A 54950-nucleotide genomic window follows, 5' to 3' on the forward strand; every position below is an offset into this window, starting at 1 on the left:
CGGCACAATGATTTTTGATTTTACCCTGAAATCTCCTGTTGAGAGAAGCTTTGTATAACCAGCAGCCTTAAGATCAACAACGGTTTCCCCATTTTCATCCCTGACGAATCCCTTTGATTTGAGTATTTCCATTGATTCAGCCAGTTCCTTCAGGGTAATTGGTATCTCAAGCTTTCCCTGTTTATGACTCTTGAATCCATGGACACCAAAGTGATTGGGATCAAACTTTATTACAAGCTGAGTTCTGTGTTTACCCAGTCCTGCCAGCCCAGATCCTCCTCTCTTTCCTTTGCCTCTTCCGGATTTGAAACCTCTTCCGTATCTTCCTCCTCTCTGTTTCTTTGTCTTAGTTCTTACCATCTACTTTTACCCCCGGAATTAACATTCTTCTTATTAGTTGATTTATCTCTGAACCCCTGTAGCCAAGTGTTCCATCCTTCTTGTACTGTGATCTGATGTATTCATATCCTCCCTTTGGTGGGTGCATTCTTAGAACTGGGATTATTCCCGGTATGTCTAAGAATTTTAGTTTGCCTTCCATCAATTCCTGTGCAAGATGACTGAAACTTTCTATTCCCATATTTTCCTTCACATATTCTTCAGTCAATGGTTTTCGTCCCTCCAGTAGTGCTCTTGTTTTTAACACCTCTATCAGGGTCTCCTTGTCTATTTCCCCCCAGGTTATGTAATCCTTTGCAGTCTGAAGCATTCCCTGAAGAGTTTCTGACTCGTTAATAAGAGCCATGTGATTTATATGATGTAGCCTCATCAATGAACAGGTTTTAGCTGCCTGCGGCCTGATTCCTGATGTTCCTCTAACCCTAATTACTGCCAGCATTTGCAACACTCCCCTTATATATTGGTGTACTCAAGGCAATGCTTGGGTTTATCCTCATCTCTATGGTCTGCTTCAATGCAGCGAATGTGGCTTCAGCATAATTCACAGTAGTCTTTGTATGACCCTTTGCAAATCCCCATGCATCCTCTATTCCTGCCATTCTCAAAATTGTCTTTGCAACATCCCCGGTGGCTCTTCCTACCCCCTGAGGTGAAGGCTTTATTCTTACTGTAACAGAACCTACATGTCCTGTTACCTGGAATGGAACTGTATGTGCTCTTCCGCAACCGCATTCCCATGAACCACAGCCTCTTCTTATTTCTACAATGTTCAATTTTGCATTGTTTATGGCCTTTCTTATGGCTGGCGCAGCTTCTTTAGCCTTTCCTCTACCCAGTCCCACAAAACCATCCTCATTACCGACGACTGCAGTTATTGAATAATTCATTCTTCTACCTGAGTCCGTCATTCTTTGAGCTCTCTCAATATAAATTATTTCATCCTTCAGATCAGGCATCAGTATATCGACTATCTGATACTCTCTCAATGGGAGTTTCATTTTCAATGCTTCTGACATTGACTTAATTTCTCCTGAAGCTACCAACTTTCCCAGTTCCGTCTTCGGAGTCCACTGTTCACCTTCCATCTTAATTCACCTTTTCATCAATCTTCTTTTTCATTTCATCCAGTTTGACAGGATGTTTTACGTGCTTTCCTTCCAGTCTCTCTTTGGACGGAAATATTTCTTCTGAGCACGGAACTTCTACACCGGAATCTGTAAATCCCTTAAGGACTGCTGATATTCTCCCACCCTTTATCAGGTCGAAGCGTCCTATGTCCAGAATGGCATAGTCTATGTCCTTTTTCTTGACGGTCTTGCCAAGATAATATCCTGCCAGATAGCATGATTGTGTATTGTTACCTTTAATACCTGCAATCTTTTCCATAACCCTGGATGTTACGGTTCCCTTTATCACATCGCCATCTGGATCATATTCTGCAACCTGTGCAGTGAATCCCTTACCTGAAACCCTGACCACCAGTCTGGGACTTTCAGATTTGAGAAGGCTTAGTCTTTTCCTGTAGTCTGTTACTCCTTCTTTTTTTCTCTTTAATAATGTTGGGGTCTTCATTTCACTCACCTAACAACCCTGCAAGTCTTATCTGTGATCTCAACTGTGCTCTGGACTTGATAGTGCCTCCCTTTACAATTCTGTAGTACTTTCTGTAAGTTTTAGCATCAATCTTGTTCTCACTTTTCAGAGTTCTCAGTTCATCCCTCAGCGCTCTAATTGTCTTTATCCATCTTCTCTTTCTTGGAAATCTTGCGTTCCTGGTACCTCTTACAGATCCAGGGCCCCTTCTTCTTTCCTTGGAAAGTTGTTTTAGTCTCTTCTTAAATCTTGCATTTGAGTTACCTTTCTTTGGTTTGGCCTGAATTACGTGTTTCTCCATGAGATTTCTCACGTCTTCTCTGGTTGCTGCCTCCTGTACCAGAGTTAGACTATCCATATCTACCCATATTCTTGATACACCTGACTTATATTCATCAGCTGCTATCCTTTTAGCTGTTTCTACTCTCATTTACTGCACCTTCCTGTTCAGCACCCTGATTCCAAGCTCATCGGCTCTTCCCTCAAGGACTTCCCTCTTCTTCCTTCCAACTGTGGACGATATCCTTGCTGCTTCCCTTTCGGGATTGAGCCCTTCTATCTCCTTCAGGTTATGCACCAAAACTTCCATGAAACCGGATGGGTGAAGATACCTTACAGCCTTTGGTCCTCTGTATCCTATATCAACAACAGGTGGCCTTCTCGCGAGATGTTCTCTCATTTTGGAGTGGTAACCCCTTGGCTTTCTGTATTCCTCACCAAACTTCTTGTATCGGAACCATTCCTGTCTTCTGAATTCAACTCTTTTTCTCGCCTGTTCATTCTTCTGTTTCAGCAACTTCTTTTGATCTTTTGACAGATTTGGTTTAAATGAAGATGACATTATTCCTCAACCTCCGTTTCTATTGGGAAAATTCCATCCTGGAATATTCTCAGGTCGAACCCCCTAATCTTTGTCGATCTTTCTATGTTTGAACAGGTCTCACCTATTTCTCTCCTGTCTATTCCAGTCAGTGTAATTCTGTCCCCTTTGATGGCTACCTTTGTTGCTCCAATGATCTTTGCCTCTCTTGGGCTCCTTTCTCCAAGGAAATTCTCAACAAGAAGCACTGAGCCCCTTACAGATACCCTGGTAGGGAAATGCGTGTAATCCACTTTCATGGTGTATGTGAAGCCTTCCTGTACCCCCTTGAACATGTTTTTCACTTCTGATTTCCAGGTGCCTGAAATGGCTTTAGTATATCTGTTCTCTTTTGATTTCTCTATGATAACTGAACCTTCCTTTATCAGTACTCTCACATAGTTATCAGCAAAGTTTCTCGTAACCTTTCCAAGTTTACCTGAAACTTCAAGAACTCCATCCTTCATTTCTGTTTTTATTCCGGATGGTATTTTTAATTTTTCTGATTCTTTCCAATTAATCATTTTCTTTCACCTAATATATGTAAGCGAGGAGTTTTCCTCCAAGTCCGTGTTTTCTGGCTTCTACGTGGCTCATCACACCCTTTGTGGTCGTCACTATGAGAATACCGAAATCCTGGGCTGGTAGGTATCTTGATTCGAATGTATCAAGATTAACTTTCTTTACTGAGTATCTCGGCTTTATTGTACCACAGTTATTGATTGTGTTATTTAGATGTATCTTGAATTTGCCTCCCTGGCCATCCTCGATTACCTCAAAGCTTGTAATATAATTGTAATCCTGCATAACCTTGAGGACTCTTCCGATCATCCTTGCTGCTGGGCCAACTTCAATCTCTCTCCTGCCTATGCTTGAAGCGTTCTTTATTGTGTTTATTATATCATTTAATGGATCATGTCTCATATCATCACCTCAACTGTATTTCTTAAATCCAATGGCGGGAGCTGTTTCTCTGAAACATTGTCTGCACATTCTGATTCCGTATCTTCTAACCATTCCTCTCTTTCTTCCACACCTTACGCAACCTTCAACTCTACCGAATTTCTTGGTTGGTCTAAGAATTAAACTTGTCATTAATTAATCACCTCTACCTCAAACTTTTCCTTGAGAAACTTTAACGTTTCTTCTTTGGTTATGAATAATTTTGATGAAAGGTTCTGTTTTCTGATGTTTCTCTTGGAATTTCTGAAACCACCCCTTCTTTTCAGTACAACAGCCACATCCATTCCAAATATTCCAATTTCCGGGTCATATTTCATTCCCTTGAAATCAGTATATTCTGAAACTCCAAAATATGCATTCCCCTGTTTGTCTACAGAATAATGTGGGAATTTGTATTCCCTTGCATACAGTGCCTCCTTAAGGAATTTCTCTGCATCTGCCTTTCTCAGGGTTACTTTCGCACCTATGGTCAGACCTTTTCTGAGATTAAATTCCCTTACAGTCTTTTTTGATGTTGTCAGTACCGGCTTATGACCTGTAAGCATTTCTATGACTTTCACGGCCTTGTTCAGCCTGTCACCAGCCTGTCCTACACCTATATTGATAACTACCTTGTCTATGGTGATTTCTCTCATGGGGTTATCTGTTTTCACTGGCTTTCACCCCCAGTGAACTCTGTACTGTTAAATTTGAGGTTTCCTATAGGAAATACATATTCCTCAATGGTAGCAAATCCTTCTTCCATTGAAATAAGGTTAGACTGGGATGATTTACTTACCTCTATGGATTTCACAGTTGCTATTGATCCGACGTGATTTCCTCCTGTGAGGAAAACCTTTGAGCCTTCTTGAAGTTTTATGGTTCCATCAATCTTCTTATCCTTTACATTGTAGAGAACCACGTCACCCGTGGATATGCCCTTGTTATCACTAATGAATGTGTATCCATCGTGGCATGCAATCATCGTCTTTCCCCCTTTAATGGTGTATTTGTTTAGAACCTTTCTTGGTTTGACGTTTGAATTCTCTTCCTTCTCTGGAACTGGTGTTAATCTTCCCAGTTTATCGTAAAGAATCCTGTAACTCTTCTTGAGTTCTGGTATCGTGATAAGGTCCATGAAGCCGGCAGGATATTTCTTTTCCTTAATTGCTTTTCCATCTACCATCACGAATTTATTATTTAGTAGTCTTGTGATTTCTCTCTCCTTGTCTCCAAGAGATAGGTAATCTCTCAATACATGTAACATCGGTACAGATGCATTCCTTTTGTGTGGTCCGGGCATTGAAGTTGCTCCCCAGAAATACTTCTTCCTTGGAATTTTTACAACTCTTGGGATCATCTGCCTTTTAGTTTTATTTATCATTACTGTTCATCTCCTTCATCTTCTTCTGGATCTTTTTGCTCATCCTCATCTTTTTCCTCGTTTTCCTCTTCAGGTAACTCCTCTTCACTGAGGTTGTCTGGGATTTCACTTTCCTCTTCTGGCTCTTCTTCGGATACTTTTTCCGTCTGAGACTCAGTAGTTTCATCCTGTGGCTGCTCAATCTCCTCCTGAGCTTCAGGTTCATTCTTGGTAGAGTATTCTTCCAGTACCTGATCGTTGAGAACAATGTTCTTCATTGCTGCAAGTTCTCTTATTCTTTCTGACCTTTCTTCCATATTGAGGTCGAGTTTTGTTATTTCTATTTTTTCTGGCTGTATTGGGAATGACTTTTCCTTTCCATCAGCCTTTGCAATATTTATTCCATCAATTATTACAAGTGAGTGCCTGTGGTCGACTGATGAAACTTTTCCACCTTCTCCTCTCCTGCTCCCCTTAATTATCTTAACTATATCTCCTCTCATTATGGGAAACTGTCTAATTCCGAGTTTTTTCCTGAGGTCTTTTTCCAGTGTTACCTTTACCTTATTCATCATCTTCTTTTCACCTAAACTATAGTGGATGCAATGGCGGCTATCCTTGGCCATCTTTCGGCTGCTTCCCTGGCCACTGGTCCCTTTATTTCTGATCCTCTTACTTCACCATCAGGTGTTACCAGTACGGCTGCATTTTCCTCAAATGAAATAATTGAGCCATCTGCTCTTCTATAGGGCCGCTTCTGTCTTATCACCACTGCGTAAACAACCTTTGCCCTAACGTCTGGACCTCCTTTTTTAACGCTTGCTATAAACATGTCACCAACACCTGCTGCTGGAACCCTTCTTGCGACTCCGTGCCATGCTTTTACATTAATTAGACTTACAATTTTGGCACCGCTATTATCTGCGCATACCATTCGTGCTCCAAGTGGTAATCCTCTTGACTGCCTTCCGGCTATACCCTTCATTGATCCAGCCTCCCTACAACAACGTGCGATATTGTCTTTGCAAGTTTCCTGCATTCCGTGAAGAGAACTCTATCTCCGTTCTTCACCTCAATACAGGGAGGTAGGTGTACATGATAGCTCGATATGGATTTTATATTTCTCTCATACTTTGAGTTGAATTTCTTAAATTCTCTCCTTACTACCACACTGTTTACCATTCCCTTTGAAACAACTGTGCCTATGATTACTCTTCCCCTTACACTCAGATTTGAGTGGTACGGACATTTCTTATCTTCACACTGCTTTTCCGGTGGTGCAATGTCAAGTCCTATGTTTCTTGTCATTTAGTTCATCCTCCTTAAATTTTTATTGATCTTCCTCAGTTCCTTAAGTCGATTTTCAGGTCTGTATCGAATCAGGTTTCCCTTTATCAGATAATTAGTTCCTTCCACATTTACGTTGAAATCACATGAATCCTTTGGTATTTGCCTCACCATGTCAGATGTTTCTATGGAGAACATATTCTTTGTCTCCTTGACCACGATTCCCGTGACTCCCAGAAGTTGTCTGTTTTTTGAATTTAGTACAGTTATTTTTCTTCCGAGATATTCTTCTCCGTAAATGTTATAGACCATTATCCTACAACCTCCGTTTTGAATCCGATACTTTCAAGATACTTCTTTACAGAATCCCTGTGATCGCCCTGTAATTCGATAATCCTGCCTTCCTTTACAGTTCCCCCCGAAGCAACTTTCCTTTTCAGCTGTTTCGCTATATCATCAACATCTTCCATCTTCGGATCAATACCCTCAATGATGGTCACGTTTTTGCCATATCTTCTTTTATCAACTGTTATTCTTACTGCCATGGTATCTCTGGTAAATCCATCCCATGGCTGCAGTTCCTTTGGGATTCCTGTAAAGTTCTTATCCTTCATCTTTTAGTTTCCTCCTCGTGATCGACTGTTCGTATCCTGGCGATTTGGCGCCTTATGGACTTTATCAATCCTGGATTCAAAGGTGATCCTCCCATGGCGACACTTGCCCTCTGTCTAAGAAGATTCTCCTTGAGCTCCTTCATTCTTTCGTCTCTCTCGTCCTTATTCATTTTTCTCAACTGGTCCGGCTTCAATTCCGACATTTTCTGTGTTCACCTCCTTCATTACTAAATTTGAGTTGTTTACCTTTATATCATCTGGAAGCTTGTAGTCCCAGTTCAGTATTCTGACAGAAACCCCTATGATTCCAAGTTTCAGCTTTGCTGTTGAGAAACCATATTCTATACCACTTCTTGCAGGTTCACCAGAGTACTTTATCGAACCAAAGAAGAATTTTTGGCTTCTGGCTCTTTCACCGGATATCTTTCCACCGATCTTGATCATTACACCCCTTGCATTGCTTTCAATAATTCTTCTCAGTGCAGTGTTTCCTGCCTTTCTGTAGGCCCATCCTTTCTCAAGAGACATTGCAATCTTCTTTGAAACGATCTGCGGATTAAGGTCAGGGTTCTTTACCTCCTTGACTTCTATCCTTGGGCCTTCAATTTTGAATCTATTCTTTAGTGTCTCTTCAATCTCCTGAACCTTTGATCCCCTTCTGCCTATGACAAGACCCGGTTTGTTTACCACTAGCTGTATTGATGTATCAAGAAGATTTCTCTTCATTTCAATTCCACCGAAGCCAGCACTGTCCGTTTCTTTCCTGACATATTCTGAAACGAGAAGTCTTTTTATACTTTCGTTAATGAACTTTCTCTCTTTCATTCTTCAACCTCCTCTACAACAATGGAGAGATGAACCATATCCCTGTTGTTCGCACCAGCTCTCCCATATGCCTTAGGTGTGAATCTCTTCAGCATTGGTCCTTTATTTGCTGTTATTAAGCTTATCCTTAGTGAGTCCGTATCAAGCCCCTTGAATTCCGCATTAGCTTTCACGTTATCTATCAGTGTTTTGAATTGCTTGACTGCTCTGACAGGGTATCTACCAGGACCATATCCCTTCCTGTGTGATACTGAATCCAGATATCTAAAATATTTTATTGGTCTCTGCTTGTTCATTACATCATCTAGAAGTGCCTCTGCTTTTGAGAGGTTCATTCCTTTCAGATTATGTGCTATATTTACTGCATCCTTCAGGGAGATGTTACAGTTCTTCCTTATGGATCTGGCAGATTTTTCCGGTATTTCATTTAATGAGTATCCTTTCATTTTAAATCACTTCAGTGGCATGAACTTTGAAGACCTTGTTGCACCTACTCCTGGTCCAGAGTGCTTTACTTCTCCCCTTGTTAATGCGAATTCTCCTACATAATGTCCAATCATTTCAGCTTTAAGTTCGAATTTTACGTAACTTTTACCGTTGTGAACGTGCACTATCTTTCCAACATATCTTGGAAGAATTATGAGATCCCTTACATGTGTCCTGATTTCAGGTTTCTTTCCAAGTAGTCTCTTTACTACTATCTTTTGATCTGGCCCCATTTCTCTTTTTAAGCTTCTTCTTACTCTTGCTGGAAACACTTCCATGAGCTTTTCCTTGTCCATTTTCTGGAGCTCTTCCAGTGTATAACCCTTGTATTTGAATTCCTTGGATCTGCCCATGGCAACTTTCTGGGACTTCCTGCTCCTCCTTCTTATGGACTTCGCTGATGCCTGTCTATTTGTGGTCATTTAATCTTCCTCCTTTTAGGTGATAATCTTCCTACTTTCCTTCCTGGTGGTGTACCCCTTCCAACTGTGCTTGGTCTACCAACGTGCTGATGATTTCCTCCTCCATGAGGATGATTCACCGCATTCATTGCAACACCTCTTACAGTATAGGCCTTTTTAGCCTTGCTCTGAAGATAGTGTATGTGCCTTCCAGCCTTTAGGATTGGAATATCTTTCGCTCCTGTACCAGCAACAACTCCTACTGTTGCTCTGCACTGTGGATTCACATTCTTTATAGCTCCTGACGGCAATTTTATTGAAACAAATTCCCCGTGACTTATTACCTGAGAGTAGGCACCTGCAGTCCTGCAGAGTTTTCCTCCATCACCCGGTACTGTTTCTATGTTATGAACCAGAGAGCCGTCTGGAATAAATCCAAGGTAAGTAGAATCCCCACTTTTGGGATTTTCTATTTTACCTATGTTAACTGTCTGGTCAACGTATGCACCGTTGAATGCTATTTGGTACAGTTTTTTCTTGTTAGTACCATCAAGGACCAGAACTGGTGACGTCCTGCCCGGGGCGTGAATAATATCTTTTATTTTGTAATTTCCGTCCTCGGGTATTCTCATTGGGCTCACATGTCTATGCCCAGGACTCCTGAACACCAGTTTGCCCTTTCCTCTTCTCTGTGTTATTAATAGTTTACCCATTTTAATACCTCAGTAAATTCCTATCCTCTCTCCAATCTCTTCAGCATTAAACTCTGGAGCAAGTTTAATCACTGCTTTTTTTCCTCTCTTTGTGTAGAGAACATTTATTTTTTCAACCTTTACATTGAACTGTTTCTCCACATCTTCTTTTATTTGTTTCTTTGTTGCCTTCCTGCTAACTATAAACGTAAGTTTGTTTTCAGTCTGACTTTGTATCATGGTTTTTTCTGTCGCAGTTGGTGAAATAATAACGTCTTCCATCTTCATTCTACCCCCATATTCTTAATTGAGCTTTCGGTAAAAAGGATCAGTCTTCCTCCTTTTCCTCCTGGAGCGAGTTTTGATATTGAAATATTTTTACAGTGCGATACCTCAACTCCTGGAAGAGATTTAAAAGCTGTAAGATGCATTGGAGAGTCTGTTACAATAAGAATGCTCTTTGGTGTCCTGTACGTCCTGTTCCTCATTGTACCTCTGCCAGCCCTGATCTTTGTTCTGTCCTTCGCCCTTTCTATATCGTCCCATACACCAAGAGACTGAAGGAAATTTCTTGCCTCCCTTGTCTTTCTAATATTGTTAATATCATCATTAACAACAACAGGGAAGGTAAGTTCTTCAGAAAACATGTGACCTCTTTTCCTTACCATGTCAGCATTTGCAGCCATGGTCAATGCGGTTTTCCATGCTATCTCTTTTTCTTTCTTGTTTATCTTTAGTTTGAGTACCTTCTCTGCTCTTGGAGAATGTGGACTTCTACCTCCCTTTGTGCTTCCGAGTAATACTGCCCTTGAACTTCCGGATACTCTGGGCATTCTAGAAATACCCATTCCTGGCCCTGATGTATGCCCAACTCTCCTCAGTCCTGCATTGGGTGAGGAGCCGTAGGGCTTTCTGTATGAAAGTGTTACTGCTCTGAAAGCCTTCTGCATTATATCTTCTCTTAACTCAGACTGGAAAATTTGAGGTACCTCTACCTCGTGATCAACCTTTCCTTCCATATTGTAAACTGATGTTTTCATTTTTAATCACCCTGCTTGGATTCCCTGGATATATATGCAACTTCCAGATTCTCAACAGATGGAGATTTCTGCCTTGATGGATCCCTGAATTTAATTAACCTCTTTATTGGACCTGGAACTGAACCGTGAATCAATACATAATTTGTTCTAACCAATCCGTAGTTTACAAATCCTCCTTTAACGTTGATATCATCCTGACCCTGGGATTTGGCATATTTTATGATCCTCATGTTCTGCTGCGTCCTCTGGTGCGATCCCATTTGTCCTGCCTGAGGAACCTGCCATCTTATCCAGTCTGGGTGCCATGGACCCAGTGTTCCTATCATTCTTCTGTGATTTCTATTTTTTGTTGGAAGAAGTTTGACTCCAAATCTCTCAACGTGACCTGTGAATCCCTTTCCCTTGGTCACTGATATAACATCCACAAAGTTTCCTGGTTTTGAAAAGTCTGTAAATTCTATTTCTTTTCCCAGTTTTTCAGTGGCATATTTGATTCTGGCGTCTACTGTTGAACCCCCAATTCTGGCTTCATAAATATCAGGTATTTTCTTTGGAACCCCTGTGATAAGCCATGGCTGAAGCATCAGCATAACTCTAACTTCTGTGAGATCCTGTGGAATTTCTCTTTCGTTTTTCTTTTTTACCTCTGGAATTACTTCAAAAATCTCCTTATCCAGATTGTCTGCCCACTTTTCATAGGTTACTCTTAATCCGTCTTCGGTTTCAGAATATCCCCTGACACAAACTACCTTTGCTGGTGGTACCTCAACTACTGTTACAGCAGCCATTATATTTCTTCCTGCTGTTGTACTACTCTTTCTGTAATCTACCATCTCAACATGTGTCATACCAACCTTGTAGCCTCCAAAAGATTGGATTTTAACATTTCCCTCAATCTCTGGCCAGCTTCTGATTGTAGACTTTAAGCTAGGCTTTCTCTTTCTGTGATAGTATCCAATAGATCCTCTTCTAGGATGATGTGGTGTTGCCATATTTTTTTCACCTCTACCGTTACACCTGTTTTGCAACAAAAATTTTTGTGCTCAACTGTGGATGCGTTAACATTGCCACTGGTGTATGGTCTGTTCTTTCAGATAATGTAAGACCGTATTTAAAGATTTATTAATTCCTTTTCGTTCTATGGATTGTTAAGCATGGTGCACTGGTATATATTATGGTAGATAGTCATACTTTTTGGAAACTTACTCCTGCTCAGAAAGAAAGAACAGTTCCAGAAAGGGTGAAATGTTGTTTAGTATTCTGTTCTTCGCCTTATTAAGGTGCTCTTCAACTGTAGATTCAGAAAGGGAAACAATTCTTGCAAGAGATTCTATTTCTGTGGCCTTTGGTATTTTGAAGTAGCCATTGGCAAGTGCTATTTGCATAATTTTTGCCTGCTTTACAGTTAAGTCGGAGAAAATATCAGATACGGAAACAGTTGATACACTTCTCAGTGTTTCTGGATGTATGGACTTACTCTTTTTTATTTTTACCTCACCATATTTTTCGAATGCCTGAATTAGTTTTTCAATTGTACCAGTCTCAATGACTATGAGAGTAATAGTTTCCAGTCCATTATCGTAAACCACTGGACCTTTCCACAGGGAATAGAGTGATTCAGCTATGCGTATTGATGAATTCTGGATGCTGCACCTGCATTTCATCATGAGTTCCACCTTACCTTCTTTGTTCTCTCTGTAGACTATGGTTGTTCCAAGCTTCTGTTCTATATTTGCAAATTCATCTTCGAGAGCCTTCAGATCATTATTTTTCCCGTAGAATTCAAGGTAGTCTATATTAGAATTGCACCATCTCAAGAATTTTATATTTGCAAAATCCTTAGATAACTGGTTGAATGCAAGGTGATTATCTATAACAAGATCGATTTGCCTCATGAAAGCCAATCCACGTTGGCTATAAATATATACCTTATCTATTGATATGAGTATTGGTGATAAAAAATGGCAAATGTAATTGTTGAGCACAGATGGAAACCAAAGAATGGAGAAGAGGTAACAAAGGTTGTAGGGAGCATAGTGCAGATGTCCAAGGATGGAAAACTTCCAGCAGGATTTCAGCTAAAATCCATAAACGTCATAGGATCTGAATCTATGGCAATATGCAACTGGGAAGCACCAAGTGTTAAAGACATGAAAGATCTCCTCGAAAAGGTAAATCCACCAACAAAACACGAAGTATACGAAGCACAGAGACTTGTGTAAATTATTAATGAGTAGACGTAACATTGGGTTTATAAAAACCCTTTACAAAATTTAGATTTTTTGGATTATCCACTATGGTAATTAATCGAATTTTTTGGCTTCAATAGATTTTGCCAGTTCTGAACTACTTTTCAGATCTGCGAACCATTCTCCAAGTACACTGTTTTCTAATTCCACTATCTGACCTGCACTAATATTCTTTCTATCATATGTGCTATGCCCATCTGATGCAAGAATGATCTTATATCCATGGGCAAAAGCATCCCTGATTGTTGAATCAACACAAAGCTCCGATTGCATTCCACAAATTATCAGGTTCTTAATTCCTTCACTTTTCAACACCATATCAAGATCGGTTTCATAGAATGCATCGGGATAGTTCTTATGTATAACTGTCTCAGATTCCTTTGATAAGAATTCGTCGTAAATTGCCCATCCCTCAGTTCCTGGTTCGAGACTATCCCCTTTTTTTCCTGAGTGTTGAATCATTATGACTGGATACTTCTTCTTCCTTGCAGAATCCAAAATCATTTTCACATTTCTTATAAGATCTTCTTTCATGAAAACTTTTTCTTCACCGTTAAGCATTCCGTTCTGAAGATCTATTACAAGAATTGCAGTTTCTTTCATCACTACAAATATCTAATTCCTATATATAAATTAACAATTTTAATATTATGAAGATAATGAATTTATTTTGTTATTCAAAGAATATTACAATAAAATTTATGACTACTGAACCTCTTTAAGATTATCCTTTCTTCTGCTTATTAGATAGGAGGAAATATCCTCAACAGAATCATCCTTTTTAAGATTTGAGAGGCATATAGGACATGCTGTAATGATTTTCTCGGTTCCAGTTTCCTTTAGCTGTCTGAATCTCTCTTCTGATATATTTGAGGAGAGTTTTCCATAGAGTAATTCGTCTGGTCCTCCACAGCAGAATACCTTCTTCCCTGAGCGATATGGCATACTTACTTTCGCGATTGATTCAAGCAACTTTTTTGGCCTGTTATAACCCTCACCTCTGAGAACAAGATGACAGGGCTCGTGATATGTTATATTATCAGAAGTTCTCTGGAAATCATTTTCTTCTAAAAGATCGAGGTAATAAATTACCTTAAAATCAAAATCTGTTACATATGAAGGTAGGGTATTCTTTAAAAGATCATATGTGTGAGGATCGACAGTAATAATTGTCTTTACCTTTCTTTCGTGAAACAGATCACAAAGATACTTTGCATACTCACTGAATTCCTTCTCGTAACCAAGGTCGTGAATGAATGTCCCTGGATAGGGCTCTTCCTCATGCAAATATGTGAATTTTATACCTGAATCTTTTAAAAGACTGTAAATATTTTTTAAATAACTGTTCATTTCCCTCTCTGTTTTCTTATTTCTGAAATACTTCATATATTTGGATAATCCTGAATGTTTGGTTAAATACCTGGCCATATTCTTGGAAAAAGCATCCCCCATTGATTTTTCTATTTTTCGCAGTGTTTCGTTATATGCCATCATCTGGTACATATTTCCGGTATAAAGCAGATTGGTTGATTCTGATTCAAACTGAAGACCTGCTGACCATCCTGCACATACCTCCCTTATACCAAGTGGATTTCTGTATTTCATTGTTAGTTCTACTATCATGTTCGCAATGGGATTTTTTTGATCTTCTATGGTCAGTTCTCCAGATGTGATAATTTCTTTTCCTATTTCACTCACCTTCCCTGCATTCACACCGGCGGGGCATACCTGAAGGCAGGCGTAGCAATCAAGGCAACTGTAGAAGGATTCATCGACCTTAAGTTCAATTACCCCCTTCCCTTTGATTTCCCTTATCATTTCCTTACCCACATCAACCCTTCCTCTGGCCCCTATGGAAGATCTGAAGCCACTGGATGGTAGCGTCGGGCATACAGACTCGCAAAAACCACAGTTAATACAGCTATTTACCTCATCCTCAAGCTTCTCAAGGAGATTTAGGCTGTACTCTGATTTTTCAGTCAAAAATCTTACCCCTGTTCATTATGCCCTCTGGATCAAAGGCTTTCTTTATATTCTTCATCAATGTGAGCACCTCCATTGAATTTCTTTCCCTCAACTCCTCCAACAAAAGTTCTTTTTTCTCCAGTCCTATGCCGTGTTCTGCAGATACAGATCCTCCATGCTTCAGCGCAATTTTTGCAATTGCCATCTGAAACTTTTCTACCCTTTCCACGTGATCCTTATTATTCAAATCCACAAGTATATTGGCGTGAATATTGCCATCTCCAATATGTCCAAATAATACTGCTTTTAGATTATATTCCTTAAGTGCGGACTCTATTTCCATTAGGGATTCGGGGAGCTGGCTTGGTGGAACAACAACATCACCTATTTCTATATATTCATCCTTGAAGTCTCTGAGACCAAGTGATGATGAATAAAGCCCCTTTCTTGCCTCATACATTTTTGCCATTTCATCCTTGTCTCTGGTGATTCTTATAACAATAGGACCTTCTGCCTCAATTATTTTCTTCGCATCCTCAAGCATTCTATCTATGGATTCGTGGGTTGATGCTATATCTATCATCAGTAAATAGTTGCTACTCTCTGGTGAATCTATATTTCTGGCTTTCTTTATGGTTTCCAGAGAAAGTTTATCCATGAATTCTGCGATATATGGTATTATTCCTCTCCCCTTAAGTTCAGAAATAGATCTGCCCATTTTTTCCACGTCCTTGAAATAGGCAAGAATTCTTCCTATTTCCTCTGGTATGGGCCAGATTTTAAGATACGCCTTTGTTATAATAGCCAGTGTGCCTTCATTTCCTGCCATTAGTGCAGTAATATCATAACCTTTGGTCCTCTTCAGTGTTCTTCCTCCTACCTCTACTATTTCCCCACTGGGAAGTACGAGTTCAAGACCTAATATCCATTCCTTTGTTGTGCCGTATGTGCATGCCCTTAGACCTCCTGCATTTGTTGATATACTTCCTCCAACGGTTGCAGCCATTGAACTGGCAGGATCAGGAGGATAGAAAAAACCAAGTTTCGAAAGATAATTATTTAGATCATCCAGTCTTAGGCCGGGTTCGGCAACAATATAACCATCATCTAAATGGGTTTCCAGAATTCTATTCATTGCGGACATGCTTATAAGAATGGAGTCTTCGTTTGGTACAGGAGAGCCTGTCAGTGCAGAGCCTCCTGAACGCATTACAACCTGAATCTTTTCTCTTGAACATATTTTCATTAATTTGGAGATCTCCTCCGAATTTTTGGGGATGACTGCTGCCATGGGAATATTTCCCTCAAAATATGATGCGTCCTTCATATATGGCACTAAATCTTCCTTTTTTTCAAGTATTCTATCTCCAAATATTTTCCTAAATTCAGCAATATTATCTTTCATTCCTTTCCCCAGTGATTGAAAAGTTGGTAAATATTCTTAACTGTTATGGTTAACATGTTACCTATATAAGGAATTTAGAGAGTTTTATATAAAAGTCCATAACAGAATTACGTTTGATGCAGGTGCCGGGATTTGGACCCGGGTTGAAAGCTTGGAAGGCTCTCGTGCTAGACCAGACTACACTACACCTGCTCACAGGGAGATTTATTCTTCTTATTTATTTCTATTTATAAGTTTCGCGTTTTCCTTAAATCATTGAGCGAATGCTACTTGCTGGGTTACATTGTAATACTTTGATCCCGAATGAAGTTCTGTAACCAGTTTGACTGATGCAAGATAACCCAGATCCTTCAGATTCAGGTATATTGCCTTATCCTTATAATGCTGACTTATTATTGTTGAAGGTGAAGCAGCACCACTGACCAGGGCAGACGTCTTGACGAATGATACGTTTGCATTGAATGATATCAAATCTCTAAGAGAATAGTTATTTGGACCCGATGTAAGAACATATTCTCCGTTCGTCTGATTTACTGCTACCCATACGCCATTATGGCTTATCTGAAGTGAAAGATCAGGAGAGGTGTTGATACTTACCGGTGGATTAAGTGCTATGGACCAGAATAGAATAGATGCAAGCAAAAATACCATAAGCATGTAAAACTTGTGACTTCCTTTTACCGGAAGTTTTATCCTCAAAATTCCAAGTATTTTGAATAAACCTATGAAAAGCACAATAAACAGTAGTATTGAAAGTTCACCCAGACCCTTAATCTGAAGATAGCCTTCAAGTAAGCCGGAACCGATGGCCAGAAGAAAAACAACAATTGTACTCTTTGCCCTATCCTTTTCATATCTGAGAAATTGCTCCTCACTGAATTCTGGTTCTTCAAACAATGGTTCATTTTTAGGCTTAGGCATTTTTTCTGAGATGTTTATATCATTAATGAATTTAACGCGTAAAAAGGATCCTTTGCCTTAACCACTCCCGATGAAACAAGAATGCCAGATGCACCAAGCTCCCTTGAAATTTCCACATCTTTTTTTGTCTTAATGCCTGCGCCAACAAGAAGCCTAGCATCATAGCTCTGGCAGATCTCAACAGCCTTTTCTATAATGTGTGGTTTTGAGATGGCCACCGATATATCACCGCCTATAAGCTCTGGTGGTTCGTATGCCACAACCGTCGCCCCCATTTGACATATTTCTTTTGTTTCGTCAAGATCCTTTGAACAAATGATCAGGTTAAAATCGAGTTCAGCTGCTTTTGCAATAGTACTCTTTATGATCGGTTTTGGTATTCTTTTCTCGGAATGATTCAATAGAGATCCCTTTATGCCAAAGGTAATTAGATCTTCCATTAAGATGTGTCCAGTATGAGCTCCAAAGGAAACTGAATCCACATGCTGAGATATCAAATTTTCAAATTCCTTTCCAAGATGAATTCTTGTTACCGGCACTGCAATTTTTAATGATGGTGATGATTTTTCATTTCTTAACTTTCTCAGTAGACTTACAGTGTTTTGGCCCATGCTTTCAGAGAACGTTTTCAGGTTCACAACTGTTTGAAACATGTTTTTCATTACCCCATGCACCCATACATAAACATATTTTCCTTTCATCGGTGAACGATGAAGCTCATACTAGGGTAGAATAAAAGAAACATACAACAATGAAAATCTTTAAACCGATGTAAAGATTTAGGATGGCTGGGTCTGTAGCTTAGCCAGGTAGAGCGATGGACTCTTAATCCATAGGCCGGGGGTTCGAACCCCCTCAGACCCGCTAACTACAAATTGCTATTGCCTTATCACTTTAAACGATGTTTTATTATGTTTTCAATGACATATTAACTATATGTCATGAATATACGAATTTTTTGACTTGATGTATGCTGAAGGAAACTGTTTCTTAAAACAATCTAAAATTTCGAATTTTTATTCGCATAATCCTTATATATTTATCAAAGTTATGAAGACTATGAAGGCAGTCCTGACAAAAAAGGAAACTGGAACAGAACAAATCAGACTGGATCTTGCTTGGGAGCTATTTTTTCCAGGAATCACAGGAAAACATCCTCACTACAGTGACTTACTTTATCCATTTACAAACTGGTTGTGGACAGTTCTTGGAAATCAATCTGGATTTATGAGACAGGAACAAAATGTTACAAAAACATTCAAGATCAATGATATGGAAGAATCTTCACTGGTGTTTCTGATACGAATACTTTCAATGTGGTTTGATGAGGTGATCATAGACAGTGATGATGAATCAAATAAAAATCAATGGACTTTTCCAATAACAAATGTTTATGATGAAGATCTTGACGAAGCTGAGAAGGCACAGCAGCTCATAGCTGAGAATTACAGTTTTAGAAACCTCATGCCTCTTCTTGGACCGAGCAGGGTTTTTGCGACTGTTGAGCTACTTGGTCCTGATCAGGTATCAGCCAGGCTGCATTCACATTCAACCATAGATGAATTTTACCTTATACTGGATGGAAGTGCAACATTGAGGATGAACGGAAAAGAGAGAGTTGTGAAAAGAGGAGACTTTATCTCGAAACCTGCCGGTCCTGATCTGACAAGTCAGATATTAGCGGATCAGGGAACTTCTGTAAGGATACTTGACATTGAGGTTCATCCTAATGCAGACCCCAGAACAAAGGAGGTTGTTCATTATCCCGACCATGGTGAAATATTGCTTCATGGTCATGGGTGGAGTTCAATAATTCCAGATGGTGCATTAATGAATACTAATGAGTTCGATAAAAATTATGAAAAAGGGTATTACAGAAAAAAAGATGGAAGCTGGGAGCCAAAAGATATTCCTGGATATGAGAGAAGAAAAGACTGATAGAATTTTTCTCATTTGAAGTTAAAGAAACTCACTTTTAATTTTCAAATAATAAAGAACTTTTATGAATTACATTTCAACAAATTCAATCTCAGTGGTTTCGTCCTCTATTCCCTCTCTTGTTGAATTTAGTCTTGTTTTTATTAAATTTACATAGTCATTGTTAATCTCTATTCCAATTGAGTTTCTACTGTAAAATTCAGCTACAACAGAAGTTGTTCCAGACCCAAGAAATGGATCCAGAACAGTATCTCCTACAACTGTTGATGAAAGGATAACTCTTTTGAGCAACTCAAAAGGTTTCTGTGTGGGATGGTTTCCAGCCCATTTTTCACTCTTCGGTGTTACAGGAATAGACCACATATTCCTCATTTGTTTGCCATCGTTTAGTTCTTTCATTTTTTCGTAATTAAATACCCATTTCTTTTTAGAGTGATCCTTCACTGCCCATATTAGATGTTCAGTACTTTCAGTAAACATTCTTGTTGTGATGTTAGGCTGAGCATTTGGCTTGAACCATACAATACTGTTATTGATTTTCATGTTTAGATGCTGCATGATAAAACCCAGCTGGTATATGTTGTGAAATGAACCGCAAACCCAGAAGCTTCCACCTGGCTTCAGAACGCGTAGCGATTCACTTATCCAGTTCATATTGAATTCAAAAAGTTCGTCTCTGGTGAATATGTCCCAAACTTCCTGCATTGTAACGTGGCTGCTGAATGCCCAGCTGAGCCCCTTTGATTTTGACATTCCATACGGAGGATCAGCAAAAATCATGTCTACTGAATTTTGCTCTATTTTCTTTAGAATTTCCAGACTGTTTCCCAGGTATATTCTATGATTCATCTTTACCACTGTTTAAATATAGATCATCTCTTATTAGCTATTTTTATATGGACTTTTTTAGGTTCCTAATGTTAGAATGGTTTTAATGATTTGTACACTTGCCCTGCATAAAAATGAACAACTAATAACAAATAAATTACTAAAGAATTAATCTCGTAAATATATATCATGAATGAGATCATAACAGATAGCATTACGCTTTAATTTGTGGTAAAATAATATTTAGTGGCTGAGTAATAATATTTATTTATTGTTCTAAGGCTTTTGTTAATACTTAATATAATCATTATCCATGTAACTTATTCTCGAAGTTCGAAACAGGCAACGAAATAATTTTCGATGCGTGGTATTATGAACTAATGTTGTTAAATAAAATCCCAGACATTTTCAGAATAAGGTATTAGATATTTTACAATTACCTCATTTTTTGTTTCCTCTGCTACCTGATATAGAATTTTATAGAACTCGTATATTACATCTGTTGGCAGGAATACCGTAACTTCTATTTTTCCTGAGAGCAACTTGCCAAAATAGGCGATTCTCATTATATGCTGTTCATTTGCCCTGTTTCTTACAAGAAATGGGAAAGGGCTTCTCAACTGCATCTGGTAAAGATGACTTTTGGAATCAATAATCTCGAGGTCATCTACCGGCAGGTCACAGAATACTATGGTGTTAATATCCCCCTTCGCTGCTCCGCTGCTCTTAACCTCAGCAATTATCCTTGGGCTATCAGGAATTTCCCTTGTGTGTATGTCTTCCCTGTTGATTGGTGTTACATATGTTACGATGGAGAGTGGATAATCTTTGTTTATATTATTCATCATCTCCATTATGCCAGGACTTGGACCAAGCCATGTGATTCTTGCATTCTTTGAGTTTGGAGCATAGTTTGATAGCAGTTCCGAAACTTTTTCTATTTGGCTGCTGTGGAATCTGGCATAAACGTTGAGAAAGCCATCCTTCATGTCTGAACCGTTGATTATCAGGGATGGGATTTCTACAAGCTTATCTATTAAAATAAGTTCCTTATCATCACTTATAGTGGAGTCCACAACAAATGACATTTCTCTTTCCGATGCGTTGAATTTATTGAGCAGCAGATTTAGTTTCTGCATTTTACTGTTCTTTGGAAAGTAGGTGCTTATCCATGTTTGGCCATCCTTGTCATATATAAATACCGGGAGTTTCATTTCCAGATCTGCAGTTGCCTTGAAAAACTCTGTATCCTGTCTAACCTTGAGCTCAAGATACATATCAAGAGTCCTATCTATCTCCCTTATGTACATATCACGTTATGCATTACATGGTTTTAATTCTTTTTGAGCAATTCTATTAAGATCACTTCATTATAATGAAACAGTTTTCCCTTTAACATAAACATTTCTTTAGATTAGAATAATCACATTGCAGATTTTCATTATATTATAAAAGGAAATATTATTTGATTGTACTATTTATGTTTCTAATTATATTTAGAAGATTAGTAGAATTTGAGTCAAAAATGATCAAAACTCTTATAAAATGAATGTAGGCCTTCATCAAATTTTAAAATAATAAGTAGAAAAAGAAAGACTTTAATGACAATATTTACCATTGCCAGCATCTGCAGTTTTAAAAGACATATTATACTAGTAATGAATGCAATTTGTATATGGGAAAGGGCACACAGTTTAAGGAACTTGACCTTCTTGACTGGAAACTTCATATTTCGTTCTCTCCCGAATCAGCCATAACGAGGGCTTCCAGAAAGCTCAAGATAAACTCTGAAGTTGGGTTGTATTTTGATGGACAAAACACAGAAATAAACCTATTTTTTCAAAACAGAAGGGAAATGGAAAGAGATTTAAATATATTCTTGCGTGAATCTGACGGCTTTCTAGAAAATGAAATATGGAGAGTAAGAAGAAGTATTGTGAAGAGATTTGAATATGTTGAACTAATAAAATCACTTCTGGAAATTCCATCATTTGTTTTGATTTCAATATGGATCAGGGATGGGATTTTTCATACACAGTTTATCTTCAACAGTTCACAGTCAAATAAGGCCTCTGATATAATACTCGGAAAACTTAGTACCATTGAGGAGGGAAAGCTGGAATATGTGGGTCCTAATAATGGCTTTGCTGGAATTTTGGACGAGATAGACCAGCGCTGTGAACTTTCAATTGCACAGTTTGAACTCCTTCCACCCAAAAAAGAGATGGAAATGCCAGAAAATCCAATGGGTGATCACTGGTATAGAATTCTAAAGAAGCCATATGGTACTGACCCCATAAGAGGGGTGTATATTATGTCAGAAAAACCATCTAAGGCAGAGGTTATGACTGAAGTTATAAAAGACAGTGTTTACGAAGCAACAACCGACAATGCGTTCCTGTCGTATTTCGTTTCTGAGATGCATGTGAAGAGAATTCCAACCATAGCAGCATTCCAAAAACTCGACAAACCCGTGTTCAATTTATGGATCGTTTTTCCCTCACTGTTCAGAAATGAAATACTTAAAATAGCATCCGATGCCAGGGAAGACCTTCCAAACTGGCATCCTTCACTCAAATCTCTGGCCTCTTTTAAGGAGATTTTTAATTAATTTAGTCATCATTTTTGAGTGATTGGCACACAAACGTACCATATTATAAGTCATTAAATACCTTAATAGTAATTCATCTCTGCATTTTCTCCTATTGTAGCCTAATTTGCATTTACAAACCTTTTGCCTTTATGAGTGACTTTTGCATCATATATTTATCATTTACTGGAGAATTATTCATAACCTATAAAATAGTAACTATTTAATACTATTGAGGAAATAGGATCACATGCACTTCGCTGACATTGACAAAATTTTGGATCGAAGAATGGTCCTGACAATGAAACAGGATAATGAGATTTTTCTGGCATCCAGGGAAATCGAGGCAAGGATTCCCATAAATATTCTTGAGGAAGGGGATAAAAAATATATGCTTATAAATTTTCCGAGTTCTTTCGGTGAGGTACAGAAGAACAGAATTTTCTTGAAGAAATATGATGCAAAAAATATTGGTTCACATTATGTCATAAGGGAGAGAATCAATCACGTTGAAAAATGGAAATATATTCAGGAGATTATGAATTTACCATCAGTGGTTGTTAACAGGATAAATCTGAAGGGAGGTCTCATAGCTTTCTATTTCAGGTATCACCATTCTGTAAAGAATAAAATTTCTAACATTCTCTCAAATTATACAGATGGAGATGATGGGCAGATAGAAACAATGGATCCATCACCTGGAATATTGAAAATTCTTGACAGACTTGATCAGTTTTATTCTCTCGGAATGGTTCAGGTTTCCATTCCTCTTACTGAAGAAGAAAGAACTTTAGTAGGATTTGTAAGAGACGATTTCATAGGAGAAAGTACTAATAATTTAATTTCTGGGAATGGCATTAATGCCATTGTCTATACGGGTGAAACTGTTGAGAATCCACAGTTAAATGAAATCTATGGAGAATCTGGGCTATATGGAATGAACTTAAAAGATAACACTCTTCAGGGATGGAGAGAAAAATTGAACAGGATACCGGTAATAAGGTTCAGACAATTCTTACGAATTCGAAATAATGATCTACACATACTTACACTTCTTCCATATTCACAAACAGACCTTGCCTACAGGGCATTCTTTGAAGAGATATGTGAAAGTAACAGGCATAATGCAACCCTGGATTTCGTGTCTAAATATGATAGAAGCGTAATATTGGATTTCTGATATTTTTTAAATTCCATAGAATTAATGAAATATTCTTTTTTTTAAATAGGATTAAAATATTTCTTATTCATTCATTAACTGATTGTGATGAATGTTGATGAAGCCTTAGATAAATTATTTCCAGATGTAATTGATTTGTCTAAAAAAATTTATAGTTATGCTGAGCTTGGAAGTGACGAGATAAAATCTTCCAGGGTATTATCTGAGTATCTGGAGAAAAGAGGATTCAGGGTAGAGAGAAATTACAGGGATATGAAAACAGCTTTCAGGGCTGACAATGGGCATAAAGGATTGAGGGTAGGACTTCTTGCAGAGTATGATGCACTTCCTAATGGCCATTCATGTGGGCATAATCTTATTTCCGCATGGGCGGCAGGAACCGCTGTCGTACTAAATCTTCTTGGAGAGAATATAAATATAAAAGTTTATGGAACACCCTCTGAGGAGGCCATTGGTCCATATGCGGGAAGTAAATGTTTGCTTGCAGATATGGGATCATTCAAAGATACGGATTTTGTACTGGGCGTACATCCTGATGATAGATGGGCTGTCGGATCAAAGGCTCTGGCGGATATTACACTGGAACTTAGATTCCATGGAAAATCTGCCCATGGAGCTGACTCACCTGAAAAAGGCATAAATGCACTGGATGCTGCTGTTGCAACTTACAATGTAATAAATAGCTTAAGGGGTTGGGCAAAGCTTGACAAACACCTTGTTGTTGGAATGATATTCACAGAATCTGGAAGGGCGACAAATGTAATTCCAGAAAGGGCAACCTTGCAGGTGGAAATGAGATCAACTTCAACTGAATTCCTTGGTAAATTCGAGAATAAGGTAAGAGATGCGGCCATGGGAGTAGCCTCAGCCTATGGTGCTGATATTACAATAGAGCAAATCACCCCACTTTATAAGACATACATAAACAATAGGACATTAAATTCACTGCTAAAGGAAAATCTTGCAAAAATGAATATTAATGCTGAAGATGCGGGTTCTGAAGAGGGATTTGCTTCTGGTAGTACAGACGAGGCAAATGTAAGCTGGGTTGTTCCCACGGGTCATCTTGATTTTCCTATAGGATATCCGGGAATCCCGGGTCATTCCGATGAGTTCAGGGAAGCAGCAAATCCAGATAAGGTTGAAAATGTTTTAAGGAATGCCATAAAGGCAACTGCATTAACGATCCTTCAGATAGCCAAAGAAAACAAAATCCGACAAATAAAGGATGAATTTGAGAATAGTGATGGCAATGGACAGTGAATTCAGCGAGGCAGTAGAAATAATAGCTCCACCACATCTTTCTCCAGGTGATGATATAAGGGTAATAGCACCGGCCAGTGCTCCTGATATGAAAAATCTATCCAAGACCATTGCAAGACTCTCCAAACTTGGATACAGAGTATCTCTGGGAAGAAACATAAGAAGGCTCGTTCAGAGAAATTCTCTTGCTGCACCCATGAGAGAAAGAGCACAGGAGATAATGGAGGCTTTTCAGGATGACTCAGTAAAGGCAATTGTATGTGCAAGAGGAGGTTACGGTTCAATTCACGTTCTACCATTTCTCGATTATGATCTCATAAAAAGTCATCCCAAGATCTTTATGGGATACAGCGATATTACTGCTCTTCACATGGCATTTAACAAGCTTTCTGGGCTAATCACCTTTCATGGTCCAATGGCTGCTTCTGATCCGGATGAATTCCATAAGTCATCATTCAAATTGCTTGTGGATATACTGAATGGACAGTCGAGCGATATTTCCGGATTCGTGGAGAATGTTGTTAAATATATCCACAAGGGAAAGGTTGTTGGAAGATCAATTGGCACGAACATATCTGTTGCAATATCTCTAATAGGCACTCCATATATGCCCTCAACTGCAGGCAGAATACTTTTTGCAGAGGATACTGCAATTACTTCTGGTGATCTCGACAGGTATTTTTCAGTACTGAACCTAACAGGATACCTGCAGGAATTTGCAGGTTTTGCCTTCGGGGAATTCAAGCAGATAAATAGCAACGAGGAGCCAATGCCGTATATCGAAGATATTATCCAGCAATACATGGATCAGCTGAAAAAACCTTCTATTTATGGGCTTCCTTTTGGCCATGGGGAGGACCAGATGCTTATTCCACTAAACGCAAAAATGTCCATTTCTTCAGAGACCCCTTATGTGACCCTTGAGCAGGACATAGTGAATTAGCAACAATATAGCATTAAACCATTCATTAAAATAAAGTATTACCAAATATGTAAGCGCCCAAATTTAAATTAATCTACACCATTAATGGTTATGTCCCTCAGGAATTCGGATAATTTCTATGCTATTATGTTTACAGTAACATCATTTATTTACCTTATAACTGGAACGATCCTTCTATCAACAGGATTTGTATGGGATTTTCCCACATCTCATAGGGACCCTGTGTTTATTCTACTATTTTTTGGATTTGCAGTAATGATAGTATTTGGAATGTCGTATATTTTGATTCCAAACCTAATGAATTTTAAAGTTAGACAGACAATGACCAAAATTCAATACTTTATTTACAACATAGGATTGATAATATCATTCCTTTCTATGGAATTAAGTCTTAACAATTTCAAAAGTTATTTTATTTCAACTCTATTAGTTCTTGGACTGATTCTTTTAATTATTTCTATTGCCATTCATGTCTGGAACATATCAGGAGTTAAACACTCTACCATTGGATCTGGAAGAGAATCTCCTTAAGGCAATATTACATATAATCACGTTTCTTCCAATAATTTCTATCAGGTAATACGTCCATGATACAGTAATTCGCAAATCATATCTTATACGGTATCATGGGTTGTGAGTGATACTATTAATTCCTGTAATCCTCAACTTCCTCCAGTGATCTGTTCACAAGATCTGTTATAGAAGTTGAGTCCTGCATTTCATGGAATCTCTGGGCATGTGCTCTTGCGTGTTCTTCTGCCTCTTCCCTTGTCTTTGCAATAACCTCGTAATCGCATTCTTTTCCCGTTGACCTGCATCTAAATCTAAATCTTGACATTGTTTACTGTAAACCTAACTATGTTAAAAATTTTGTTATAACATAATTAATATATTTAGGTTGATTCGCTCATTCATTGTGAGATTATGTTGAATTTCTGAATCACTTCATAAGTGTTAAATTCCTTGAAATCAATCACATCCATGGAAGATGGGATAATTGAGATAGATGGATTCAATTTAAATCTTGAAAAATACCAGGATATTGTTTTGAATAAGAAAAGGGTTGGAATTTCAGATAAAGCACGAACGAATATCCAAAAATCAAGAGTTTCCCTGGAGAAACTAATTGCATCCGGAAAAAACATTTATGGGGTTAACACGGGATTTGGAAGCCTGCTGAACAGGAAGATCAGGCCTGAGGAGGAGAGACAGCTACAGGTTAACCTAATAAGAAGCCATTCAGCCGGATTTGGAAAACCACTAAGTGAAGAAAAGGTAAGGGGTATAATGCTGGTAAGGGCAAACAGTCTCTGCAGGGGACAATCAGGATGCACAGTGGAACTTGTCCAGAAAATTATGGATTTTCTTAACTCTGGAATATGTCCCTATGTTCCTGAATTTGGATCTGTTGGTTCAAGTGGAGATCTTGCACCATTATCCCACATAATGCTAGCAATGATGGGCGAAGGTGAGATTTTGGATAATGGAATAAGAAAGAATGCATCCACTGTACTAAAGGAGAAACACATCAAGCCCTATGAACTCAGAGAAAAGGAGGCACTTGCTTTTAACAATGGAACTGCTGCAATCACAGGAATTGGTATGTTAGAACTGATCAGGGCTAAGAATAATCTTGCCCTTGCAACTGGATCTGCCATTCTTTCAATGGAAGCCTTAGGTGCAACCAGAAAGGCATTCACACCATGGGTACTGAAGGCAAGAGATCAGCCCGGACAGGCAAAAATAGGAAATGCACTGTATACAAGACTTGGTGGAAGTGCCAGTATCGAAGAGGGCGACAGAAGCAGGATTCAGGATGCATACACCATCAGGTGCACGCCACAGGTTTTCGGAGCTGTTCTTGATACCATAAATTATGTTGAATCAGTGCTTGTAAGAGAGATGAATTCAACCACAGATAATCCGTTGATTAATGATGAAGAATACATTTCTGCCGGAAATTTTCATGGTGAACCTGTTGCCCTTGTTTGTGATTTTCTGGCAATTGCACTTACTGATCTTGGTAACATGATAGAGAGAAGGATCGCCAGAATTACAGATGAGAATCTCAGTGGCCTGGATGCTTTCCTTGTAAGGAATAGTGGCCTTAATTCTGGTTTCATGATTGCACAGTACACAGCAGCAGCGTTATGCAACAGGAACAAGATTCTTGTATATCCAGGATCTGCAGATACCATACCTACATGTGCAAATCAGGAGGATCATGTTAGCATGGGTGCAAACTCAGCAAACAAGCTTTCCGAAATTAATGACAACCTTAACAGGATTATATCTACTGAATATGTGCTAGCCATACAGGGAATGGATCTAAAGAACAGTAAATACTCAGAATTTTCAGAAAGAATCAGAAGAGAAACAAGAAAATATATATCTTTTCTGGAACAGGACCGTCCGATCTACAGGGATATGGATAGAATGCAGGAGGTCATGAATGGGTTTGAAATGGATATATACAGAGATATATTTTACTGAACCCTGAAGATAATCAGCCCATCAATGAACCACATGAGGGACAAAATTTTGCATTCTCATCCACAAGCGCCTGACACTGCCTGCATCTGACCTTTATAATTTCATTCTTAACCTCAGTATTCTCCGGTATGGACTGCTGGTTTGGTGTAATATTCTGCATGACAACACCAGGCTGCTGTTGCGTTCCCGTCTGATTATATGTCAGATTTCCAGATTTGGCAGATGCGATTTGATTTATCCACAATTGCGGTTCCTTCACCCTGAAGCTGTACTGGGTTCCATCAGCATTGATCCTGAATTCGTGCCCCTTGAATATTATATCCTTCTTCCTGTCTGCCACGAGTACAGAACTTAGAGGTATGTTGATTAAAATAATATCATGCTTGTCCTTTACAAAAACCATTCTCCTGCTCTCTCTTGTTGTTTCAAGAACGATTCGCTTGTTTGTCAGAATCAAATTGCCCCTCTCTCTGCCATTACCAGTTTCAACACCATGTTCTGTTAGCAGTACTGCTTCTCCAGCGTCAAATAACATATGCTTCATTATGATAACTTGATTACATATTTAAGGATTAAATACAGTCAGCAATTATTTTCCTTAGAAATCTACTTCTTGAAGTATACTGCTTGAATTAAGCCATTCCTGAATGGGCTGTACTCTTCGTATTACTGGGTTTAGACCCATTTCCATCAAACCAGTTTCCCTCAAAATACCAAGCAGTTCCAGGGTAAATATTGATGGATGAATAATGAAGTACCTCATTACCCCATTATCAAGGGACTGCATTTTCAAAAGGACAGGTATCCGCTCCTTTCTGATTTTATTATTAATTTCTGTAAATATAGGATTATGAATCTCTACTTCGTAGAGTCTTCCCTTAATTATTTCATTCAATCTACTGCCTACTTTTTGTCCGTCTCGGATAATATAAACTGCTGAAACAGTTCTGGATTCATAGGGTGACTTTATAATTCTAAACCAGCTGTTTCCCAGGGCATCAATTCGATCTGCAAACTTTGTTTGGTCTAAGGTAAAATCATATTCGATCACAGAAACATTAGATCTGTTGCTCAGATCTTCAAGTGACTTTTTCATGCCTCCACTTGGTCCGAGATATTCAATAGCCACATCCGAAGTTTGATCCATATTTTTCAGTAGAATAGACGATATTTTTTCAAGCCTATTTTTGGAGAATATTATTTCTACCTTGAAAATTCCCTTATCTATCCATGCAGATGACAGTACGGCTGACTGTGCCCCAACAAGACCCTGCATCAGTTTCCTAAAATCTTTTGAAACTTCCATCTCTCTTGAAATTCGCCATATGCCATTCTTATTTACAGCATTCATGCTATTGAGAAAAATGAATAATTCGCGATTCATATTCAAATCATCCGGAAAGAATATGCTTATCTCTGTTTTTTCTCCATCAACGTAAATTCCCATTTCTGATGTTATGGAGTATTTCCTTGCACCATTGGTAAGTTCTGTTTCAGGTGAGAATGAAAGCCTAAGTTTCCAGTCAAGAAGAGAATTGTCAGACAATATGATCTGGTTTAGATTTATCAAATACTTAAATTTAGTTATTATATCCTTTTATGATCCTGCCATAATAGGTTTCAATTAACAATTTGACCTGATGCTTCATTTTTCATTTCGCATTAAAAATTATCTTCAGTATCATTCTCTGTCCAGCCATTCCTTCAGTGTTTCTATTCTTTCCAGATCAATTTTCCAATCTGTAAATTTCTTTTCTGTGTCGGATATTAGCCGTAAAATTTCTTCTGTAAATACAGTTGGTGCGATAATGAAAGTCTTTAAAACCGAGTCCTCAAACATCTGAACTCTACTGAGTGTTACGATATTTCTTCTTATTATTTCGTCGTTTATTGCATTTACCACTTCATTTTTGGTTTTCCCGTAATAAACACCGTCATCTATCTTAATTATTCTCGGATTCTTAAACTCATAACCATCAGTGAGATATACAGCATCTATGGATTTTGTCCCGAGAGGCATCTTTAAAATCCTCAACCAACTCTCGTTAAGCAGATTGTCAGTTAACTGTTTTTCGCTGGATTCAGTCTTAAGTGTCATTTGAATTACACTCAATGGATTTCTGTTATCTACGATATTTAATATTCTCTCGTATCCCTCACTGGGACCGAGATATTCTATATTTAATTTCCACTGTTCACCCTTGAATCCAATAATAGCTTTGGATACGGAATCCATATTCCTATAGGAGAAAAGGAATTCAGTAAAGTATCTACCCTTGTCTATCCATACTGATGAAAGGACGCATGAAGGTATGTTGATTAATTCCCATACTGTATCTATATAATCTATTGATTTTGTTACTTTCCTGTGTATTCTCCATATACCGTTTTCCAGGATTCCTCCTGATTTTGATATAAATATTGCAAGATCTCTTTCCGTGCTGGATTCAGCCGGGAAATACAGATTGATCTCAGCCTCATTTCCTTCAAGATGGAATCCAATTTCTGATTTTATATCGAATTTCCTGGAAGCTTTGGACACCTCTGTTTCGGGTTCTATGGAAGCGATCAACTTCCAGTTTAGACCGTCCAGTTTTTTTAATATCCGGTGCCCATATCCCCCTTCTTCCATTTAATTTCTCCAGATTAATAAATAAATTTAATTAAATTCTATTATACAAATGTTGTCTATTTATAAAAAATATTTGGTACAAAATGTTGTATGTATGGATAAGATTTTAACATATTTTTAACAGTTTACGTAAATTTTGATGGCAGAATTTTTTCTCTATAAATCCATTCTCCTATATTCTGTACCCTGAATATTTTTAAGTTCCATTTATCAAATGATGTTGCTACCTGTCTAGCTACATGTATGTATTCACCTGCGAAAATATCAGGAACTGCGGTAATAACATAGAATTTTCTTCCCTTCAGTATATTGACCCTTGATATACATGGTATTCTATTTTCACTCATCAAACTGTCCATGCCCCTTATGAAGTTGTTCTCTGTTGCGGCATAATAGATCTTTCCTGGAACTATCTCCTTAACATCTTCTCTCTGGGGTTTCTCATTGGTGAAATAGATACCGTTTATATTTCCCCTGCCAATTGGTGTTTTTTCTATTCTAACCCATTCAGTTCCCATTGGATTTCTTTCCATCTTAAGTTCTTCTTCTGGTGGATCAGTTTCTATACCTATGAGTGTTAATTTTGTCCTATCTGTTATTCTTCTTATGGACTCTCTGAATCCACCACTAGGGCCAAGATATTCAACCTTGACATCTGATTTTTCCATGAGTTCTTGCAAGATCACCTTTGATACATCGTCTATTTGAGAATCATGAAATAAGAATTCCATTCTATACTGGCCCTTAGAAATACTGAATGAGGACAGCACAACTGATGGTATAACGAGCAATTTTCTAGCCGTTTCGGTTAATTGGAAATTCTTTCTTGCAATACTTCTTACCCTGTATATATTGTTCATTTCCATTGCCTTTGACTCATTTAGGAATATTACCATTTCCCTCTGCATCTCTTCGGTTTTCTTTACAAAGAGGTTAATTTCTGTTATCTCATCCTCGAATATGAAGCCAAGCTCTGACTCTATGCCAAACTTCTCGGTTTTTTCTGCCGTACCACCCTTTGGTTTAGAGGAAAGACAGAGTTTCCAGTTCAAAGCATCCAGTTGTTCCACATTTTTCAACTCCATTATTCATTTACATGCAATTTACCGGATAGAACCCATGATAAATGCATATGCCGTTAAACTCATAAACTGTCAACATATATAATATATTCTCCTTATAATTGAGTTGGACTACAAGTGAAATAATTCCTACATAATAAATGGATTCCTGCGTCAGCTAACCGATTGTTTGGAAGAGACAACCTTACTTTAAGAATATTTAAATACAGCAATACGAATATGCTATGCATGCATTTCACAAAGAAGGAAATATATGGAGTTATTTCCATTGTGGTGGTCATTATTGTTGTGGTATCAGGTATTGCAATTTATTCAAATTTAACAAAAAATACTGCTCCTGTTCCGCTATCGAAGTATGTAAAAATTTCAAACAATGACCTACTAAGTAATGGACAGAATCACATATATTTCATATCATGGTATGGGTGTCCCATAGGAGCTGATAATTCTTGGGTTCTCTACAGTTTCCTTAATTCAACGAGAGATGTGGCACCGGATGTTGTCCTGCATAAATCAATATCTGGAACACCAGCCCTTTTATTCCTTAATGGAACACATAAGCTTGGTGAAAATATAAGCTTCAACTACGCAGGAGTGCCTTTTGGATTCACTTCGCTGTACATGTATAATGAAACCATGACTGGAGGTGTATATAATAACGCGATATCCAGCAGTTCAAGGGTGAGTTATGCACTTAGCGTTCTTAAAGGAAATCTCCCGGAGAGCGTATATCAGGTTGCAGATAAATATGAAACACAGGTCAGGATTCAGAATCAAACCGGATCATGGTCTTCATCGACAGGCCACCTTGTTACAATACTAATAGTGACTGGACCTGACGGCACATTCGTTCACTTCTGGTTCATGTATCCATCATTTTCCAGTAAAGTATCACCACAAACAGTATTCAAAAATCTATCCACATACCCACAGATAAGCAACGCTGAGGGACAGTTCCTGAATGCACTTGGAGGATCCAATGTTGCATGTGCCTGAACTCCTCTAACTAATTTTTTCTAAGAAAAGTCCATTTCCTATTAGTCAGAAATTTTTTTACAATGTTATGATTAAAATTGGTGTGGAAATTATGGAATAATCTTCTTTTCCTTAACCTTCGCTTCATCTGATATCTTCAGTGATTTTGCCTCGACATAATCAATATTACACCCTGCTTCAATAATTATGTCATCGCCCTTAACATATTTCGAATTTGTTGATTCAAGAAAAGCCCTGTTACAGATTATTTCATCTATTTTTGCCTCTCCGGAAAGGAATCTTTTCTTCTGCAATCTTATTTCAACGATGTCAGATTGAAGCTTTACAACATGGCTTGTAGAATTGTATATCTTCATTTCAAATCGCCTTGAACTAATGGAATCCGCATTTATCCTTCCGGAGATGTATATCTCATCCCCGGTTACAGTTCGAACTTCAACTAATCCGGAAGATTTTAACATAGTGCATTCGATTGATTCTGCCTTTGTCTTTCCGGAATTTTCAATATTCTTTGCCCTTAGCAATTTAGAAATCTTTGCTGAACCAGAACTTTCAAACTCATCACATATGACTGATTCTGCACTGATTGAACCTGAAGACTCAAGTTCACATGCTTCCATATTACCTGCAATTTGAAGAGATCCAGAGGATTCAATTTTATTTCCCCTTACGTTTCCTCCTATATGCATAGAACCAGAGGAATGAATTGTATCTGATGAAATAACATCCTTTTCCACCCTGCAGCTTCCTGAAACATGAAAGAAGATCGAATCAATGCTACCATCAACGGTAAGAGAACCTGAAACTGAGGTCTCTTCTGCATACACCGATTGTATCATACCTGAACCAGATATCCTGATCTTTTTTGATCTCTCTGTCTTTGATTCTTCCTGTGCTTTTTCATCACGTCTTTCCTCCTTTTCAGATCCATTTTCCTCCCATCTTGACATGATCTCATTAAACATGTCTTCACTCATCTTTCCGCCTGCAACCATTTCCCGAAGTTTTTTCTTTCTGTCTTCGTCCATATACCATCAACATCACATTAAGTGGCAATATATTAATATATTTAGAACTAATAATTTAAATCACTTAATTTAATTATTAAATACTTTAACTTTTGAATTGATATTAGCAACCTAAAAGTTTATGAATACTTGCAACATGATCTTTCATGATCTCTGATATAAACATTCTTACCTCAGGTTCTAAGGTTTCTATAATAGAAATGCTGAGAACACCAAAAACTCCTGATGATATTGCAGGAATACTGAATATAACAAGACAGGGAGTTGACAAGCAGTTGAAGGAACTGATGAGATATGGAATTGTCGATAGAAAGTGGTTCATTGGATACAGCAGACCAAAAATAGAATATTTTCTAACGGAACTTGGTTCTGAATTCTATTCCAGCCTCAGAGAGATTGAAAAAAAGTTTAAGGAGTCTGGAAAAGCCATGCTGAATGAAAAGCTGAAAAATCTTGATATTGATCTCATGGATGGGAAATTGTCTGTGGAGAAATACACAGAGGAGAAGATGATCCTGGAAGATTCCATGGAATGGTTTTTTAGCACCGAGGAATGAATCTGTTTATTAGATCAAACTTTATGAGTAAATTAGAACATATTTCACAACTGATCGTACCTGAAACAATCAATCAGGTGATCATTGATCATACCAGTTCCCTGCATAAAAGCGTAACATATTGTTGATCCAACAAACCTAAAGCCCCTCTTTTTTAAATCCCTGCTCATACTGTCTGATTCGGTGCTTGTTGCAGGTATCTCCTTATCTTTTTTCCATCCATTTTTTATGGTCTTTCCATCCACAAATGACCAGATATAATGATCAAATGACCCATATTCCTCAACCACTTTCAGAAAAGAAGAGGCATTGGTAATGGCAGAATTTATTTTAAGCCGGTTTCTGATAATACCACTGTTATTCATAAGTTCATCAATTTTTTCCTGATCGTATGTGGCAATCTTTTCCGCAGAAAAATTATCAAATGCCTTCCTGTAGTTTTCCCTCTTCTTCAGGACAGTGATCCAGCTGAGGCCTGCCTGAAATCCATCAAGGGTCAGTGCCTCAAAAAGTGTCCTATCATCGTGCACTGGGACACCCCACTCCCTATCATGATACTGCTGATATACCGGATCCTCAATGCCCTTCCAGTGGCATCTTTTTAATTCGTCCATTTAGAAAAGATCGTAATACGGTTATTTATTCTATCCATTCATGTGCTGTGAATGTTAAAGACTAGTTGTTTTACTGAGATCATCAATAATCTTCTGAATCTTTGAGTCAAAGGATTTTCCATTTTCTGATAACTCCTCCATGTTATGCGTTTTCAGTATTGATTCAAGTCTTCTGTAAAGAACATGAGTACCGTCTTTCTCATAAACAAGTATTCTAGCAGGTAAATCAATGGCAAGCTCTGGGTTTGACATTATCATACCGGTTCCACCCTTTGGATTTCCAAAGATGATTACCCTTGCTGGAAAAAGTTCAAGATCGACTTCCTTTGCAGCAATGCTGTGATCAATTTCACTGAATATTTTAAAACCAGAATTTTCCAGTCCATTCTTCAGTACCTTAACGGATTCGTTGAAGTTCAATTTTAAAATTTTCCTTATAAAAGATTCTTCGCTTAACATATTTTATAATTCCTTCATGGTATATATATGTGATCTCATTGGAATGATAATTTATTTACACAATCACCCTATTTGTGTGTATGAGAATAGAGCATTATGATATTGATCTGGACTATGATGAGAAAACGAAGGAATATACAGGCAAGGAAAGGATTATGCTCAGTGGAAATGAGAAAGATTTTGTTATAAATACGCTGAATCATGAAATAAAGGAGATAAAGCTGAACGGTGTTAATGTTGAACTGGAAAATGGAAAAAAGGATGAGGAAAAGATCATAAAGGGAGAATTGAGGAATAACAGTGAACTGTTCATTGAATTTAAAGCAAAGGTGCCCGAGGCACTAACTGGTCTTTACCTTGCAAAAACACCCGATGGCTCTGAAATGGTATCAACCCAGTTTGAGGCTATTGGTGCACGAAGAGCATTTCCCTGCTTTGATGAGCCACTGCTGAAGGCAACCTTTTCAATAAAACTTACCATTGCCAGTCATCTTGACGCAATTAGCAATATGCCAGTTGCTTCAACTACGGAAAAGAATGGAAGAAAAACGGTAGAATTCCAAAGGACGCCAAGAATGCCAACCTATCTTCTCTATCTAGGCATAGGGGAATTCAAAACCATGCACAGGAAGCATGGAAATGTTGATCTTTACCTTACGGGATTGAAAGGGCACATGGAAACAACAAAATATCCACTTGATGTTGCAGAACACTGTATAGATTTTTTCAATGAGTACACAGGTATCCCATACATGCTTCCAAAAATGCACCTCATATCTGTACCAGAATTTGCAGCGGGAGCAATGGAAAACTGGGGTGCAATCACATTCAGAGAATCAGCCTTACTGCATAATGAAAGCTCTGGAAATGCTTCGAAAAAGAGGATTGCATCTGTCATTGCCCATGAGATCGCACACCAGTGGTTCGGTGATCTTGTGACCATGAAATACTGGAACGATCTATGGCTTAATGAGAGCTTTGCAACATTTATGGCAAATAAGGCCATAGATGCCATATATCCTGAATGGAACATAACAGGTGATATGCTTGTTTCAGACGGGAGGGGAGCATTCCTTGTAGATTCACTGGAAAGCAGCAATCCTGTTTCACCTAAGGAAAGGGATATGGACAAAATGGGTGAAAGATCAACGGAAATAACCTATGGAAAGGGTGGAATGATCCTGAGGATGATTGAAAGCTATGTGGGTGAGGATGCATTTAAAAATGGCCTTCATAACTATCTTGTAAAATATTCATATTCCAACGCTGAGGCTGCAGATCTATGGAAGAGCATATCTGAGAATTCCGAAAAGGATGTTAGTGGAATAATGGATGCCTGGATCACAAGAGATGGCTATCCACTTATAACCGTAAATAATGGAAATAAAGTGGAGATAACGCAGGAAAGATTCCTTCTCAACGGTAAAACAGACGATAGAATATGGCCTGTCCCTCTGACTGTGAAGAGAAAGGATGGGATTGAAAGCATGCTCTTCGGCAGCAAGGAAAAGGAGATCAGTGTTGGTCAGTTCCTGAAGCTGAACGCAGATGAAACGGGCTTTTACAGGGTAAAATATTCAGATGATTTCTACAGCAAATTTGATCCGGCATCAGATGATTTTACTGAATTTGACCTGATCGGCATTATAAGTGATCTTTATGCACTTGTAATATCCGGAAGGATGGATCTGAAAAGATATACTGATATTATAGGAAAATTCAAACAGAATGGCAAATACAACCTTTACATCCAGATATCCAATGAACTTGCAGAACTTTATCACATTTTGTACAGGAATGAAGATGTTAAGAAAACATTCATGGATTTTCATGAGAAACAGAAAAAATTGCTTGAGAAGGACAGAAATGATGATATAAACAGGTCAATTTTACATGGTCTTGTTTTGAGAAGACTGGCAGAGGTTGATGAGGATGTATGTGGTGAACTTGCGGCAAAGTACAATCATATGGAAAAGGAAGATCCGGACATGAGAAGTGCAATTGCATATGCGTTTGTTAAGAAGCATGATGATCCTGAAGCTACCATTAAAAAATACGAATCGCTAAAAAATGACAATGATCGTGTTGCGGTGCTCGTTTCCATGGGAAATTTGAAAGGAAAAGAAGCAATGGAAATGATCTTCAATCTTGCAAAGGATGGCAGGATAAAAAAACAGGATGAATCAAGGTATTACACATCCTTTGGACTTTCCATTGACAATAAGGATCTGGCATTTGAAAACATTGAGAGAATTGTTGCAAGGCTCAATGAAATATCCTCAGGCGGGAGAAATGTTTCAAATCTTATGTCTTCTGTACTCCCGTTCCTGGGAGAAGGAAGGACTGATGAAACAAAGAAACTCATGGATAAAATCAGAAACGACAAGAACAAACTTGGAATTGCAAAGGGACTGGAGAAACTTGAAATTTTTGAGAAACTGAGAGAGAAGTATAATAATTAAATTAAATTTTTTTCCAGAACCATAATTTAATTTTTTAATCACAGGATCAAAACTGTTCTACCTGCGAAGCATAAGAATTTATTGCAGTTATTAATCGTAGTTCAATGTCAGAAATGCAGTTTTCTGTTAGGAAGGGCGAGCAGATGGGTAAACCATTTGCCGGAAAGAGGGATATTATTGCAGTCAGGGTAGGTGAAAATCTTCATGATTTAATGGAAATTGCAGAAACTGACACTGATGTTTTACCAGTTACGCTGAATGATGAATACGGCCTGCATATACTGAGACATTCCGCCGCACACCTGCTTGCCCAGGCTGTAATGGAAATGTATCCAGATGCCAAACTAAATGCAGGACCTGTTGTGGAAAATGGTTTTTACTACGACATAAAAATGGACCCACCTGATCAGGATAACCTTGATATGATAGAAAAGAAGATGAGGGAACTTGCATCTAAAAAGATACCCATTGTTCGTGAGGTACATAGGAAAAAGGATCTTAGGGAAATGTTCAGGGATAACAGGTTCAAGCTTGATAAGATAAACGATTATGTTGGAGAAGAATCAACCGTATACAGACAGGGTGAATTTGTTGATTTCTGTACAGGCCCTCATGTGCCTGACACATCCTATATCAGGCATTTCAAGCTTCTCAATGTTGCATCTTCCAATTACAAGGGAGATATCAAGGAGGAGAGGCTCACAAGAATTTATGGAACAGCGTTCCCTGATGAGAAGTCACTGAAACAGTACCTGAAGAACAGGGAAGAGGCTGCACAGAGGGATCACAGGAAGATTGGATCTGAAATGGATCTGTTTGTTTTCAACTCTGAAAGGGCACCTGGTCTACCAATGTATACAGCAAAGGGTTCCGTCATAAGGAATGAACTCATAAATTTTATGAGGGAACTGAATGGCAAATTTGGATGGGAAGAGGTTACAACACCCCACTTGTTCAAGGATAACATGTGGAAGACATCTGGCCACTATTACAAGTACAAGGACGACATGTTTCTTTTCACACTGCCAGATGGTGATTCATATGCGTTGAAACCCATGAATTGCCCAGGACATATAACCATATATGAAAACACAAGCCATAGCTACAGAGACATGCCAGTAAAGTTCAGTGAATTCGGAACAGTTTACAGATATGAGAAATCTGGAGAGGTGGGTGGATTAACAAGACCAAGAACATTCACTGTAGACGATGGACATGAATTCATGAGACCAGATCAGATTGAAGATGAAATAAAAAGTGTTCTTGATATGATGAAAATCACATTTAAAACATATTTTGATGAGATTGAGGTAAGATATGATCTTTCAGTTGCAGATAAATCCAAGCCTGAGAATTATCTGATCAATTATAAATGCAGGAAATGTGGTCACCTGAATGAACCAAGAAGAATGTCCGCGGAGACAAATGAACAGAAATGTGAAGAGTGTGGTTCTAAAGATCTCGAACCAGATTTCTCCCTCTGGGATAATGCCACAGAGCAGTTAAGAAATGCACTCGTATCATCTGGAATTGAATTTAAGGAGTATCCAGGAGAGGCTGCTTTCTATGGTCCAAAGATAGATGTGCATATAAAGGATGCGCTTGGCAGATCCTGGCAGCTTACAACAATTCAGATAGATTTCTTCATGCCCATAGCCTTTGGCCTTTACTTCATGAACCAGGAGAGCAAAAAAGAAACACCGGTTATGCTTCACAGGGCCATATACGGTTCAATAGAGAGATTTCTGGTGATCCTGCTTGAAAACTCCTATGGTAAATTGCCCACATGGCTTTCACCTATCCAGTGCTATATCATACCCCTCAGTGATCAGCAGAAAGAATATGCAGTTCAAGTAAATAAAAAACTGAAGGAATCTGGAATAAGAACATATCTTGATGAATCTTCTGAAAGCGTGTCAAAGAAGATCAAACTTGGAAGAAGATTCAGGCCATCCTATTTTCTAATACTGGGAGAGAGGGAAAAGGAAAACAGTGAAGTTTCGGTGAGGAACAGGAATGACAGGATTCAGAACCTGAAGATGGAAGAGTTCACGAAAAAGATCACTGAGGAGATCAGGGATAGATTCAGGGATCAAACGCTCTGATCTCATTTTGTTCCTAACCCTGTAGAAAAGTTCAAAGAAGTAAGTTTTAGTGCTTAAATGCACCTGACTTCTATTAGTTTATTTCTTCTTGTTGCTCCCCTCAATATGCTGACACAGTTGACTTCCACATGATAATATTCTGAGATCTGCTTCATTATGTCATAGTTTGCCATGTTGTTTTTCATTGGCTTTTCTGTAAATACAACCACGTTTTCACCATTAACTTGTATTTTGCCATTGCCTGTGTGAACTTTGACCTTAAGGATCATGAATTAGTATGAAAATTGAGGATTAAAAACAATTAGTATTTTCATGAATATAATAAGCTCAGTTTCCAATCCTCTTTAATCTCTATTTGAAATAGTATTTAAACAGCTGACTTTCTATTAATTTAATTGCTTTTAAGTTTGAATTGTAGAATTTTTTACACCTACCGAATTAAAACATGTTATTCAATTCTAAGAAATAAGGAAATCATAAATGAAAATTATTTCCTCCTCCATATTACTACTGCAGCCACTGCAACTATGACTGCTGCTGAGGCTGCACCTATGATTATGTATAGATCTGTGTTTGAAGTTACCTTTGAGAATGTTATGTTTTCTGTTACATTCTTTCCATTTACTGACATTGTTCCTGTAGAGTTTGATGTTTCGTATCCTGATGTGTTTCCGATTGTGTATGAATATGATCCGTTTGTTATCGTAAAGGAGTAGGATGATCCTGTGATCGGCCCAGATTTTACCCCATTAGATAAATTAACATACCACATTGATCCAGATTGTAATCCTGATTCCTTGAATGTTACTGAGTATGTTTGTAATTTGAATGAAAAGTCTATCTGTTTAGCTGATCCTTTTACTGATACATATCCAGATATGTTCATGTAATCTGTTGATGTTGCATGATAGAAATATGTGCCATTGAACTCATGGAATGTGTATGATGTGTTTGTTAATGTATATTTTACATTATTGAATGTTAATATCCATCTTGATCCCAATGGAAGATTTGATTCCGTAAATGTTACAGGATATTCTACTATTTTTTTTGTTGTTATTATACTAACAGTTCCAGATAAAGCATTTGTTACATATACATATCCATTGCTGGAATCAAAAGTTACTCCAAGTGGCGTTTCCCCAACGTCTATGGTACTTATTACCTCATTGTTTGAAACATCTATCACTGAAATGCTGTTAGATAAAGAATTTGTTACGTATACATACCCATTAATTGAATCAAATGAGGCCCAGTATGGTTCCATTCCCACTAGTATTGTATCTATCACCGTATTGGTTGCACCATTGATTACCGATATAGTGTTAGAGGCTTCATTTGTAACATATAAATATCCATTTCCAGAATCGAAGGCTACTCCAATTGGTGATGTGCCAACTGTTATACTACAGATCACCTTATTGGTTGAACCATCTATTACTGATACGCTGTTAGAACAATCGTTTACAACGTACAAATTACCGTTATCAGGGTCGAACGAGATCCCATAGGGAGATGATCCTACTGATATATTATCAACCACCCTATTGGTTGCACTGTTGATTACAGCTACATTATTAGAACCCTTATCTGTAATATACACCTGATCATTGGCGGAGTCGAAGGTGACCCCGTATGGTTGAAATTGTACAGATATTGTGCTTGTAACGGAATCTGTTTTACCATCAATTACTGATACGCTGTCCGAAAATTGATTTGTTACATACAAATTTCCATTACTGTTATCGAAAGCTACTCCAACTGGATTTAAGCCAACCTGTATTGAGCATTTTACTTTGTCATTGGTAGCATTGATTACTGATACAGTGCTAATATTATAATCAGCTACATACAGATTTCCATTACTTGAGTCGAAGCTTGTTCCAACTGGAATAAGGTTGCTTTTGGCATTGATAAAATTACCATTCACAATTTTGTTGCTTGATAATAGTAATGTATACTGCACACAGCCTGCAATGGAAAGACTCCCATTATCAGAGGCAAAGGGGTTTATATGGGATTCATATGGAATATTTACACGCGCACCATTATCAGCACTCATCACAAAGGTTGCAAGAAATGCACAGATTAACGTAATGGTTAATATTTCAAGAATAAGCCTTTTTCTTAAACTTGATAATTTTGCCATTCATTGTAATTTATAATACTGTATAAAAGTCTTTCTATGTGATTTTTAAATAATAATAGTAGACAATAAATCTTGTCAATAAAATTTAATGAGTTTGAATTCTATCAATGCCCATTCCCCTCTTCAATGCCCGCCCAGAGATGTTCCAAGCCTGTTTCCATAATGATTTCATGATGTCAGTGAAATTGTATGTTTCAATATACTGAATCAAGCCAATGGATCTAGTTTCAAATCTCAATGTAAGTCTGGAACTCTTCTCTGTACATGGCATCACTGCCTCTATGATGCCATGTTCATTGCATGACACCTTGATGGAGAGATGCATGAATAAATGTAATGAACTCAACGCTATCAAAACCATCCATACTCTCTCCCTTAAGTGATCATAAACCGTGCATTGTTTCCTGCATATTGGGCAAAGAAGCTTTGAAACCTTCACATCTGTTTGTATGTCTAAACGGTCTTTTTTACAAAATTGCGGGAAACCTTCTCAACCTTCCAGTGTGAATTAAGTTATAGCAACGTTAAACAGAGCTGGAATTAGTCTATTGAAAAATATATCAAGACATTAGATAGAATTACCTGTATGAAAATGAGGGAGAACCATAAATTATTTCTAGGATATGTTACTAGAAGTAATGTGAATGAGAAACTCAGAATAGCCAGTATTTTGATTACATTTCTATTAGCTGCATATTCAATGTATGCCATAACGTTTGTATTAATACCCTTGCATTTATCATTTAATGTTTCACTGGCATTTATAACTGTAGCTGTAACACTTTCATGGATTGGAGGTGGTATAGGTGGTTTTATCTTCGGTTACATTTCTGATATTTTTGGAAAAAAGAATACTGTGCTTATCACAATACTAATGTATTCTATATCAACAATTTTAATATTTTTTATCAATAATATTTACCAGCTGTATGTCTTAATGTTTTTTGTGGGTGCAGGTGTCAATGGCGAAAATGGGATAAGTTATGTTTTAATCTCATTCCTGCAGAAAACAAGATTAAGGGGGACAATTGGGGGTTTTATGCAGGGATTATATGCACTTGGTGCATTACTTGGAGCCATAACTGCCTCAACAATTCTACCACGTTATGGAACAATGGCATGGAGATATGTTTTTTTAATAACTGGGATAGTATCTCTATTTTCATTAATTTCCTGGTTATTTATACCTGATTTCAGTAATGATAATTTTGGAAAGCATAGAAAGTTAAATGTAACAGAAATATTCAATAGAAATGTTATAAAATTAACATTGTTTGGTTCCATATTTGCATTTGCATCCTTTATGTTTTTAATACCGTTGTTCAGCCTGGCACCCACATATTTGCAGGATTATGGTATGGGTAGTTATTACATAATATATGTTGGTTTAGTTCTAGCCTCATTGGTGTATGGGCTATCCGGCTACATATCAGACAAGATAGGGAGGAAGAGGACCGTTATCTACTTCTCCCTTATGGCAATTATATTTTCAGCTCTATTCTTATATGTTAATTATGAATTTTTAGGATATTTTATTCCAGTATCACTGGTACTAATATACATGAGTTCATCTTTCTTCGCATTTTATGGTGTGTGGATTAGTGAATTATACCCTCCAAAGATGCGGGGCGCGGGTTCAAATTTTACCCTTTTGGTGGCTCGCATTCTTGGTGGTGGTTTTGGCCCATTAATTGTTGTGTTGATTCCATTAAAACTTGGTGTATCCTTAGGAACAATATTATTTATAATGGCGGTAGTGGCCTTAATATCATCCATATTCATTAAAAAACCATCGAACCAGACTTCCAACGTTGGAGTCAAAATATAAGTAGAATAATTTTGTTGATCAAAATATACCTTTTTTACCATGAAATTTTCATCACCTAATTTATATTGTCTGCAGAACAACTTGGTATTAACTGTATTGAATATCCTTTAGGATAGTTTAAATCTACACCTAAAATTTATTCAAGCAGATCACCTCAAAGTAAACTTTTGTTTACTTACGTACTTAAATATTTTTTTTATTTTTACTACAGCTATGGAGATAACTGGAAATAGGATTAACCTTCCCCTATCAATGAAGGCAATCCATGAAACAATGCAAATAAAAAAGTACCTGATTCTATTTATTACAATAGCAGCACTTCTTACTGCCCTATATTTTATTTTGCTCCCAATGCTACCCTTTGGAGCATTTTTTCTGCCAGCAGTAAGATTCATAACTCCTATTCAGATCTTTTTCGCATTTGCGATGGGTATTCTCTTTTCGCTTCTAATCGTAACCGCTCTTCGTTCACATTCATACGGTCTAAAAATTAATAAGGGAATGGGTGCAACATCAATACTTACCAGCATTGTTAACGTATTCTGTTGTACACCAATTATTCCAACACTTATTGGAATTCTTGGTGCCTCTTCACCTTTTGTTTTCCAGTATTCTCCACCAATTCAGCATTTCTTTGCCGTGGATTACCCAATATTCTACATAATTTCCATCCTGATGTTAACATATTCCATATTGAAAACAGCTTCGAGCCTGGGATGCTGTAATTTGGATGTTGTAAGGAGAGAAAACGTGATATCACGAAAACAGGAGGCCTGATGTCTAATGTCCAATTTAAAGAAGAAAAAAATGGAACAGTTAAGGAAAAAGAAGCTGGAAATGAGAAAGAGGATTGAGAAAGTTGCATTCTTATCAATAACGGTTGCCATTCTGGTTGTGGTGGGTATACACTATTCTGGTTCATTATCTGGAGGAAATCATAATGTAACGAAACCAAAACAGTCACTTACTGATTTTAATGTTTATTTGATAACAGATACTACCATATCAACAAAGTCTTTGGAAGGAAGTCCGTTGGTCGTGTGGTTCATGACAACATGGTGTTCTTCATGTGCTGAGGGAAGTGAACTTCTTGCCTCACAGTATTACAACACATTCAGAACAGATGGCATACACCTGTTGCAGATCGAAAATTACAATGACCTAAATGAGCAGGGAATGAGCCTACAGCAGTTTGTAACGCAATATGGAGGTGCGAACGAACCCGGTTGGTACATAGGAACATCTACTCTGTCAGTAACTCAGCAATATAACCCAACCAGTGCTCTTGATGTGTATTATTTGGTGAATTCACAGGGATACATTGTTGGCAGTGGACAGGGGCTTGGTGCTAACCTAAACAGCGTAATAGAGACGTTGGGGTGAAGTTATGAATTTTGAGAAGAATCGAGAAGGAATCAAATGAGAAATCAATTTCCTTTGATTTCATAAGTTTAGGCTAGTTCTAGCTCCTTTTATTACAATCCGGCACAAGGTTCTCCATGCAGTGCAACCATGTGATTTTAGATAGAATTACAATTTCATTGGTGGATCAAGATTCCAGGTCAAACGGACTACGATGAGTGACTGCATTTGACTTACTAATGAAAGATTTTCAGTCGTGCTTTATGGATACATACGTTATATAATAGGATAAATTTAATATTAATTCTTCTAAGAATAAACCCTATCAATCTAAATTCATTGATTACTGTCTAAATTATTTAGACTTCATAGGCTTTGAGAAGAAAGGTTATTTCTGACTGACATGTTTCTGAAATGTAACCATATTAGAATTGCACCATTAATCACGTCTATAAGGTATGAAACTTCCTCAAGATATATATCGAAAGCGAGGGATGCTGATGCTGACACAAATATTGCAATTGCAAAGTATATAATGGGAAAGGTGCAACATGCCCCCGTTGTTATTGTTGAGGCAAAAACTGAGAATGATAGTTTCATCACATGCTTCCTTTTACTGCTCAGTGCCAACTGTTTAAACACATCCATTAGGGTAAGAAAAATGGCATAGCTCAAAAAAATTGTAAGTATTACCGGAAATATAGGAAGCGAAATTTCGAAATGATATGTTGGGTACCAGTAAAATCCGCTGAACCCTAATAACATATGGATGTTATTGGACCAAACCAAAAACATGATTCTATGGTTAATTCCATTGCTGATTGCCCCATACAAACTGCCCCTGTAATAGTCAAAAAAACCAGCTGAAAAGGCATCCATAACCCAGAGGCCTATTGATATCAGCAGTGCCAGAAGCGATGGTATCCGGAAAGATTTAGTTGAATGGTTGCTGGAATGCATTTATATTATCCCAAATGATGTGCTGTCTATTCAACACAGCACGCCATCTTTGAAAGATCCCTTATGAAGGATTGGGCAGCAAGTTTTATTCCCTCTGAAAATGAAGGGAATATATGGCTCGTTGCAATTATATCATCGATGGTATAACCGTTCCTGACAGCGTAAGCACCCTCGGTTATGATATCTGTTGCGTTTGGGGCCATTATGTGCATACCTACAATTCTGTTGTCATTTGGATCCACTGTAATCTTTATGACACCTTCAGTTTCGCCCATTATGCTTGCCTTCGTCAGGTTTTCAAGTGAAAATACCCTGCATGAACATGATCCGTTCTTCTTTGAGAACTCGTTTTCTGTCATTCCAACCCCTGCAATCTGCGGGCTTGTAAATACTGCCCATGTGGAGGAGTCATAATCAATCGTAAGATCTTCACCAAACATGTTGTTCACTGCTATAACGCCCTCCCTTGCTGCCAGAGTTTCAAGAAACATCTTTTTGGAAACGCAGTCCCCTGCCGCATATATACCAGGCGTGGATGTCTTCATTTTTTCAGAAGTCACTATTTGCCCCCTTGAATCGACCTCAACGCCCGCGGACTTGAGATTCAGATATTGTGTGTTTGCATGCCTTCCAGTTGCAACTATGATCTCCTGGACTTCTATTTTTTCCTTTCCATTATGCGTTATAATATCAATTGATTTTCCATTCCCGGATCTGTTCACTGAACCGATTCTTGCCCCCAGGTGGAACTTCATTCCTTCCTTTTCCAGGAACCTCTTCATTGCCGAACTTATCTCTGGTTCTGTTTGTGGTAGAAGTGAATCCATTGCCTCAATCACTGTTATCTTTGAGCCGAAATGCATGAGAGCCTGACCTATTTCCAGTCCTATGGCTCCTCCGCCTATGATGGCAACTGACTCAGGCATTTCATTGAGTTCCCATATGGTGTCGCTGGTTAAGAATCCTGTTTCCTTCAATCCTTCAATATTCGGTACACTAGGGGATGAACCTGTTGCAATGAGAATGTTAGATCCTGTGACCATAGAAATTTCATTCCCGTCAGAATCCGATACCAAGATGGTCTTCCTGTCGACGAATCTCCCAAGACCGTTGAAAAGTTTTACATTGCTGTAGTTTTCAATCACCTGAGCATATTTTGTGTCTCTTGCATGTGTAACGTATGATCTCAGGCCTTCCATCACCTCTGAGAAGTTATGTTTCACCTGAGTGGGGTATATGCCGGACATTCTGGGATGATTAGGTCTGAAAACTGAATGGGATGCCTCAAGCAGATATTTTGATGGGACACATCCCACGTTGACGCATGTACCTCCCAATGATCCCGTGCCTATCATGGCAATTGTCATCTCGCCATTGCTAAGTTCCGAGGCTTTGATTGCAGCTGAAAAAGAAGCTGCACCCCTTCCAAGTATTACAAGATCAAATTTCTGTATCTCGCTCTTCAAGTTCATTCGCCTTTTACTGTTCCATGAGCGTTGCCTTGTAGTGTGATGGCTTTTCGAATACCTTGTTTTTAAGAAGTCCTTCTGGGCTTACCTTTGTGGGATCGAACTCAACCTCTCCAATGCCATCTTTCAGGGATACCTTCACATCTCTGACGCCTTCCTGATTCTTTAGGCCACGGCTAACTGTTCTTACGCAGTCATCACAGGTCATTCCATATATCCTCAGTTTTACTTTTCTTTCTTCCATAATTATACATAACATTCGTGTATTAAAGTTGGAAAGTAAATTATTGTTTACCTATCGAAATGAAGATGACTCACTATGCGAAATAATTTTTATACTGAATATGATTCTTCTCCATAATATTGAAATATTTCAATCCTTGTTGATTCTACAAGAATTGAAAGCCATAATTCCTTATTTTTCATACATATTAACATGTAAATTTCAGAAGCATTTATGATCAGTTATGTGAAAAAATGCAATTATAATGCAATTTTGATGCAAATAAAATGAAACATTAATGCAATGGTAAAAAAAGAAATGCAACATTGATGCAATTAAAATGCAGACAATTATAACGTAATATTACCAAAGTTAAAGTGTAAAATGCTCAAGATTGAATAAGCATCCATGATTTGCTTGTGACATTATTTGGTTATTAGATTCATTTTTGATAATCTGCTCCACCAGAATTTGGAACACTTTTCATCAATTCTCATCTAGTGTCACCTCAACTTCTTTCTTTTCGAATCTGTTCCTGAATGAAGGATCATTCAGGAACTTCCTCCTGAACTCCCTTGGGGGAAGATAATCGATGGATGAATGCAGGCCGCATTCATTGTAATCTGTGAATGCCTTTTCTATCTTTATGGAAGCTTTATGAAAGTCTCTCAATTCATTAGGCCAGATATAGTCAGTCTTGATTGAGTTATGGAATGATTCAATATCTCCATTATCTTCCGGAGTGTGTTTCTGTATATACTCAAGATTGATCCCAAGTAGTTTCATGGCACTCCTGAACTCCCTGGATATATACTGGGGGCCATTGTCTGTTCTCAGTACCAGGCCTTCTGATACTGATCCATTGAATGCCAGTAGAACAGCATTCTCCACAGAACGTATGGCATCCCTTGCCATACATGACCTGGAATAATGATATCCCTGCCATTCCTTGGTGAAAGTGTCCTTGATGCACATCAGATAGGTCATTCCCGATTCGGTGGGAATGTAAGTGATGTCAGTTTCCCAGAGCTGATCCGGACCATGGGGATGGAAGAGATTCCTTTTCTTCGTTTTCACTCTGTGTTTCGATGCAGGAAGGTTCAGGTTGTTATCCTTAAGAATCTTCCTGACTGTCTTCTGGTTCACTTCTGTACCAGAATTACGAAGAACTGCCCACACTCTCCTGTATCCGTATGTTGTCCTCTCTGATGCAATGTCCTTGATCCTTTCCTTGATTGATGGATCAAGCCTCTGAATATTCCTCTCTGTAGATTTATAATAATATCCGGATAGTGATATTCCGGATGTCCTTGAGATATTCCTCAAGGACATCTCCTGTTTTAGATCTTCCACAACCATCATTTTATCCTCTTGATCGTTTTTTAAAAGCGTCTATGACCAGTGACTGATCTCCTATGATCTTCTTCAGATCCTCGATCTCCTCATCCCTCGAATCAGAATTCCTTCTCTGAGACAGTGCTGACTTCCCTCCAAGTATGAACTGTTCCTTCCACTTGCTTAACTGAACAGGATATATGCCATGCCTGCGGCATATTTCAGCCTGTGTCACATTCTCGGAAAAGGATTCCATTACGATCTGGAACTTCTCTTCAGCCGAATATTTTGATTTCATGAAAAAACCTTTATGATTTGATAAACTGCTATTTGCATGCTCTCCATGTATCTGTTCTTCTCTATAATATTATTATCATAGTGTTCCAGTTCTATGATGGTGCAGGTCATGAGCTATCAATCTTTTAAGAAAGATAGAAGAAAAAAAGAATAATTCTGGAAGTAATCGGTGAAATTGTTCTATTTTCTTTTGAAGAAGACAAGTTTTAACATTTGTGCGGAAAATAGAGAGGAAATTAGAAAACCTCTAAACTTATCCAAACACACTATTTAATATATTACACCCTAACTACAACGAACCGTTTTATATTGGAAATTAATTGCTAATGCATAGATAAAAGTTTTGGGGGGTTGTGGAAATGAAAGAAGCTCACGCGGCTGATGAGAGAGGGTATGTCATAATGCCTGAAAACCAGAGCATTAACGTAGAAAGATCTGAAGATATTCTGAATTTACTCGGCAAGAAATATTCACTGCTCATTATTGGTATTTTGGGAATTGATACTACGATGAAATTTAATGATATAAAAAAAATCCTTGGATGCCCATCGTCGAATATTCTGACAGCACGACTTAGGGAGATGAATAGTGCAGAAATTATTGATAGAAATGTTGTACAATCCTCCCCGATTTCAGTTATGTACTCGCTAACTAAGAAAGGTATAGAACTGAGAAAGAATCTAATTCCACTTTTCAGCTGGATTGAATATAATTGCCCTAGAACGAAGTTAAAATAAATAAACTAGGTATACTTTATAAACTAGGTATACTTTACTTAACAATTCTATATATTAGGTTGATTCACATCTATGAAATATGACACAAAAAAAGGTTGAGCTAAAGATATTCGGAATGACGAGCAACGAATGTGAAGGGCTTGTCTCTAAGGGACTCAAAACGAGAGATGGTGTAAAAGATGCGGTTATCGATTTTAAGCTTGGACTTGGCACGGTGGAGATAGATGACACAAAAGTTTCTCCAGAAGACTTGATTCGGCTTCCGGTGTTCACCCAGTCGCATTACCGGGCACAGATAAGGAAGGTGGAGTGATTTTAAATGTCTAAAGAATTTGATTTAATTATATTCGGTAACGGAGTCGCTGCATTCTCTGCGGCAGTAAAGGCTTCTGAGGTAACTTCCCAAGGGGCCAGCATTGCGATGATAGGCACAGGGCCACTTGGAGGAACTTGCATGAATGTGGGATGTGCCCCCTCAAAATACCTTCTGGAAGCCTCTCACCAGATATACCTTCCCGGGCATCCAAAGATGAGAGGACTTCCGTCTACAAAGATTGAACACGATTTCTCTTCTATCATGGAAGGTCTTAGATCATACGTGGACCATACACGTAAGACAAAATTTGTCGACATGTTGCAGAATTACCCAAATGTAACTGTGTACGATGGACTGGCCAGGTTCGTGGATAGTAGAACTGTTCAGATAACAGATCAGGACGGAAAAGTTAAAGATGAGATCACCGCGCCGAATGTACTGATTGCAACAGGCTCACACCCAACCGTTCCGAATATTGAGGGTCTCATGGAAACTGGTTTCCTTACAAGTGACAGTATCTGGAACATTGGCAGCTTGCCGGAAAGCATAGCGATAATAGGTGGGGGGGCTATAGGACTTGAGATTGGACAGGCTTTGTTGCACTTTGGTTCCAAGGTAACCATAATAGAGGCTTTGGATATAATTCTTCCACAGAGTGAACCTGAGATAGGTCAGGCGCTTATGCTCAGACTTCAGCAGGAAGGTATGAATTTCTATCTCGGAGCCAGAGTCAGTTCTGTGGGGAAAGAGTCAAACGGACATAAATATATTGAGTTCATAACACACAAGGGAAATGAGAAAATAGAAGTCTCTGAGATAATAGTAGCCACCGGCCGTCAACCAAACACTTCAAACCTGAATCTGGAAGCCGCAGGGGTAAAAACTGATGGTAGAGGTCTCATTGTAACCGATGCGAGGATGAAGACAACATCGAGTGGAATTTATGCCGCTGGAGATTGTGTTTCAAAGACGATGTTCCTGGAGACCCTTGCAGTAAGGGAAAGCATCGTTGCAGTAGGCAACATGTTCGGCGAGAGTGCTGAGATCAATTACATGTTCGCGGCATGGGCCGTATTCACGTACCCACAGGTAGCAGGTGTCGGGATGACCGAGAAGGAATTCTCCAAACTAAAAGGATCATGCTCGTGCAGGACATCTTCATTGGCGAACACAATCTATGCCAGCATAACTGGAGAAACCGATGGAATCATAAAAATCACAATAGATCCGGAAACAAATAAGATTGTTGGAATGCACATTTTTGCACCCAATGCAACAGATCTCATAATTGAGGGTGCATACTCCGTGAGGTTGGGACTCACATATGATGATATAGTTGCATCAGGACGTATATTTCCGTCATATTCTGAAGGAGTAAAGCTAGGGGCTCAATTGTTCATCAGGGATGTTTCTAAAGCTTCGTGCTATGTTGAATAAACAGATACGATTTCCCCTTTTGTTGCTTCCAGAAATTGCCTAAAACCGCTTCCTTTGGCTATCCATATCTCATTTTGATCCTTTCCATTCTCTTTTTCTCAATCTCAATAAGCGACAGAATAAACAACAATCCAGAAATCTAATTTTTAACATACGTATGTTCAGCAGATAAATATTCAATAACAACTGTAAAAGGATAAATAGGGATTCTATTATTTAATTAAGTGGGGACATTCGTCTTATCTGCAATATAACTTACTCGTCTCAAATTTCCAATCAATATCAAGAATTTCTTTGAGCTTTTTATCTTCTTGAATGGCATTTTTTTCTATTTCTACTCTCTTTGCAATACAGTTTTTAAAGCCATCATATGTAACGAAAGGAATTCCGTTAAACTGCCTATTCATTAGACCCAAAGCATCTACAACGATAATATAAACAACACTTGAGCCGTGTATTTTGTCTAAACCTATTATTTCTTCTTGAAGTATAGAGCTTTTCATCGCCTCTACAGCAACAACCGGATGTTCAAATTTACAGTAAGACTGTTCAATCCAACCGGCAACATCAACCTTTATTTTTTGACCATAATCCCACTTTTAATACCCGAAACTAACATTCCCGTAGCCTAAAATCCCGTCCCCATCTAGTTTGTTTCTAAGCTCCTGCCTTTGCCAATTATAGAAATCATTTTGTTCGTTTTCATAATAGACAACCTCGGGATAAGTGTCAATACCTATTCCCTTAAGATTTTGAACAATCTCATTTTTAATCTGGATATGCCCCAGTGATTCTGGCAATTTGGGTTGATTGTTTGGATAAATCCCGATTTTTTTATTCACCTTATTGATACTTCTATCAACGAGGCTATGAAGATTACTGTCCATTAAATCATTTTTATCCTCAATTTTAACATCAGCAAGATTGTCAAAACTAATGAGGATTTCTAATAACCTCCCAACAAACACCATAACATTTATTCATGAAACACGCATGTTACTGTATGGGTGATTTACTTGATCATGCAATAAAAGAAAAATACAATTCAATGAAGATAAATGATCCATTAATATTCGTAAAGAATGCCATAGACTGGGATGCATTCACACTGATATGCTCTCTCTATCATTTGGACACTTATAAGAGTGATGATATACTGTTAATGGTATATAAGGATGGCAGATCGGTTCATTCACAAAAAAGAACAGTAAAACGTCTTTTGGATACAAGGGTCATACAATAGTTGATAATAATATTCCTGTTCCAGTAATAAGATCCTATGCTGTGTCAACAGCAAAGGATCATGACACAACCATTGATCTTTCCAAAAGAGGAATCATCGTGTACAGAGACAGAGGATACTTCGGACATGATCCAAGGGGAATAGATGGAACAATGGATCGATCTGTGAGAAATCATAAACTGTCCATTGAATCCATAAGAAGAAATTTAAGGATCTCAAGAAAGAGATCACTTGTTGAATATCCATATTCTGTCATTAAAAGGGTATTTCATTTTGCACATGTAATGATAACAACTGTGAAAAGAGTGAGAGTGAAATTCATGTTTGCATGTTTTGCATACAATGTACAAGCATTGAAGATCATAAATGGATGGCGTGAGCTATGAATTTTTAAAGAAAATTTAAGGAGAAATAGAAGAAAAAGAGTATAATTCTGGAAGTAAATGGTTGAAATTGTTATATTTTCTCTTGAAGAAGACAAGTTTTAACATTTGTGTGGAAAATAATGTGGAAATTAGAAAACCTCTTAAGTAAATTTTTCTTTACTTATATGTATTAATTGTGGGTTGCAATTGTATATTATGGCAGACGAAAAATTTATGAGGACTATGGTAAAGACAATGGCTACTATGCCAGATGAACAAAGAAGAACGATGCTGAATGACAGACTCAGAAGCTTCATCGAACTATCGGACCAGGAAAGGGAAAACGCAATGAAGTCAATGCTAGTCGCGGCCCTTTCCCTGAACGAAGATGAATATCTCAAAATAGCGGAAACTAGAACTCACGTGGTAATGTCCCTGGAACAGAGTGACAGGATGAAGCTCATGAAAACACAACTGGTCGTCGTATCATCTCTTGAACCCTCACTGAAGCAGAAGGAGATGGAAACTATGAGGAAAGTCCTTCAAAGGCTTCCTGAGCAGCAGTCTCAGATGATGAGGAAGATGCTCGCGGAGAATGGGCTGGAACTATAGCGATAGGTGTTTATATTGACTGCAAGTGGATTTTTCGGTCCTTTTTCCCCTGGGACCGGAATAGGTTTTTACATTTTACCCCCTGTTCTGATTCTTCTTGCCATAACTCTTTCCATGACCCTTCCCATAACAAAAAGGGTGAAGTGGTCAACTTACAGAAGACCATTATATGTTACTGCAGTCCTGTTTGAGAATTGGATCAGTGTTGTAGGATTAGTACTAATTCTTGTAGCACCGCCTGGAGTAGGGACCGAATCTAAGGCAATTTATTTTCTACTTACTATAATTATTTTCTGGGCTGCAACAATAGTACTGGCAAGCAAAAGGATACAGAGCAGGTTCATACCCGAGATGGGTCTTTTCAGGCCGGATCTGTTATATCCAACCGGTGCTAACCTGGCAAGGG

General features: G+C 38.1%; 72 protein-coding genes and 2 tRNA genes (2 of these 74 cut by a window edge). 23 read left to right on the forward strand and 51 right to left on the reverse strand.

The genetic code is table 11. The features are described from left to right. The 25 genes from CSP5_RS07380 to CSP5_RS07500 form a co-directional block, all read right to left on the reverse strand. On the reverse strand, positions 1-360 hold the 5' portion of the coding sequence (locus CSP5_RS07380; protein WP_021790143.1) for an uL15 family ribosomal protein. The gene continues 84 nt to the left of window position 1, outside the view; the window shows 360 of its 444 coding nt (coding positions 1-360); it begins with the start codon at positions 358-360; the stop codon falls past the left edge of the window. Continuing rightward, positions 347-838, reverse strand: a complete 492-nt coding sequence (locus CSP5_RS07385) for a 50S ribosomal protein L30 (protein ID WP_021790144.1) — start codon at positions 836-838, stop codon at positions 347-349. The genes CSP5_RS07380 and CSP5_RS07385 overlap by 14 nt, the downstream gene beginning before the upstream one ends. Further along, complete coding sequence (locus CSP5_RS07390) at positions 822-1484, reverse strand: 30S ribosomal protein S5 (protein ID WP_148690014.1); 663 nt, start codon at positions 1482-1484, stop codon at positions 822-824. The genes CSP5_RS07385 and CSP5_RS07390 overlap by 17 nt, the downstream gene beginning before the upstream one ends. A 1-nt stretch (position 1485) precedes the next feature. Continuing rightward, positions 1486-1971: a 50S ribosomal protein L18 gene (locus CSP5_RS07395; RefSeq protein WP_021790146.1), complete on the reverse strand. Its 486-nt coding sequence runs from the start codon at positions 1969-1971 to the stop codon at positions 1486-1488. Position 1972: 1 nt separating this feature from the next. Further along, positions 1973-2422 (reverse strand): 50S ribosomal protein L19e, encoded by a 450-nt coding sequence (locus tag CSP5_RS07400; RefSeq protein ID WP_021790147.1) that lies wholly within the window; start codon positions 2420-2422, stop codon positions 1973-1975. Next, complete coding sequence (locus tag CSP5_RS07405) at positions 2423-2833, reverse strand: 50S ribosomal protein L32e (protein ID WP_021790148.1); 411 nt, start codon at positions 2831-2833, stop codon at positions 2423-2425. Further along, on the reverse strand, positions 2833-3375 hold the full coding sequence (locus CSP5_RS07410) for a 50S ribosomal protein L6 (protein ID WP_021790149.1): 543 nt from the start codon (positions 3373-3375) through the stop codon (positions 2833-2835). The genes CSP5_RS07405 and CSP5_RS07410 overlap by 1 nt, the downstream gene beginning before the upstream one ends. Before the next feature lie 10 nt (positions 3376-3385). Then, complete coding sequence (locus tag CSP5_RS07415) at positions 3386-3775, reverse strand: 30S ribosomal protein S8 (protein WP_021790150.1); 390 nt, start codon at positions 3773-3775, stop codon at positions 3386-3388. A gap of 9 nt (positions 3776-3784) precedes the next feature. After that, complete coding sequence (locus tag CSP5_RS07420; RefSeq protein ID WP_021790151.1) at positions 3785-3946, reverse strand: 30S ribosomal protein S14; 162 nt, start codon at positions 3944-3946, stop codon at positions 3785-3787. Further along, the gene (locus CSP5_RS07425; protein WP_021790152.1) at positions 3946-4467 is read right to left on the reverse strand and encodes a 50S ribosomal protein L5; all 522 of its coding nucleotides are present in this window, start codon (positions 4465-4467) and stop codon (positions 3946-3948) included. The genes CSP5_RS07420 and CSP5_RS07425 overlap by 1 nt, the downstream gene beginning before the upstream one ends. After that, complete coding sequence (locus CSP5_RS07430) at positions 4464-5177, reverse strand: 30S ribosomal protein S4e (protein ID WP_021790153.1); 714 nt, start codon at positions 5175-5177, stop codon at positions 4464-4466. Before CSP5_RS07430 ends, CSP5_RS07425 begins: the two co-directional genes overlap by 4 nt. Next, a complete protein-coding gene (rplX, locus tag CSP5_RS07435) occupies positions 5177-5731 on the reverse strand; it encodes a 50S ribosomal protein L24 (RefSeq protein WP_241869809.1) in 555 nt (184 codons plus the stop codon). Before rplX ends, CSP5_RS07430 begins: the two co-directional genes overlap by 1 nt. An 11-nt stretch (positions 5732-5742) precedes the next feature. Next, positions 5743-6141, reverse strand: a complete 399-nt coding sequence (rpl14p, locus tag CSP5_RS07440) for a 50S ribosomal protein L14 (protein WP_021790155.1) — start codon at positions 6139-6141, stop codon at positions 5743-5745. Next, positions 6138-6464, reverse strand: a complete 327-nt coding sequence (locus CSP5_RS07445; protein ID WP_021790156.1) for a 30S ribosomal protein S17 — start codon at positions 6462-6464, stop codon at positions 6138-6140. The genes rpl14p and CSP5_RS07445 overlap by 4 nt, the downstream gene beginning before the upstream one ends. Continuing rightward, on the reverse strand, positions 6465-6755 hold the full coding sequence (locus CSP5_RS07450) for a ribonuclease P protein component 1 (protein WP_021790157.1): 291 nt from the start codon (positions 6753-6755) through the stop codon (positions 6465-6467). Then, positions 6755-7057, reverse strand: coding sequence for a stress response translation initiation inhibitor YciH (yciH, locus tag CSP5_RS07455; RefSeq protein WP_021790158.1), 303 nt, complete (start codon positions 7055-7057; stop codon positions 6755-6757). Before yciH ends, CSP5_RS07450 begins: the two co-directional genes overlap by 1 nt. Beyond that, positions 7054-7260, reverse strand: a complete 207-nt coding sequence (gene rpmC / locus CSP5_RS07460; RefSeq protein ID WP_021790159.1) for a 50S ribosomal protein L29 — start codon at positions 7258-7260, stop codon at positions 7054-7056. Before rpmC ends, yciH begins: the two co-directional genes overlap by 4 nt. After that, positions 7220-7882, reverse strand: coding sequence for a 30S ribosomal protein S3 (locus CSP5_RS07465; RefSeq protein WP_021790160.1), 663 nt, complete (start codon positions 7880-7882; stop codon positions 7220-7222). The genes rpmC and CSP5_RS07465 overlap by 41 nt, the downstream gene beginning before the upstream one ends. Further along, positions 7879-8328, reverse strand: coding sequence for a 50S ribosomal protein L22 (locus CSP5_RS07470; protein ID WP_021790161.1), 450 nt, complete (start codon positions 8326-8328; stop codon positions 7879-7881). Before CSP5_RS07470 ends, CSP5_RS07465 begins: the two co-directional genes overlap by 4 nt. A 6-nt stretch (positions 8329-8334) precedes the next feature. Then, positions 8335-8790, reverse strand: coding sequence for a 30S ribosomal protein S19 (locus tag CSP5_RS07475; RefSeq protein WP_077076537.1), 456 nt, complete (start codon positions 8788-8790; stop codon positions 8335-8337). Further along, on the reverse strand, positions 8787-9482 hold the full coding sequence (locus CSP5_RS07480; protein WP_021790163.1) for a 50S ribosomal protein L2: 696 nt from the start codon (positions 9480-9482) through the stop codon (positions 8787-8789). The genes CSP5_RS07475 and CSP5_RS07480 overlap by 4 nt, the downstream gene beginning before the upstream one ends. Before the next feature lie 9 nt (positions 9483-9491). After that, positions 9492-9743, reverse strand: coding sequence for a 50S ribosomal protein L23 (locus CSP5_RS07485; protein ID WP_145983984.1), 252 nt, complete (start codon positions 9741-9743; stop codon positions 9492-9494). 2 nt (positions 9744-9745) lie between these two features. Beyond that, positions 9746-10501 carry a 50S ribosomal protein L4 gene (gene rpl4p / locus CSP5_RS07490; protein WP_148690016.1) on the reverse strand — a complete coding sequence of 252 codons (756 nt, stop codon included), beginning with the start codon at positions 10499-10501 and terminating at the stop codon, positions 9746-9748. Positions 10502-10503: 2 nt separating this feature from the next. Then, on the reverse strand, positions 10504-11493 hold the full coding sequence (rpl3p, locus tag CSP5_RS07495; RefSeq protein WP_021790166.1) for a 50S ribosomal protein L3: 990 nt from the start codon (positions 11491-11493) through the stop codon (positions 10504-10506). Positions 11494-11703: 210 nt separating this feature from the next. Then, complete coding sequence (locus CSP5_RS07500; RefSeq protein WP_077076538.1) at positions 11704-12396, reverse strand: helix-turn-helix domain-containing protein; 693 nt, start codon at positions 12394-12396, stop codon at positions 11704-11706. 66 nt (positions 12397-12462) lie between these two features. On the opposite strand from CSP5_RS07500, the gene CSP5_RS07505 reads away from it, so the two are divergent. After that, complete coding sequence (locus CSP5_RS07505) at positions 12463-12723, forward strand: hypothetical protein (protein WP_021790168.1); 261 nt, start codon at positions 12463-12465, stop codon at positions 12721-12723. An 81-nt stretch (positions 12724-12804) separates the two neighbouring features. On the opposite strand, the gene CSP5_RS07510 is transcribed toward CSP5_RS07505, so the two are convergent. The 6 genes from CSP5_RS07510 to CSP5_RS07535 all read right to left on the reverse strand — a co-directional run bounded on the left by CSP5_RS07510 (position 12805) and on the right by CSP5_RS07535 (position 17703). Then, positions 12805-13353, reverse strand: a complete 549-nt coding sequence (locus tag CSP5_RS07510; RefSeq protein ID WP_148690017.1) for a cysteine hydrolase family protein — start codon at positions 13351-13353, stop codon at positions 12805-12807. Between the two features lie 102 nt (positions 13354-13455). Then, entirely contained in the window at positions 13456-14733 is a 1278-nt protein-coding gene (locus CSP5_RS07515; RefSeq protein WP_021790170.1) for a (Fe-S)-binding protein, read from the reverse strand. After that, on the reverse strand, positions 14726-16120 hold the full coding sequence (locus tag CSP5_RS07520) for an FAD-binding oxidoreductase (RefSeq protein WP_148690018.1): 1395 nt from the start codon (positions 16118-16120) through the stop codon (positions 14726-14728). Before CSP5_RS07520 ends, CSP5_RS07515 begins: the two co-directional genes overlap by 8 nt. Positions 16121-16237: 117 nt before the next feature. Then, positions 16238-16312, reverse strand: a tRNA-Gly gene (locus tag CSP5_RS07525). Between the two features lie 60 nt (positions 16313-16372). Beyond that, positions 16373-17041, reverse strand: coding sequence for a hypothetical protein (locus CSP5_RS07530; protein ID WP_021790172.1), 669 nt, complete (start codon positions 17039-17041; stop codon positions 16373-16375). Between the two features lie 14 nt (positions 17042-17055). Next, a complete protein-coding gene (locus CSP5_RS07535; protein WP_172399437.1) occupies positions 17056-17703 on the reverse strand; it encodes a triose-phosphate isomerase in 648 nt (215 codons plus the stop codon). Positions 17704-17831: 128 nt separating this feature from the next. On the opposite strand from CSP5_RS07535, the gene CSP5_RS07540 reads away from it, so the two are divergent. Both CSP5_RS07540 and CSP5_RS07545 read left to right on the forward strand, forming a co-directional pair. Next, a tRNA-Lys gene (locus CSP5_RS07540) sits at positions 17832-17905 on the forward strand. Between the two features lie 186 nt (positions 17906-18091). Then, positions 18092-18979 carry a cupin domain-containing protein gene (locus tag CSP5_RS07545; protein ID WP_206744751.1) on the forward strand — a complete coding sequence of 296 codons (888 nt, stop codon included), beginning with the start codon at positions 18092-18094 and terminating at the stop codon, positions 18977-18979. Positions 18980-19048: 69 nt separating this feature from the next. Here CSP5_RS07545 and CSP5_RS07550 read toward each other — a convergent pair whose 3' ends face one another. Both CSP5_RS07550 and CSP5_RS07555 read right to left on the reverse strand, forming a co-directional pair. Then, the gene (locus CSP5_RS07550) at positions 19049-19828 is read right to left on the reverse strand and encodes a DNA-methyltransferase (protein WP_172399439.1); all 780 of its coding nucleotides are present in this window, start codon (positions 19826-19828) and stop codon (positions 19049-19051) included. A gap of 365 nt (positions 19829-20193) precedes the next feature. After that, positions 20194-21117: a hypothetical protein gene (locus CSP5_RS07555; RefSeq protein ID WP_148690022.1), complete on the reverse strand. Its 924-nt coding sequence runs from the start codon at positions 21115-21117 to the stop codon at positions 20194-20196. Positions 21118-21482: 365 nt separating this feature from the next. Here CSP5_RS07555 and CSP5_RS07560 point away from each other — a divergent pair, with 365 nt between their 5' ends. The 5 genes from CSP5_RS07560 (at position 21483) to CSP5_RS07580 (ending at position 26314) form a co-directional block, all read left to right on the forward strand. Further along, on the forward strand, positions 21483-22418 hold the full coding sequence (locus CSP5_RS07560; RefSeq protein WP_148690023.1) for a hypothetical protein: 936 nt from the start codon (positions 21483-21485) through the stop codon (positions 22416-22418). 229 nt (positions 22419-22647) lie between these two features. Further along, positions 22648-23577 carry a hypothetical protein gene (locus CSP5_RS07565; protein WP_148690024.1) on the forward strand — a complete coding sequence of 310 codons (930 nt, stop codon included), beginning with the start codon at positions 22648-22650 and terminating at the stop codon, positions 23575-23577. Between the two features lie 87 nt (positions 23578-23664). Beyond that, on the forward strand, positions 23665-24840 hold the full coding sequence (locus CSP5_RS07570) for a M20 family metallopeptidase (RefSeq protein ID WP_148690025.1): 1176 nt from the start codon (positions 23665-23667) through the stop codon (positions 24838-24840). Continuing rightward, positions 24830-25783 carry a S66 peptidase family protein gene (locus CSP5_RS07575; RefSeq protein WP_148690026.1) on the forward strand — a complete coding sequence of 318 codons (954 nt, stop codon included), beginning with the start codon at positions 24830-24832 and terminating at the stop codon, positions 25781-25783. Before CSP5_RS07570 ends, CSP5_RS07575 begins: the two co-directional genes overlap by 11 nt. A gap of 90 nt (positions 25784-25873) precedes the next feature. Further along, positions 25874-26314 (forward strand): cbb3-type cytochrome c oxidase subunit I, encoded by a 441-nt coding sequence (locus tag CSP5_RS07580; protein ID WP_148690027.1) that lies wholly within the window; start codon positions 25874-25876, stop codon positions 26312-26314. A gap of 115 nt (positions 26315-26429) precedes the next feature. Here CSP5_RS07580 and CSP5_RS07585 read toward each other — a convergent pair whose 3' ends face one another. Then, the gene (locus CSP5_RS07585; protein ID WP_148690028.1) at positions 26430-26621 is read right to left on the reverse strand and encodes a DUF1059 domain-containing protein; all 192 of its coding nucleotides are present in this window, start codon (positions 26619-26621) and stop codon (positions 26430-26432) included. 143 nt (positions 26622-26764) lie between these two features. Between CSP5_RS07585 and hutH the strand changes: the two genes are divergently transcribed. Further along, positions 26765-28276: a histidine ammonia-lyase gene (gene hutH / locus CSP5_RS07590; RefSeq protein WP_241869810.1), complete on the forward strand. Its 1512-nt coding sequence runs from the start codon at positions 26765-26767 to the stop codon at positions 28274-28276. A gap of 13 nt (positions 28277-28289) precedes the next feature. Here hutH and CSP5_RS07595 read toward each other — a convergent pair whose 3' ends face one another. The 4 genes from CSP5_RS07595 to CSP5_RS07610 all read right to left on the reverse strand — a co-directional run bounded on the left by CSP5_RS07595 (position 28290) and on the right by CSP5_RS07610 (position 31978). Further along, on the reverse strand, positions 28290-28811 hold the full coding sequence (locus CSP5_RS07595) for a zinc ribbon domain-containing protein (RefSeq protein WP_172399440.1): 522 nt from the start codon (positions 28809-28811) through the stop codon (positions 28290-28292). Between the two features lie 63 nt (positions 28812-28874). Then, the gene (locus tag CSP5_RS07600; RefSeq protein WP_148690030.1) at positions 28875-29822 is read right to left on the reverse strand and encodes a hypothetical protein; all 948 of its coding nucleotides are present in this window, start codon (positions 29820-29822) and stop codon (positions 28875-28877) included. 135 nt (positions 29823-29957) lie between these two features. Next, positions 29958-30908, reverse strand: a complete 951-nt coding sequence (locus tag CSP5_RS07605) for a hypothetical protein (RefSeq protein WP_148690031.1) — start codon at positions 30906-30908, stop codon at positions 29958-29960. 125 nt (positions 30909-31033) lie between these two features. Next, positions 31034-31978, reverse strand: a complete 945-nt coding sequence (locus tag CSP5_RS07610; protein ID WP_148690032.1) for a hypothetical protein — start codon at positions 31976-31978, stop codon at positions 31034-31036. 240 nt (positions 31979-32218) lie between these two features. Here CSP5_RS07610 and CSP5_RS07615 point away from each other — a divergent pair, with 240 nt between their 5' ends. Continuing rightward, positions 32219-32986, forward strand: a complete 768-nt coding sequence (locus CSP5_RS07615) for a DUF929 family protein (RefSeq protein ID WP_172399441.1) — start codon at positions 32219-32221, stop codon at positions 32984-32986. A gap of 89 nt (positions 32987-33075) precedes the next feature. Here the strand turns inward: CSP5_RS07615 and CSP5_RS07620 are convergent, their stop codons facing one another. Continuing rightward, complete coding sequence (locus CSP5_RS07620; RefSeq protein ID WP_148690034.1) at positions 33076-34014, reverse strand: bactofilin family protein; 939 nt, start codon at positions 34012-34014, stop codon at positions 33076-33078. 146 nt (positions 34015-34160) lie between these two features. On the opposite strand from CSP5_RS07620, the gene CSP5_RS07625 reads away from it, so the two are divergent. Further along, positions 34161-34571: a winged helix-turn-helix transcriptional regulator gene (locus tag CSP5_RS07625; protein ID WP_148690035.1), complete on the forward strand. Its 411-nt coding sequence runs from the start codon at positions 34161-34163 to the stop codon at positions 34569-34571. 44 nt (positions 34572-34615) lie between these two features. Here CSP5_RS07625 and CSP5_RS07630 read toward each other — a convergent pair whose 3' ends face one another. Both CSP5_RS07630 and CSP5_RS07635 read right to left on the reverse strand, forming a co-directional pair. Then, positions 34616-35185, reverse strand: coding sequence for a DNA-3-methyladenine glycosylase I (locus tag CSP5_RS07630; protein ID WP_077076555.1), 570 nt, complete (start codon positions 35183-35185; stop codon positions 34616-34618). A gap of 54 nt (positions 35186-35239) precedes the next feature. Next, positions 35240-35644 carry a DUF302 domain-containing protein gene (locus tag CSP5_RS07635; RefSeq protein ID WP_077076556.1) on the reverse strand — a complete coding sequence of 135 codons (405 nt, stop codon included), beginning with the start codon at positions 35642-35644 and terminating at the stop codon, positions 35240-35242. Between the two features lie 80 nt (positions 35645-35724). Between CSP5_RS07635 and CSP5_RS07640 the strand changes: the two genes are divergently transcribed. After that, a complete protein-coding gene (locus CSP5_RS07640) occupies positions 35725-38106 on the forward strand; it encodes a M1 family metallopeptidase (RefSeq protein WP_148690036.1) in 2382 nt (793 codons plus the stop codon). 104 nt (positions 38107-38210) lie between these two features. Next, positions 38211-40211, forward strand: coding sequence for a threonine--tRNA ligase (locus CSP5_RS07645; RefSeq protein WP_148690037.1), 2001 nt, complete (start codon positions 38211-38213; stop codon positions 40209-40211). 53 nt (positions 40212-40264) lie between these two features. Here the strand turns inward: CSP5_RS07645 and CSP5_RS07650 are convergent, their stop codons facing one another. From CSP5_RS07650 to CSP5_RS07660, 3 genes are all read right to left on the reverse strand, one after another. Further along, positions 40265-40480, reverse strand: a complete 216-nt coding sequence (locus CSP5_RS07650) for a DUF167 domain-containing protein (RefSeq protein WP_021790196.1) — start codon at positions 40478-40480, stop codon at positions 40265-40267. A gap of 218 nt (positions 40481-40698) precedes the next feature. Further along, positions 40699-42360, reverse strand: coding sequence for a YncE family protein (locus CSP5_RS07655; protein ID WP_148690038.1), 1662 nt, complete (start codon positions 42358-42360; stop codon positions 40699-40701). A gap of 85 nt (positions 42361-42445) precedes the next feature. Further along, positions 42446-42721, reverse strand: coding sequence for a hypothetical protein (locus CSP5_RS07660; protein ID WP_148690039.1), 276 nt, complete (start codon positions 42719-42721; stop codon positions 42446-42448). Between the two features lie 225 nt (positions 42722-42946). Between CSP5_RS07660 and CSP5_RS07665 the strand changes: the two genes are divergently transcribed. The 3 genes from CSP5_RS07665 (at position 42947) to CSP5_RS07675 (ending at position 45571) form a co-directional block, all read left to right on the forward strand. After that, positions 42947-44188: an MFS transporter gene (locus tag CSP5_RS07665; RefSeq protein WP_197685802.1), complete on the forward strand. Its 1242-nt coding sequence runs from the start codon at positions 42947-42949 to the stop codon at positions 44186-44188. A 213-nt stretch (positions 44189-44401) separates the two neighbouring features. After that, positions 44402-44965 (forward strand): hypothetical protein, encoded by a 564-nt coding sequence (locus CSP5_RS07670; protein ID WP_148690040.1) that lies wholly within the window; start codon positions 44402-44404, stop codon positions 44963-44965. 6 nt (positions 44966-44971) lie between these two features. Then, positions 44972-45571 carry a thioredoxin domain-containing protein gene (locus CSP5_RS07675; RefSeq protein WP_148690041.1) on the forward strand — a complete coding sequence of 200 codons (600 nt, stop codon included), beginning with the start codon at positions 44972-44974 and terminating at the stop codon, positions 45569-45571. A gap of 345 nt (positions 45572-45916) precedes the next feature. Here CSP5_RS07675 and CSP5_RS07680 read toward each other — a convergent pair whose 3' ends face one another. From CSP5_RS07680 to CSP5_RS07700, 5 genes are all read right to left on the reverse strand, one after another. Continuing rightward, complete coding sequence (locus CSP5_RS07680; RefSeq protein ID WP_148690042.1) at positions 45917-46510, reverse strand: hypothetical protein; 594 nt, start codon at positions 46508-46510, stop codon at positions 45917-45919. A 26-nt stretch (positions 46511-46536) separates the two neighbouring features. Beyond that, complete coding sequence (merA, locus tag CSP5_RS07685) at positions 46537-47976, reverse strand: mercury(II) reductase (protein WP_172399442.1); 1440 nt, start codon at positions 47974-47976, stop codon at positions 46537-46539. 13 nt (positions 47977-47989) lie between these two features. Then, complete coding sequence (locus CSP5_RS07690; RefSeq protein WP_148690044.1) at positions 47990-48223, reverse strand: heavy-metal-associated domain-containing protein; 234 nt, start codon at positions 48221-48223, stop codon at positions 47990-47992. Between the two features lie 465 nt (positions 48224-48688). Further along, the gene (locus CSP5_RS07695; protein ID WP_148690045.1) at positions 48689-49564 is read right to left on the reverse strand and encodes an IS3 family transposase; all 876 of its coding nucleotides are present in this window, start codon (positions 49562-49564) and stop codon (positions 48689-48691) included. A 1-nt stretch (position 49565) separates the two neighbouring features. Beyond that, positions 49566-49835: a transposase gene (locus CSP5_RS07700; RefSeq protein ID WP_148690046.1), complete on the reverse strand. Its 270-nt coding sequence runs from the start codon at positions 49833-49835 to the stop codon at positions 49566-49568. A 358-nt stretch (positions 49836-50193) separates the two neighbouring features. Here CSP5_RS07700 and CSP5_RS07705 point away from each other — a divergent pair, with 358 nt between their 5' ends. The 3 genes from CSP5_RS07705 to merA (CSP5_RS07715) all read left to right on the forward strand — a co-directional run bounded on the left by CSP5_RS07705 (position 50194) and on the right by merA (CSP5_RS07715) (position 52324). Continuing rightward, a complete protein-coding gene (locus CSP5_RS07705; RefSeq protein WP_148690047.1) occupies positions 50194-50571 on the forward strand; it encodes a winged helix-turn-helix transcriptional regulator in 378 nt (125 codons plus the stop codon). A 79-nt stretch (positions 50572-50650) separates the two neighbouring features. Then, positions 50651-50884: a heavy-metal-associated domain-containing protein gene (locus CSP5_RS07710; RefSeq protein WP_148690048.1), complete on the forward strand. Its 234-nt coding sequence runs from the start codon at positions 50651-50653 to the stop codon at positions 50882-50884. Positions 50885-50890: 6 nt separating this feature from the next. After that, the gene (gene merA, locus CSP5_RS07715; protein WP_148690049.1) at positions 50891-52324 is read left to right on the forward strand and encodes a mercury(II) reductase; all 1434 of its coding nucleotides are present in this window, start codon (positions 50891-50893) and stop codon (positions 52322-52324) included. A 239-nt stretch (positions 52325-52563) separates the two neighbouring features. Here merA (CSP5_RS07715) and CSP5_RS07720 read toward each other — a convergent pair whose 3' ends face one another. Further along, positions 52564-52827, reverse strand: coding sequence for a hypothetical protein (locus CSP5_RS07720; protein ID WP_148690050.1), 264 nt, complete (start codon positions 52825-52827; stop codon positions 52564-52566). A 96-nt stretch (positions 52828-52923) separates the two neighbouring features. Next, positions 52924-53295: a hypothetical protein gene (locus tag CSP5_RS07725; RefSeq protein WP_148690051.1), complete on the reverse strand. Its 372-nt coding sequence runs from the start codon at positions 53293-53295 to the stop codon at positions 52924-52926. Between the two features lie 32 nt (positions 53296-53327). On the opposite strand from CSP5_RS07725, the gene CSP5_RS07730 reads away from it, so the two are divergent. The 4 genes from CSP5_RS07730 to CSP5_RS07745 form a co-directional block, all read left to right on the forward strand. Continuing rightward, a complete protein-coding gene (locus tag CSP5_RS07730; protein ID WP_148690052.1) occupies positions 53328-53567 on the forward strand; it encodes a hypothetical protein in 240 nt (79 codons plus the stop codon). Positions 53568-53578: 11 nt separating this feature from the next. After that, on the forward strand, positions 53579-53953 hold the full coding sequence (locus tag CSP5_RS07735; protein WP_241869849.1) for a transposase: 375 nt from the start codon (positions 53579-53581) through the stop codon (positions 53951-53953). Between the two features lie 195 nt (positions 53954-54148). Then, positions 54149-54544 (forward strand): hypothetical protein, encoded by a 396-nt coding sequence (locus CSP5_RS07740; protein ID WP_148690054.1) that lies wholly within the window; start codon positions 54149-54151, stop codon positions 54542-54544. A gap of 15 nt (positions 54545-54559) precedes the next feature. Next, on the forward strand, positions 54560-54950 hold the 5' portion of the coding sequence (locus CSP5_RS07745) for a hypothetical protein (protein WP_148690055.1). Its footprint extends 893 nt past the window's final position; 391 of the gene's 1284 nt are visible here — the first part of the coding sequence; its start codon is at positions 54560-54562; the stop codon falls past the right edge of the window.

Origin of the sequence: Cuniculiplasma divulgatum (genome assembly GCF_900083515.1) — an archaeon.
Classification (GTDB): Archaea; Thermoplasmatota; Thermoplasmata; order Thermoplasmatales; family Thermoplasmataceae; genus Cuniculiplasma; species Cuniculiplasma divulgatum.

Bases quoted from the DNA above. Each gene is read 5' to 3' on its own strand.
- CSP5_RS07400 (WP_021790147.1), bottom strand. From the start codon at position 2,422: ATGAGAGTAGAAACAGCTAAAAGGATAGCAGCTGATGAATATAAGTCA.
- CSP5_RS07725 (WP_148690051.1), bottom strand. From the start codon at position 53,295: ATGGTGTTTGTTGGGAGGTTATTAGAAATCCTCATTAGTTTTGACAAT.
- CSP5_RS07415 (WP_021790150.1), bottom strand. From the start codon at position 3,775: ATGAGACATGATCCATTAAATGATATAATAAACACAATAAAGAACGCT.
- CSP5_RS07565 (WP_148690024.1), top strand. From the start codon at position 22,648: ATGCACTTCGCTGACATTGACAAAATTTTGGATCGAAGAATGGTCCTG.
- CSP5_RS07500 (WP_077076538.1), bottom strand. From the start codon at position 12,396: ATGAGGCAAATCGATCTTGTTATAGATAATCACCTTGCATTCAACCAG.
- CSP5_RS07450 (WP_021790157.1), bottom strand. From the start codon at position 6,755: ATGGTCTATAACATTTACGGAGAAGAATATCTCGGAAGAAAAATAACT.
- CSP5_RS07445 (WP_021790156.1), bottom strand. From the start codon at position 6,464: ATGACAAGAAACATAGGACTTGACATTGCACCACCGGAAAAGCAGTGT.
- yciH (WP_021790158.1), bottom strand. From the start codon at position 7,057: ATGAAGGATAAGAACTTTACAGGAATCCCAAAGGAACTGCAGCCATGG.
- CSP5_RS07430 (WP_021790153.1), bottom strand. From the start codon at position 5,177: ATGATAAATAAAACTAAAAGGCAGATGATCCCAAGAGTTGTAAAAATT.
- CSP5_RS07530 (WP_021790172.1), bottom strand. From the start codon at position 17,041: ATGCCTAAGCCTAAAAATGAACCATTGTTTGAAGAACCAGAATTCAGT.
- CSP5_RS07580 (WP_148690027.1), top strand. From the start codon at position 25,874: ATGTCCCTCAGGAATTCGGATAATTTCTATGCTATTATGTTTACAGTA.
- rpl3p (WP_021790166.1), bottom strand. From the start codon at position 11,493: ATGGCAACACCACATCATCCTAGAAGAGGATCTATTGGATACTATCAC.
- CSP5_RS07510 (WP_148690017.1), bottom strand. From the start codon at position 13,353: ATGAAAGAAACTGCAATTCTTGTAATAGATCTTCAGAACGGAATGCTT.
- CSP5_RS07695 (WP_148690045.1), bottom strand. From the start codon at position 49,564: ATGATGGTTGTGGAAGATCTAAAACAGGAGATGTCCTTGAGGAATATC.
- CSP5_RS07535 (WP_172399437.1), bottom strand. From the start codon at position 17,703: ATGAAAAACATGTTTCAAACAGTTGTGAACCTGAAAACGTTCTCTGAA.
- CSP5_RS07585 (WP_148690028.1), bottom strand. From the start codon at position 26,621: ATGTCAAGATTTAGATTTAGATGCAGGTCAACGGGAAAAGAATGCGAT.
- CSP5_RS07405 (WP_021790148.1), bottom strand. From the start codon at position 2,833: ATGTCATCTTCATTTAAACCAAATCTGTCAAAAGATCAAAAGAAGTTG.
- rpmC (WP_021790159.1), bottom strand. From the start codon at position 7,260: ATGTCGGAATTGAAGCCGGACCAGTTGAGAAAAATGAATAAGGACGAG.
- rpl4p (WP_148690016.1), bottom strand. From the start codon at position 10,501: ATGAAAACATCAGTTTACAATATGGAAGGAAAGGTTGATCACGAGGTA.
- CSP5_RS07615 (WP_172399441.1), top strand. From the start codon at position 32,219: ATGCATTTCACAAAGAAGGAAATATATGGAGTTATTTCCATTGTGGTG.
- CSP5_RS07625 (WP_148690035.1), top strand. From the start codon at position 34,161: ATGATCTCTGATATAAACATTCTTACCTCAGGTTCTAAGGTTTCTATA.
- CSP5_RS07385 (WP_021790144.1), bottom strand. From the start codon at position 838: ATGCTGGCAGTAATTAGGGTTAGAGGAACATCAGGAATCAGGCCGCAG.
- CSP5_RS07630 (WP_077076555.1), bottom strand. From the start codon at position 35,185: ATGGACGAATTAAAAAGATGCCACTGGAAGGGCATTGAGGATCCGGTA.
- CSP5_RS07700 (WP_148690046.1), bottom strand. From the start codon at position 49,835: ATGAAATCAAAATATTCGGCTGAAGAGAAGTTCCAGATCGTAATGGAA.
- CSP5_RS07675 (WP_148690041.1), top strand. From the start codon at position 44,972: ATGTCCAATTTAAAGAAGAAAAAAATGGAACAGTTAAGGAAAAAGAAG.
- CSP5_RS07505 (WP_021790168.1), top strand. From the start codon at position 12,463: ATGGCAAATGTAATTGTTGAGCACAGATGGAAACCAAAGAATGGAGAA.
- CSP5_RS07560 (WP_148690023.1), top strand. From the start codon at position 21,483: ATGGGAAAGGGCACACAGTTTAAGGAACTTGACCTTCTTGACTGGAAA.
- CSP5_RS07410 (WP_021790149.1), bottom strand. From the start codon at position 3,375: ATGATTAATTGGAAAGAATCAGAAAAATTAAAAATACCATCCGGAATA.
- CSP5_RS07635 (WP_077076556.1), bottom strand. From the start codon at position 35,644: ATGTTAAGCGAAGAATCTTTTATAAGGAAAATTTTAAAATTGAACTTC.
- rpl14p (WP_021790155.1), bottom strand. From the start codon at position 6,141: ATGAAGGGTATAGCCGGAAGGCAGTCAAGAGGATTACCACTTGGAGCA.
- CSP5_RS07485 (WP_145983984.1), bottom strand. From the start codon at position 9,743: ATGGAAGACGTTATTATTTCACCAACTGCGACAGAAAAAACCATGATA.
- CSP5_RS07640 (WP_148690036.1), top strand. From the start codon at position 35,725: ATGAGAATAGAGCATTATGATATTGATCTGGACTATGATGAGAAAACG.
- CSP5_RS07680 (WP_148690042.1), bottom strand. From the start codon at position 46,510: ATGCATTCCAGCAACCATTCAACTAAATCTTTCCGGATACCATCGCTT.
- CSP5_RS07705 (WP_148690047.1), top strand. From the start codon at position 50,194: ATGAAAGAAGCTCACGCGGCTGATGAGAGAGGGTATGTCATAATGCCT.
- CSP5_RS07465 (WP_021790160.1), bottom strand. From the start codon at position 7,882: ATGAAAGAGAGAAAGTTCATTAACGAAAGTATAAAAAGACTTCTCGTT.
- CSP5_RS07660 (WP_148690039.1), bottom strand. From the start codon at position 42,721: ATGGTTTTGATAGCGTTGAGTTCATTACATTTATTCATGCATCTCTCC.
- CSP5_RS07595 (WP_172399440.1), bottom strand. From the start codon at position 28,811: ATGTTATTTGACGCTGGAGAAGCAGTACTGCTAACAGAACATGGTGTT.
- CSP5_RS07620 (WP_148690034.1), bottom strand. From the start codon at position 34,014: ATGGACGAAGACAGAAAGAAAAAACTTCGGGAAATGGTTGCAGGCGGA.
- CSP5_RS07650 (WP_021790196.1), bottom strand. From the start codon at position 40,480: ATGATCCTTAAGGTCAAAGTTCACACAGGCAATGGCAAAATACAAGTT.
- CSP5_RS07520 (WP_148690018.1), bottom strand. From the start codon at position 16,120: ATGAAAGATAATATTGCTGAATTTAGGAAAATATTTGGAGATAGAATA.
- CSP5_RS07720 (WP_148690050.1), bottom strand. From the start codon at position 52,827: ATGAAAAGCTCTATACTTCAAGAAGAAATAATAGGTTTAGACAAAATA.
- CSP5_RS07730 (WP_148690052.1), top strand. From the start codon at position 53,328: ATGGGTGATTTACTTGATCATGCAATAAAAGAAAAATACAATTCAATG.
- CSP5_RS07420 (WP_021790151.1), bottom strand. From the start codon at position 3,946: ATGACAAGTTTAATTCTTAGACCAACCAAGAAATTCGGTAGAGTTGAA.
- CSP5_RS07395 (WP_021790146.1), bottom strand. From the start codon at position 1,971: ATGAAGACCCCAACATTATTAAAGAGAAAAAAAGAAGGAGTAACAGAC.
- CSP5_RS07550 (WP_172399439.1), bottom strand. From the start codon at position 19,828: ATGAATCATAGAATATACCTGGGAAACAGTCTGGAAATTCTAAAGAAA.
- merA (WP_148690049.1), top strand. From the start codon at position 50,891: ATGTCTAAAGAATTTGATTTAATTATATTCGGTAACGGAGTCGCTGCA.
- CSP5_RS07655 (WP_148690038.1), bottom strand. From the start codon at position 42,360: ATGGCAAAATTATCAAGTTTAAGAAAAAGGCTTATTCTTGAAATATTA.
- CSP5_RS07605 (WP_148690031.1), bottom strand. From the start codon at position 30,908: ATGGAAGAAGGGGGATATGGGCACCGGATATTAAAAAAACTGGACGGT.
- CSP5_RS07555 (WP_148690022.1), bottom strand. From the start codon at position 21,117: ATGTACATAAGGGAGATAGATAGGACTCTTGATATGTATCTTGAGCTC.
- CSP5_RS07390 (WP_148690014.1), bottom strand. From the start codon at position 1,484: ATGGAAGGTGAACAGTGGACTCCGAAGACGGAACTGGGAAAGTTGGTA.
- CSP5_RS07475 (WP_077076537.1), bottom strand. From the start codon at position 8,790: ATGACCACAAATAGACAGGCATCAGCGAAGTCCATAAGAAGGAGGAGC.
- CSP5_RS07570 (WP_148690025.1), top strand. From the start codon at position 23,665: ATGAATGTTGATGAAGCCTTAGATAAATTATTTCCAGATGTAATTGAT.
- CSP5_RS07710 (WP_148690048.1), top strand. From the start codon at position 50,651: ATGACACAAAAAAAGGTTGAGCTAAAGATATTCGGAATGACGAGCAAC.
- rplX (WP_241869809.1), bottom strand. From the start codon at position 5,731: ATGATGAATAAGGTAAAGGTAACACTGGAAAAAGACCTCAGGAAAAAA.
- CSP5_RS07670 (WP_148690040.1), top strand. From the start codon at position 44,402: ATGGAGATAACTGGAAATAGGATTAACCTTCCCCTATCAATGAAGGCA.
- CSP5_RS07665 (WP_197685802.1), top strand. From the start codon at position 42,947: ATGAAAATGAGGGAGAACCATAAATTATTTCTAGGATATGTTACTAGA.
- CSP5_RS07545 (WP_206744751.1), top strand. From the start codon at position 18,092: ATGAAGACTATGAAGGCAGTCCTGACAAAAAAGGAAACTGGAACAGAA.
- CSP5_RS07740 (WP_148690054.1), top strand. From the start codon at position 54,149: ATGGCAGACGAAAAATTTATGAGGACTATGGTAAAGACAATGGCTACT.
- CSP5_RS07645 (WP_148690037.1), top strand. From the start codon at position 38,211: ATGTCAGAAATGCAGTTTTCTGTTAGGAAGGGCGAGCAGATGGGTAAA.
- hutH (WP_241869810.1), top strand. From the start codon at position 26,765: ATGGAAGATGGGATAATTGAGATAGATGGATTCAATTTAAATCTTGAA.
- CSP5_RS07480 (WP_021790163.1), bottom strand. From the start codon at position 9,482: ATGGGTAAACTATTAATAACACAGAGAAGAGGAAAGGGCAAACTGGTG.
- CSP5_RS07470 (WP_021790161.1), bottom strand. From the start codon at position 8,328: ATGAAAGGATACTCATTAAATGAAATACCGGAAAAATCTGCCAGATCC.
- CSP5_RS07690 (WP_148690044.1), bottom strand. From the start codon at position 48,223: ATGGAAGAAAGAAAAGTAAAACTGAGGATATATGGAATGACCTGTGAT.
- CSP5_RS07575 (WP_148690026.1), top strand. From the start codon at position 24,830: ATGGACAGTGAATTCAGCGAGGCAGTAGAAATAATAGCTCCACCACAT.